The following is a 57,671-nucleotide window of genomic DNA, read 5'->3' as shown; positions in this document are numbered from 1 at the left end:
AGCATGACGGTGAGGACATTGTCGGGATGGCCGGGAACGGCGAGCGCTCCGCCGATGATTTCGCGACCGTTGAGCGTAACCTGAACAGCATCGCTCTCGGCCAGTCCGAGCTTCGCCATAGTGGCCACGCTCATCTGCACGGCATTGTCCCAGGAGAGGTTCGTCACCGGACGGGGGATCTCCTGAAGCCAGCCCACATTGGAGTAGCGACCGTCGTAGACGTGCGGATCGGGGCGGAAGAGCACCTCGATGGTGTCGCCGGCGACGGGCGGCTTAGCGGCCGGGAGCTGCACCTTTGGGGTCACACTCTTCGGCTGGAAGGCGGTGTCGGCGATCCATCCATCGTGCAGCACCTTGCGCCAGTTGAACTCGTAATCGCCTTTGGAGAGCTGATCCTTCCAGTTGTCGCGAACCGCCTCGTAGGGCGAGACATCCGGATTGTCGAGCATGGACTGGAAGATCTCGTGTGCGGAGTGACCGCCGTAGAGAGGATCGATCATCGGCTGAACGATCGAGACGGTACCGTCGTAAGCGCGGGCATCCGACCAGGACTCAAGATAGTGCTGGTTGTTGATGTGCCAGATGGCAATGGCTCCGGTCTCGTCGATATGCGCGCCGAGGTGCACGGTATTAGGCACCTTGCTGAAGGCGGTCTCGAAATCGAGGTCGGCGGGGACGGAGTAAACCGGATTGGCATTCAGCACAATCAGCCAGTCGACCTGACCGGCATTGATATCGGCCATGAGCGAGCGGAGATCGTCATTCTGGATCGAGGGCAGCGGATTGACCGGATCGGTATAAACGACCGCCTTGCCGATCGCGCCGAGCGCCTGATTGATGACGATGGCGGCCAGATGAACATCAGGCGTCTGGTGCTCGCCGGGAATAACGACCGCTTTTGCGCCGCCGGCTTTGAGATCAGCAGCAAGCCCCTGCAGATATTTCGATTCGTGCTCCGACCAAGTGTATCCCGACGGCGCAGTGCCTGCTCCGAGAGCAGCCGCCAAGTCTGCCGCGAAGGGACCGATCTGGCTGGGACGGAGCGCGAGGCGATGCTCGGCCTTGAAGCCGGTGGTCGTCGGCATGGCTTCAATGACATAGAGCCGGTTCATCTGCGTACCGTTGTCGAGCTTGCGCTTCTGCGCATAATCGGCAGCGAGCCGGTGGAAGCCGGGATGAGCGGCTCCGGAGAGGAAATCGGCGTCGAGCGAAAGGATGACGTCCGCCTGATCCAGGTGGTACTGCGCGTCGACATAATCGCCGAAGGCCTGCTTTGCAGCGGTGTAATGCGAATCGCGGTTGACCGGATCGTGCTGGATCAGCTTCGCCTGCGGATATGCCTTCTGCGCCGCCTTCCACTGCGCGGCCATGGTGGGCGAAGTGATCGTGGACGAAAGGAAATACAGACCTTTGCCGCCGCTGGCCTTTTTATCAGCAAGAGCCGAGCGGTAGGCCGCAAGGAAGGCTGCCCAGGTGCGGGTCTCACCGCGATAGAGGATGCGCTGCGAGCGGTCGGGGTCATACATGTCGAGCAGCGAGCTCTGCGTAATGACATCCGAGCCACCGCGATTGTACGGATGCTCCGGGTTACCGTCGACCTTGATGGGGCGGTAGGCATCGCTCTTGACGAGCACCGGAACCGCTCCGGTGGGAAATGGGAAGGCCGAAGCGAAGTAGACCGGCTTGCCCAGCACCAGGTCTTCCGGAGCCTTGACGTAGGGGTAGATCGGCTCATCCGGCTGCTTGGTGCAGCCCGCGAGGCCGGCGAGCGCCATGGAAGCGCCCATCAGCTTCATGAAGCCGCGGCGGGAGACCGGATCGATCCACTCTGAGCTCTTCTCGGGAAATTCCCGGCTGAGCATTTCATTGAATTCCGGGGTACCGGCCAGCTCATCAAGTGAACGCCAGTACTTTTTGCCCTTCTTCGGCGCGAGCTTTGCGCGTACCGCCTCGAGCGTCAGCGGCTTTGCCGCCTCCAGACTCACAAGCTCTTTGCCGTAACCCGTAACAGGTTCGCTGGTGTGACCGTTCGCCATGTCGTGATTCTGTCTCTGGTTATCCACGTGTCCGTTTTCGGCAGCATGAGAGTTCGGTGCGCTCAGCCTGGGCTCGCTCATCGATGACATACCTCGCAACTGGTCAGCTCACGCGGAGTGCGGATGTTGTAGTGCTTCACCAGGAAGAGGCCCAAAGCTTCCTGGCTGGTGAACTTCGTGTAAGAGAGACTGGCCGGCAACTGAGCGGGACTCGCGTCGGTCGAGGTGGCCGCAGCAGCCTGCGCGTGCAGACCGGCAAACGCCGGATTCAGCGATGCCTCTTCGGCCGCGGCCTGCTGACCGGGCGGAGCGCTGGTGCAGGTCACGTCCTGAGATGTCGGCGTTCCGGTTTTTCCATCGACCGCCGCGCACCAGACCGGCTTCAGATCGGTCGGTCCGGTCCAGGCCATGTTGTAGATCTCACTGGTGGGGCGGAGGTTTTTAGCCGGATTGCGGTGACAGTTCAGGCACCACTCCATCTGCAGGGTGTTCTGCTGATAGAGGATCGGCATTTCATCGACACGGCCGTGACAGCTGGCGCAGCCGATGCCCTTGTTTACGTGAATTTCATGATTGAAGAAGACGAAGTCGGGCAGATCGTGTACGCGGGTCCAGACGATGGACTGATTGGTGGCCCAGCTGTGACGGACCGGCTCGAGCATCTGGGCGTCGGTCCAGATCTGCGCATGGCAGTTCATGCAGGTCCGGGTGGGCGGGATGCCGGCATAGCTCGATTTTTCCACCGAGGTGTGACAGTACTGGCACTGAATGCCGAGACCTTCGACGTGATGCTTGTGGCTGAACTCAACCGGCTGTTCGGCCCTCTGTCCCTGCCGCGTAACCCAGGGCGACCTTTGAAGTTCATCAAGGGAGAAGCCCAAGGCAATCACAATCAACCCTGTCAGGACCAGGCTCATGCGGGCAAGCGCGTTTGAGCTGCGGTCAAAAATCTGCGCCATGAATGCGTTCCTGCTTCCTCAGATTCCGTGAATATGGAGGGTTATCACGCTGCGTTGGCAGCACATTTACCCGGGATTTAAGCGTTCCCGGACAGGGTCAAATTTCTTGAAGAGACACTATAGCAGCAGAAATGGCGGACTGAACAAGTCCGCTATTACCTAGTCGGCAACTTTTAAAGGGAATGTGCGCATTATACAACCTCAGTTGCGCACCTGAAACCCCTGCAAAGACAGGCTTTCTAAAATATTTCAATTTTTTTCAGGCATTTTGTCGAGCGCCATTACCAGGAGGCGCAGTTCGGTCATTTCCTCGATGGCATAGCGCAATCCTTCGCGTCCGAGACCGGAGTCCCGGACGCCTCCGTAGGGCATCGGATCGAGCCTCCAGGTGGGGGCGACTCCGACGATCAGACCGCCGACTTCGAGCGTTTGATAGGCCTCGAAAATCCGCCCCGCGTCGCGGGTGAAAAGACCGGCCTGCAGACCATAACGGGAGCGGTTGACCTCGGCCAGAGCGGCGTCGAAGTCGTCGTAGCGCTCGATGGCCATTACGGGGGCAAAAACCTCCTCATCGAGCACCTTCATGGGGCTGCGGGTTCCGGTGAGGAGGGTGGGCGGAATAAGACTGCCGGCGCAGGTGCCTCCGGTCAGAACCGTGGCTCCGGCATCTTCGGCTTCCCTGAGCCAGCTCTGGATGCGATCCGCATCGGAAGGCCGGATGACGGGACCGATATCGGTCTTTTCCTCCGCAGGATCGCCCACGACCAGCGCTTCCGCATGTTTTACGGCGGCCTCGACAAAACGGTGGAAGATGGCACGCTCGACATAGACGCGCTGCACGGAGATGCAGCTTTGGCCGGCATAGCTCATGGCACCGGTGACGCAGGCCTGCGCCGCTCCGGCGATGTCTCCCCAGTCGCTGTGAACGATGGCGGCGGCGTTGCCGCCCAGCTCCAGCAGAACCCGCTTTTTGCCGGCCTTCTGCTTCAGCTCCCAGCCGACGCGAGCGCTGCCGGTAAAGCTAAGCACCTTAAGGCGATCCTCATCCTGCACCAGGAAGCCGGTGTCCTCGACGGAGAGAGGCAGAACGCTGAGGGCATCGGCCGGCCAGCCGGCAGCGTAGATGAGCTCGGCGAGAGCGAGCGAGCTGAAGGGGGTCTGCGGCGCAGGCTTGAGCAACACGGGGCAGCCGGCGGCGATTGCAGGGGCGAGTTTGTGCGCCACCAGATTGAGCGGAAAATTAAAGGGCGTAATGGCCAGCACGGGACCGGACGGAAAGCGGCGGACCATGCCCCAGCGGCCTTCATTACCAGGCATGAGGTCGAGAGGCAGCACTTCTCCGCCCTGGCGGACGGCCTCTTCCGCGGCGATGGTGAAGGTAAAGATTGCGCGGTCGACCTCTCCCCGGGCCGCCTTTACCGGCTTGCCTGCCTCGGCCACGATGATGGCGGTGAGCTGCTCCCGCTTTTCCCTGATTGCATGGGCGACGTGCTCGAGAATCTCTTTGCGGCGCCACGCAGGCAGAGCGCGAACGGCGGCAGAAGCGCCGTGCAGGCGGGTGACGGCGTCGAGCGCATGGGTGCGGTCCGCCTGACGGACGGTTCCGATGACGCTCTGATCGAAGGGCGACCGGATTTCGATGACTTCCCCTTCGTGCCGCTCCATACCGGCAAGAAAAAATCCACGTTCGCCGAGCTGCATACGCCTGCCCTCCTGTAATCTGTTCGCTGCGCGCCTTACCTTACGCTTTCGCTTTGCTCGCGCTTTGTAGATTTTATGACCGACGGACGACGTGCTGTACGTTACGATGCCGCGCTGGCCTGCCGCCAGCTTGCCGAAGCCGATCCCAAACTTGGAGATCTGATTAAACGGGCGGGCCCGTTTACGCTTCGTCTCAAGAGCCAGCATTCGCCGTTCGAGGCCCTGCTGGAATCGATCATTTACCAGCAACTGCACGGGAAGGCAGCGGCGGCGATTCTGAAGCGGCTGCTGACCGCGTTCGGAGAGCTGCACCCGAGCCCGCAACTGCTGATCGATGCACCGGATGAGATGCTGCGCGGCTGCGGTCTTTCCGCCAGCAAGGCGCTGGCGCTGCGGGACCTGGCGGCGAAGACGATCGATGGAACGGTGCCCACGCTGACACAGATCCGGCGTATTCCGGATGCAGAGATTACGGAGCGGCTGACGAAGGTGCGCGGCATTGGACCGTGGACCGTGGAGATGCTGCTGATCTTTCGCCTGGGACGGCCGGATGTTTTCCCGGTGAGCGATTACGGCGTGCGGAAGGGATTTGCGCTTACCTTCAAACGGCTGCCGAAGAGCAAACCCTTCGACGCGTCGATGCTGGCGAAGCCGGCAGAGATGCTGAAGCGCGGCGAGAAGTGGCATCCGTGGCGCTCGGTGGCAAGCTGGTATCTGTGGCGGGCCTGCGATTTAGCCGGTAAAGCTTCGCCGCCGCCGGAATAGCCGCACGAGTTTGTGTATCGCGCCAGCCTGATTTCTAATCCAGGCTGAGTCTCCCCATGTCCGCAGAAAAATATATCTGTATTCACGGCCATTTTTACCAGCCACCTCGTGAAAACCCGTGGCTGGAGACGGTGGAAACACAGGACTCCGCCGCACCGTATCACGACTGGAACGACCGCATCACCGCCGAGTGCTACGCGCCCAACGGGGCGGCGCGCATTGTGAACCGGCAGAACGAAATTATCCGCATTCTGAATAACTATGCCCGCATCAGCTACAACTTCGGGCCGACGCTGCTCTCGTGGCTCGAGGTGAACTCGCAGCGCGCTTATCGCCGGATTCTCGATGCCGACCGGCTCAGCCAGAAGCGCTTCTCCGGACACGGATCGGCGATGGCGCAGGCCTACAATCACATGATTCTGCCGCTGGCAGACACGCGCGACAGGATCACGCAGATCCGGTGGGGGATTGCCGATTTCCGGCAGCGCTTTGGCCGTATGCCGGAGGGCATGTGGCTGCCGGAGACGGCGGTCGATACGGAATCGCTCGAGCTGCTGGCCGAGTACGGGATTCGGTTCGTGCTGCTGGCTCCCTCGCAGTGCGCGCGGGTTCGCCCGATGGGCAATGCAGAGAGCGCGGAGATTGCGCGCGGGGCATTCGCGGCGGCGGGCATGCTGAAGGACAGAGACAGGAACGCTGTGGAGGCGCAGTGGACCGAGACACCGAATGCTTCGGTGGATACGACGCACCCCTACCTGGTGCGCCTGAAGAATGGACGCAGCATCGCCGCATTTTTCTATGATGGGCCGCGTTCGCGCGCGATTGCCTTTGAAGGACTGCTGAACAGCGGCGAAAACTTTCTTGCCCGACTGATGGGAGGCTTTTCGCATGCGGACGGGGCGCAGATGGTGCATGTGGCCACAGATGGCGAAAGCTATGGACACCACCATCGCTATGGAGAGATGGCGCTGGCCTGGGTGCTGCATTCCATCGAAGACAGCAGCGAAGTAAAACTGACCAATTACGGTGAATTTCTCGAGAAATTTCCGCCGAAGCTCGAGGCGCAGATTATCGAGAACACTTCGTGGAGCTGCTTCCATGGCGTGGAGCGCTGGCGGTCTGACTGCGGCTGCAACGGCGGTCACCCGGGATGGAACCAGAAGTGGCGCAGGCCGCTGCGCGAAGGACTGGACGGGCTGCGCGATGCGCTGGCTCCGATGGTGAGAGAGGCTGCGAGCGGGCTGTTTCGCGATCCCGACGAGGCGCGTAATGATTACATTCGCGTGGTGCTGGACCGCTCGCGCTCATCCGTCGATGCGTTCTTTGCAGAGAATGCAGCGCATCCGCTGAGCAGCGAAGAACGCACTGCGGCGCTGAAGCTGATGGAGCTGGAACGCCACTCGATGCTGATGTACACGAGCTGCGGATGGTTCTTCGACGATATCTCGGGCATCGAGACCGTCCAGGTGATTGCATATGCGGGCCGCGTGCTGCAACTGGCTTCCGAGCTGTTTGGCGAGAGGACGGCGAAGCCCGAAGCGGAGTTTCTGAAGCAGCTGGGCACGGCGAAGAGCAATGTTCCGGAACAGAAGGACGGAGCGGCGATTTACAACCGCGTCGTCAGGCGCATGCAGGTTGGCCTCGAGCAGGTGGCAGCGCACTATGCGATCAGCTCGATCTTCAGCAACTATCCGGAAGAGGCGGAGGTGTTCTGCTACCGGGTGCGCAGGCTGGAGTATGAGATCACGCCTTCAGGCCGCGTACGGCTGGTGACGGGAAAGGCGCTTCTCTCCTCGACGATCACCGAAGAGATGGAAACGGTCGTCTTCGCGGTGCTGCACCTTGGCGACCAGAACATCACAGCGGTGGTCCGCCGGTATGACGAGTCGCAGGCTGCGTCGCATGAGGAGTTTCTGAGCACGTCGAAGCTGGCGGCGATGCGCGCGGATATTCCGGAGATCGTGCATACCTTCGATCGCTTTTTTGACGGGCACACCTATTCGATTCAGTCGCTGTTCAAGGATGAGCAGCAGCGCATCCTCGATCTGCTGCTGCAGGCGACGTTGTCGGAGGTGGAGTCGAGCCTGTCGTCGATCTACGAGAATCAGGCATCGCTGCTGCACTTCCTGAGTCAAAGCGGGTTGCCGCGGCCTCCGGCTCTGAGCATGGCGGCGACGTTTGCGATCAATGCGGGACTGCGCCGCGCTTTAAGCAGCCAGCCGATGGACACCATTCAGGCGCATGCGTGGCTGGAGCTGGCGAAGGCCGATCAGGTGGAGCTGGACCGGCAGCTGCTGGGCTATATTGCGAGCGACAAGATGAAGCGCCTCATGGTCGATCTGCATGGCGACGCAGGCAGCATGACAAAACTGGACGATGCTCTGGCTGCGGCGCGGATGATGGCGGTGCTGCCCTTCGAGCTGAATTTATGGCAGGCGCAGAATATCTGGTACGACACGCTGAAGATGCCGCGGCCGATGGGTGAGTCCGACGAGTGGCTGACCAGATTTCTTGAACTGGGCAAACAGCTCCGAATCTGCGTGGATCATCTGGTGGTGGAAGAGGAGACGCTGAACGGCGACAGCGCATAGCCCGCTCAGCTGCGCCAGTGCAGCGTAACGGGGCCGTCGATGGGATGACGCATGGGCTCGCCGGTCCGCTGCGCCTCAAGCCGCGCCTGCTTGAGGGCAAAATACCACTTTGCCGGACGATCGGCGTCGTCGATCAGCATGAGCGTCGGATCATACTTCAGACCCTGGGCCTGCTGAATCATCGTCTCCTGATCCTGACGGACGAACATATTGCCGAAGAATTTCGCGATGGCCGTCACAAAAGGCACGCGATGAAAAACATTCCATGCACCGCAGACATCGATGCGGCAGGCATTTGTAACCGTAGGCGTTACAGTCGTGAGACTGGCGAACCACTTGTCTCCGCAGCGAATGGTTTCATAGCGGCGATTGGGAAGAACGAAGTCGATGGCGGTGGTGATGGGCTCGCCATAGACACCCAGCAGCTTATACGGGGCGCTGTTTCCGGAAGGGGCGTGCGTGGCCATGCGGAAACCCTGCGGAATGGGCTCGAAGCGCTTCTCTTTTTCGTGGATGCTGGCTTTTTTTCTCCACCACCAGGACTGATGCACGAAGGGACCGTGCGCGGGGTCCATCAGGCCGATGATGCCGTGATCGACGTTGCAGGGCAGATCGGCGGTGAGGTGCGCGCTGCGATAACGGGTGCCGAATTTCGGCACCTCAGGTACAGGAGGCAGAGCACTTTCACCGGCACGGAGTTTACCGCTGCCGGGCTCGGGCACATAGACCCAGGCGTAGCCGTCGCGCTCTTCACAGGGAAATGCGGTGGCGTAGATGCGGGTGGGATCGAGGATGTCAAGCGGCGTGAGCGAGGGAATCTCGCGGCACTGGCCGCTGACGGGCTCAAAGGCCCATCCATGATATTTGCAGGTGACGGATTGGCCGTCGAACCAGCCGCAGGAAAGAGGAATACCGCGATGCGGGCAGCTGTCGCGCATGGCAAAGATGCGGCCGTCGCCACGGCGGCCGAGAACCATGGGAATCCCCATCAGCATGACGGTCGACAACTGCCGGCCCCGGAGGGTTTCGCTGCGGAGCGCCGGGTACCAGTCGTTGTACAGAAGTGTGGCCGAGGGGCCGGATGCCATTAAAGATGCCGGGGTAGTTGCCATCAGGAACAGAGTAGCTAAGAAGCGTGCGGCTGGTGAAGCGGTCAGACGATAAAGCGGTCCGCTATCCGCTTTATCAGCCGCATCTCTATAATCGCCAGCAGGCCCTGGCCGAGATGACGTTCCGTACCGCAAAGCGCTTTCTCTTTCCGCTGCTGGGGCTGTGGGTGCTGCTCTATGGGTCTTTTTCCCTGTTGAAGCCCCCGCTGCTGGACGATGCGGATTCGGTGTATGCGGAGGCGGCGCGGGAGATGCTGCTTCGCCATGACTGGATTACTCCACATCTGAACGGTATCCGCTGGCTGGAGAGCCCGCCGCTGCTCTGCTGGAGCGTGGCAGCAAGCTTCCGGCTGTTCGGCGTATCGGACTGGGCGGCGCGGCTGCCGCTGGCTCTATATGCTCTTGCGCTTTTCGCGGTTGTCTTCAGCCTGGGACGACGGTTTTTCGATTCGTCGGGCAACGCTCCGGCGGCCGGATTTTATGCCGCACTGGCGCTGATGACGTCTTACGGCATCTTTCTGTTTGCACATATTCTGCTGCCGGACCTGATTCTGAGCCTGTGGCTGACGCTGGGTATCGCCTGCTTCTGGCGCTCGCTGCGCGAGGAGAATCCGTCGCTGCTGACGGCTCTCGGGTTTTCCGCATGCTGCGGGCTTGGTGTGCTGACCCGAGGGCTGATCGGGATCATTTTTCCGGCGGCGATCGTGCTGCTCTTCCTCTTCTTCACGCGCAACCTGCGGCATCTGCGGCGCTGGCACCCGGTTGCGGGCAGCCTGGTGTTTCCGGCGATCGTTCTTCCCTGGAACATTGCGGCCGGGATGGCGAATCCTGCACAGGGAAGGCCACAGGGAGCGGCTCCGACACCGGGTAATGTGCATGGCTTCTGGTGGGTTCACGTCATCAACGAGCAGTTTCTGCGCTATCTGAACCGGCGTGTTCCCCACAACTACGATTCGGTGCCGCTGCTGATCTTCTGGGCGCTGCTTTTTGTCTGGATCGTTCCCTGGTGCGCGTTCTCGATCCGGGCGCTGGTGCGGGCCTCGTGGCGCGAGGGGTTTGCACGCCGGATGCTCGACCGCAGCGGGCAGGCGAGGCTGCTGTGCGTGCTGTGGGTGCTGGTGGTGGTTGTGTTTTTCAGCTTTGCTCCGCGGCAGGAGTACTATCTGCTGCCCGCTCTGCCGGCGATGGCGCTGCTGGCAGGAGACTGGCTGGCGGAGGACGAAGCGCAGGCTAGTCCACAGGGGCGAGGCACGGCCTGGATTCTTTTTGGCATTTGCGTGCTGGCAGCCGCGACTGCGCTGTATTTCGCGCTGACTTCGGCGGCGCCGGTTCCGGGCATCGATATTGCTACGATGCTCGATGGAAACGTGCACCGCTACGCGGTTTTCTTCGGGCATATTCTCGATCTGACTCATCGCTCGATGGGCGAATTTCACTGGCCGCTGGGGATGACGGCGGCGGCGCTGCTGGTGGGCGCGAGCGCGAACCTCTGGTACCGGCTGCGTAAAAATGCCCGGCTGGCCAACTGCTTTCTCGCGGGGATGATCGTGACGCTGCTGGCGGCGGCACATCTGGCGCTGAACACCTTCTCGCCGGTGCTGTCGTCGGAGATTCTGGCAGAGGCGATCAAGCCGGAGGTCGGCCAGAGCGACATTGTCGTGATCAACGGCGTGTATGAGAGCGGATCGGCGCTGGCCTTTTATCTGGAGCATCCGGTGCGAGTATTGAATGGCCGCGACGGCGTGCTGTGGTACGGCTCGTTTTTCTCGGACTCTCCGGATGTCTTCGACGATCAGGCTGCGGTCGCGAAGCTGTGGGACGGGCCAGGCAGGGTTTTTCTGCTGACGGCGCCGGATAAGCTGCCCGGCCTGCCGGGCACGGTTTATGTGATCGGACGCAATGGCGGCAAAGAGATCGTGAGCAATGAACCGAACTCAGGGGGAGCGAACTTTTGAGTGGCGCCGGCTCTCCGCACGATTCGAGGCGGTTTTTCAGGAGATCGACACGTTATTTCGCATCGAAAGTGCCGGTTATGGCATCCTGAACTCAAGTTATGACGTATCCTGCGTGGACGAAATTCGGAAATAAAGAAGGACGCTGCGGGCTGGCCCTTTTGCTGGCCGCTGTTTTTGCAGTCTTCACGGCTCATGCGCAGGTGCAGTTTCATCCCCATCAGATCTTCGGGGACCCCGATCTCGCCCACAATCAGGTGCGCGACGCCATCGCCCAGGCAGAGCGCGAGCATAAGCGCGTGATTCTCGATTTCGGCGGGAACTGGTGCGGCGACTGCCAGGTGCTGGATTATTACTTTCATCTGGAGCCAAATGCCGCGCTGCTGCGGGATAACTTCGTGATGGTGGATGTGAACATCGGCCACTTTGATGAGAATGTGGACTTAGCCGACCGCTATCAGGTTCCGCTGAAGCGCGGGGTGCCGGCGCTGGCTGTTCTTGATTCTCACGGCAGGCTGCTGTACAGCCAGAAGAGCGGTGAGTTCGAGGCGATGCGCCGCATGCAATCTTCTTCTGTCACCGATTTTCTGACCCGATGGAAGCCGACACGGTGATTCCGCCGTTAAGCCCGCTGACAATCGCGCATCTCTAAGTTACTCTCAACACGTATGCTGCGGCTTTTCGATCACCTGCGGCGGGCAGCGCTGGCATCCTTTGGCCACAGTGCCTTCTCGACGGCCAAGGCAGCGGCATATTCAGCCGTTTTCAGCCTCTTTCCCGCACTGCTGGTGGTTACGACACTGCTTGCCATTACTCCGGAGGGGGGCAGCTTCAGCGGTGAGATTCGCGCGGCCTTCGCGCAGGTTCTTCCTCCTGACACGATGTATCTGGTTCAGGCCTATTTTCAGATCAACCACACGCGTTCGGTTCATCTGATCTGGTCGGCGTCGTTCGTGACGGTGGCAGCCTCGATGGGCTTCATGCTCTCACTGATGGAGGGCTTTCGCCGCGCCTATGGGCTGCAGCGCAACGTGTGGAGCTTCTGGCGGGAGCGCGTGGTAGCCTTCCTGCTGCTTCCCGGGACGCTGATCCCGATGGTATTCGCGACGCTGCTGGTGGCCTTCGGGCACACGATTGAACGGTGGATGGTCGAAAACGCGGATCATGTGCTGCGCATGTATGTTCTGCTGGTGTGGCGGATCATCCGCTGGACGATCGCCACCTGCACCAGCGTTGCAGTGCTGACGGTGCTTTATCACTTCGGCGTACCGCACCGACGAAACTGGCGCACGGTGTTGCCTGGCGCGGCGCTGGGAACGGTGACCTGGTTCCTGGTCACGCTGGCTTATGGCTGGTATGTGACGCGCTTTTCCGATTACTCGCTGGTCTACGGATCGTTCGGAGCGGGAGTCGCCACGCTGATCTGGCTTTACATGGTTTCGATCAGCATTCTGATCGGCTCCGAGTTTAACGCGCAGCTGTTTCCTCTTCCCGGCACTCTGACGCGCAAGCCGGAGCACGAATCGGCCCCGGTAAACCCGCAAACGGTGTAGCGGCTTCGCACGTGCGGGTTCGAAGCAGGTTAGAATTGGGGTGGTCATACCGCGAAGACCGGATACCAAGAGACCGCTGTTGGGGGATGGATGAATTTCACGCTTGCCGGCCCAGGGCTGGCTTCGGCAGATACGCTGCGCAGAGCCAAGATCGTCGGGACACTTGGTCCCGCTACTTCCAGTGAAACGATGTTCCGGGAACTGGTTCGCGCCGGGCTGGATGTGGCGCGGCTGAACTTCTCGCACGGCACGCACCCGGAGAAACAGAAGCTGATCGAGATGGTGCGGAAGGTCTCTCGCGAAGAGGGCAAAAGCATTTGTATTCTTGGCGATCTGCAGGGTCCGAAGATCCGGACAGGCCGCCTGAAGAACCGCATTCCGGTGCAGCTCAAGGGGGGTCAGCGGCTCACCATCACTTCCCGCGATATCCTCGGCACCGCCTCCGTTATTGCCACCACATTTCCCACGCTCGCTGAGAACCTGGAGCCGGGCGCGCGCATTCTGCTCTCGGATGGACTGATCGAGCTGCGGGTGCTCGAAGTGAAGGGCGACGATGTGGAATGCGATGTGATCAACGGCGGCACGCTGGGTGAGCACAAGGGCATCAACCTGCCTGGAATTCCGGTTCGCGTGCCTTCGCTGACCGAAAAAGACGAGCAGGATCTTGAATTTGCGATTAAAAGTGGTGTCGATGCCATCGCCGTGTCGTTCGTTCGCACGGCTGAGGATATTCGCCTGGTGCGCTATCGCATTTCAGCGCTCGGAGCGGAGACCTGGATTATTGCGAAGCTGGAAAAGCCGCAGGCGATTGAAAATCTGGAAGCGATTCTGGAAAACGCCGATGGCGTGATGGTCGCGCGCGGCGATCTGGGCGTGGAGATGCCTCCGGAGAAGGTTCCGGCGGTGCAGAAGCACATCATCCGCCGCGCTTCGGAGTATCGGAAGCCGGTGATTACCGCGACGCAGATGCTGGAATCGATGATCGAGAATCCGCGGCCTACGCGCGCGGAAGCCAGCGACGTGGCCAACGCCATTTACGACGGAACGGATGCCGTGATGCTTTCGGCGGAGACGGCCGCGGGCAAGTATCCGGTAGAGGCAGTGAAGATGATGGCGCGGATCGTCTGCGAGACCGAAGCCCAGCTTCGTGCCACGGCTACCGATCCGCACGATGCGCGGCCCAGCCGCACGCGGCTTTCGATTGCAGAGACGATCTGCGAATCGATGGCGCATGCAGCCGAGGATCTGGACATCAGCGCGATCGCCGTGTTCACCGAGTCGGGCACGACAGCGCGCCAGCTTTCGAAGTATCGTCCGAAGCCGGCCATTTATGCGCTGTCGAGCGTGGACGTGGTGATCAACCGCATGGCAATGCTGTGGGGCGTGCATCCGATTCGCTGCTCGAAGGCACATACCACGGAACAGATGATCGACCTGGCGGAAGACCTGCTGGAGACGGCGGGCTACGTAAAGCCACGCGACATTCTCGGCATCGTCGCCGGAACGCGCACCCGTACGGGCTCGACCAACTTCCTGCGCCTGCATGTGCTGGGCGATCGCATTGTCGAATCGGCGCGGCGTAAACCGGCGGAAGTTCCGGCAGAGCCTTCGCTGCAGACGCGGCATCGCAAAACCACCAAGGAAAAGGCAGGCAAGGGACGTACGGCCGGAACCCGGGCCTCCCGCGCCCGCTGAAACTGACATCGGGGGGCTCGCCAGGCGGGCTCCCCGACGCAGGTTTTTCCTTCTTACTTCTCCTCCTCTCTTCCCGCTCGCGCATATTTCGACCCGGGTTTCCCACATCGACACTGTCGTAATCTGTCCTGATGGGTAAAATCCGCGTTCTTTCCGATCAGGTTGCCAATCAGATCGCCGCCGGCGAGGTGGTGGACCGTCCCGCATCGGTGGTGAAGGAGCTGCTGGAGAATGCTCTGGACGCGGGGGCGAGCCGCATCCGCATCGAGATCGAAGGCGGAGGGCGGAGACTGATCCGGATTACGGATGACGGCTCGGGCATGTCGCAGGATGATGCGATGCTGGCCTTCGAGCGGCATGCGACATCGAAGATCCGATCGAGCGATGATCTGCTTTCGATTGCCACTCTGGGCTTTCGCGGGGAGGCTCTGCCGTCGATTGCATCGATCTCGCGGCTGGAGCTGCTGACGCGAAGCGGCGATGAGGCTGCCGGAACGCGTGTCGAGATTGCCGGAGGCAGGGTCGTCAGCGTGGAGGAAGCCGGTGCTCCGGCCGGAACCACGATTGCGGTACGCGATCTGTTCTTCAACACGCCGGCGCGACGGAAGTTTCTGAAGGCGGAGTCCACGGAGCTTTCACATGTGACGGCGCTGGTGACGCATTATGCGCTGGCGCACCCGGAGCGGCATTTCGAGCTGCACTCAGCGACGCACGCTCTGCTGATTGCGCCGCCGGTGAGAGAGGTTTCAGAGCGGATTTATCAGATCTTCGGGCGGGATACGCTCGATCAGCTCGTTCCGATGGCGGCTGAACGGCGCTTCGACCGGGCGGGCGTTCCGGAGCCGCCACCGTGGCGGCGCGATGAGGATTATGTCGCGCCCGATCCGGGCTTTCTGCGCGTCAGCGGATTTGTCTCAAAGCCGGCGCTGCAGAAGCTGAACCGCAATTCGATCTATGTCTTCGTCAATCAGAGGCTGATTCGCGACCGGCTGATTCTGCATGCGGTGAGCGAGGCCTATCGCAACATTATTCCGCCGACGTCGTTCCCGGTGATCCTGATGTTTCTGGAGATGCCGGCGCACGAGGTGGATGTGAATGTGCATCCGGCAAAGACGGAGGTGCGCTTTCGGCAGCAGTCGCTGATTCACGATTTTGTGCGCGACGGCATTCGCAACACGCTGATGAAGGCGAGGCCGGCGGCGGAGTTTCTGAATGCGCTTACGGCGCATCCGCTGGCGACACCTTCGCTCAGTGTGTCCCCCATGCCGGGAGTTGTTTCCGATGTGCCGGGCTCGGAACCTCCGGCAGAGGCTGCGGACGCAGAGGTTTTTATCCTGAACGCTCCCGTACCACCTCCGCAGGCGGTGAGGCTGCCCTTTGCGCCGGGCGCGATTCCTGCCGATGCCATGCGCCCGGTTTCGGCAGGTGCGGCCGATGGGACCGCGGCGCAGACAGCGGACGGCACGTATTCGCGCGAGGAGCAGGTGCTGCCGGAGGGCGGAGACGAAACGGGCAGCCTGCATGGGCTGGCATCGCTGAAACCGCTCGGACAGCTTCGGGAGTCGTTCATTCTTGCGGTCAACGATGAAGGCTTCTGGATTGTGGATCAGCATGTGGCGCATGAGCGGGTGCTGTTCGAGAAGATTTTGCGGGAGCGCGATGTGGAGCGCACAGAACGGCAGCGGCTGCTGATGCCGATGCTGATCGATCTGCAGCCGCACCAGATGGTGGTGTTTGCCGATATGGCGGGCGAGCTGGAACGGAACGGCTTTGAAGTGGAGCCGTTCGGGCCGCATACGATCGCGGTGAAAGCGGCTCCGGCGGGACTGGAGGGCGGCGAGCTGGAGCGGATGCTGATGGAGGTTCTGGAGCAGCAGGGCGCGTCGTTTCAGTCGGAGAATCTGGAGACGGCGCGAACCCGGATTGCGGCTTCGATTGCCTGCCATGCGGCGATCAAGATCAATACGCCGCTCGATCCGGCGCGCATGGAGTGGCTGCTGGCCGAACTGGCGCGGACCGAACACCCCACCAGTTGTCCGCACGGACGCCCCATTGCTTTACGATATTCATGGAAAGATATTCAACGGGCATTCCACAGAATTTAGGTTTTAGTTTCCAGTTGCCAGTCCCCCGTTGCCGGTTGTTAGTTTTCATTGCGGCTACCCGAGTTATTCGGCGAGGCTGGCAATTGAGGACTGACAACGGACAACTGGCCCGGCGGGCCTTAAAGAAGGTTTCTTGACAGAAGATCAGCTCAATACGGCGCGCGCTGCGCAGTGGCACCAGAACGCCAGTCCGCTTCTTACCCTCGACGATGCAAAGACATGGCTGGACCTGCAGGGGCTTTGCCTTTTTCTTCCGCGCCGCGTGCAGCTGCCCTCCCCGGCTCCTTCTTTTGTTGAGGCGTGCCTGGGGCAGACAGCGGCCACGCCGCCGCGGCCAGCGATTGAGACGGCAACGGAGCTGATGGTCCGGTTGACGGCGGAGGGCCATCTTGTGCCGCTGAACCTGCTGGGAATGCTTTCGGAACAGCCGGATTTTCTGGTGACTCAGGAGGCTTTGACGTGGGTGGCCGCCATTCGTGGCGAGCGCGACTGGAAGTCGGCTCCGGCGGGACGCACGGCTCCGCTGCTGGTGGAGATATGGAAGCAGCTGGAGCAGAACGGGGCGATGGAGGCCGGTGAGATTCGCACGGCGCTGGGCCGCGAAGTGACGGAAGCGGCTGTGCTGCGAGCGCTGGTGGAGCTGTGGGGCGGGCTGCGGGTGATTCCGCGCTATGAAGCAGGCCGTGCGACGGCGTGGAACCTGCTGAAGGCGGAGTATCCGAAGCAGCTTGCGGCCGGAGCCAATACATCGCAGATTACGGCGCTCTCGGCTCTGATCTCGCTTTATCTGCAGGCGGCCATTGCCGCGACCGGAGAGGAGACTGAGATCTTCCTGTCACCGCTGACGGCGCGCTCGCGGATTCGCGAGGTGGTTCACGGACTGACGGCGACGCGGCAGATCGGCGCGGTGAGCCTGGGCACGCAGACGCTGCTGCATATTGCGGGAGCGCTGCCGGAGTTTGCCGAACCGGAAGCCCAGGAATCGGAAGCGCCTGCCGCTTCCGATTCCGGAACGGCACCGGAGGCCCCCCGGTTGCAGCGCACCTCCTTCGATCGGCGTCCGCCGAGGCCGGTTCGTAAAGAGAAACAGGATGAAGGCTCGGGGTTCCGACCGAAGCGCTTTGCCGCAGGCAGCCGGGAGAGCCGCCCGGGAGGGCCAAAGCGCGAGGGCCGGGCAGGCGGATTCGAACGGCCGGCCTTTGGGAAACGGCCTTATCCCCCTCGCTCACGGGAAGAGGGACAGGAGCGGGAACGTACGCCCTTCCGCAAGCCATTTGACAGACCGCGTCCTTCCGGCGAGGGCGGCGAGGAGCAGGAGCGCAGACCCCTCGGGGAAAAGAAGTTCTTCGGCAACCGGGGCGGTAAACCGGGAGGCCGACCGGCTGGAAAATTCGGGCCGAAGCTTGGGGCAAAGGCTGGCGGCAGACCAGGATCAGGGCCTGGGGCAAAGTTCGGATCGAAGTTTGGCTCCGCATCGGGTGGGAGACCAGACGGCGGCAGACCGCGTCCTCCGCGCGAAGGTGGCGAGGAGCAGGAACGCAGACCTTTTGGCGAGAGGAAACCCTTCGGCGCTCCAACAGGGAAACGCACAGAACGGCCAGGCGGAAGACCGGCGGGTAGATCCGCACCGAAGTTTGGGGCAAAACCGGGCGGGAGACCCGGAGCAAGGCCGGGAGCAAAATTCGGAGCGAAGCCCGGCTTCGCAGCCGGCGGCAAGCGAGACCGTGGATTTGGTGGCGGGACAGGCGAAGACAGGCCGCGCAGCGAGGGCTTCGGTGGAGGGTTCAAACGCCCGGCCGCAGGAAAGCGCTTCGATGGGCCGCGTCCTCCTCGCGCACCTCGCCCGGATCAGGAGGGTGCAGGCAGGCCGTTCGAGCAGAGAAAGTCCTTCGGCCCGCGTCCGGGACGCTCAGGCCCTCCGACGGGAAAGTTTGCAGGCCGGCCCGGTGCGAGGCCGTTTCCTCCGCGCCGCGACGACGGAGACGCAAAATCGCACGAAGGCGGCAGCCGTCCTCCCTCGCGGCGCTCATTTGGGGGCGGAGAAGAGCGCCCGAAGGGCGAAGGCGGTGAGCGGAAATCCTTCGGCGGAGCTCGCGGAGGATTCGGCGGCAAACGCAAACCGTTTGGAGACAGCACGGGAAAGCCGCGCTTTTCCAAATCCGGCACTGGCGGCGCTTCCTCCAGAACCGGCTCCCGGCCTGGCGGCAAACCAGGCAAGCCGGGCGGCTTCGGCAAAAAGAAGTTCTCTCCGGGAGGCAGCAAGCCGTTTCCGAAGTCGGGTCCACGTAAATCCGGACCGCGCAAGCCGCGCCGTGAGGAGCCGGGCGAATGACGGATGGCCGGGGCATCATTATCGCTATTGACGGCCCGGCGGGGGCAGGCAAGAGCACTGTCGCACGGCACCTGGCCCGGCATTTCGGTCTGCTGAATCTGGAGACAGGCGCGATGTACCGCGCCTTCGCGCTCAGAGCCATTGAAGGCGATTTCGATTTTGACGATCCGGTATCGCTTGAAAGGCTGGCCGGGCAAACGAAGATCACCCTCGTGCCGACACTGACGGGAAATCGGGTGCTGCTGGACGGGATCGACGTGACTCAGCGCATCCGCGACAGCGATGTGACGCAGGGCGCGTCACGGGTGAGCGTGCATCCCACGATTCGCGCCTGGATGGTCGATCTGCAGCGGGCGCTGGGGCAAAAGGGCGGCATCGTCATGGAAGGCCGCGATATCGGGACGGTGGTCTTTCCGGATGCGGATCTGAAGTTCTTTCTCGATGCCTCGCCGGAGGCGCGCAGCCAGCGCCGCTATGAGCAGACTCCGGCGGCAGCGGAGAATCGCGGGACCATCAGCCAGGAGCTGCGGGAGCGGGATGAGAGGGATCGCAACCGCGCCCAGTCGCCGCTGCGGCCGGCGCCGGACGCGGTCACGATCGATTCGACCGATTTATCACTCGAAGAGGTTCTGCGCCGGATTGAGTCGATTGTGAAGGCGCGGCTGTCTACTGCTCGGCCGGCTGCGGAGGCATCGTCCCCTTCGGCTCCCTGAGATGCCGGGGAGGTCCAGGAGGCTGCGGCGGCTCGGGAGGTGTGGGCGAAGACATATCCAGCGTGCCCTTTCTGATCTCCAGGCTGCCGTGATCGGTAGTGATCTCTACAGTGGGGCCACCCTGGCCCACCTGCCCCTCAACGGTGCGATGTCCTTCGGAGGTTTCGATCTTCAGCGGGAAGTCCGTCTGCAGATCCTGATCGGAGCTGGTGCTGCCGGTGATGTGGAAGCTGGCGTTGTCCGGAACGGTGAGAGTAACGGCCCCGGTGCGGTTCTGCACCTGAATGTTGCCCATAGGCGCGGCAGCGGTGATGTTGATATCGCCGTTGCTGTCTTCGAGGTGAAGATCGCCGCTCAGACGTGTCATGTCGATGTCCTTGGAGCGGGCCACGACCCGCACGGGGCCGGAGGCCTGGCTGATGCTGAGGTCGCTGCGGTCGAGGGTCATGACGCCGGCGAGATGGGGGATTTCAAGGTCGGTCTGGCTGGAGCGGAAGTGCACGGAGGAGCCGATCTGCTCGAGGTGCACATCGCCGAAGAAATCGCCGTTGATGGCGGTCTGGCCCTTGATGCGGGAGAGTGTGATGTCTTCTCCGTGGCCATCGACAAAGGCCTGACCACCGATATCGTGGGCGGAGAAGTCGCCGTGGCTCATATGCCCGCGCACATCGCCGCCGATGGCGTCGAATTTAATGTCTCCGCGATTGTCCGTGACATCCACACTGCCCTGAAGGCCTTCCATGGTTACATCGCCGTCACTGGCGGTGACCGTGGTGCTGGACTGCGCAGGCACCTCAAGGGTCAGGTCCACGCGGGCGCCGTCCTGGGAGGGAATGGTTACGACCGCGCCCTGCGAGGAGGTTTCAATCTTTGGCTGCACTTCACCAAACATCTTCTGCGCGTCCTTGTCGGAGGAGCTGTGCACCATCTGATGCGCGCGCAGGTGAAGTTTGTTGTCGGCAGATGCCGTGATGGTTACGTCGCCACGCGGATTCTGAATGGTAAGCGCGGATTGCTGCGCGGTGAGCACCTGCTCCATCTGAACGTCGTTGTCGTGCTCTTCTCCCATCCAGGAGAAGGCATCGCTGCCATTGTCAAACTGCCATGCCCAGGGACGGATCAGATGACCGTTGTGTGATGCCCATCCCAGGAAGATCAGCAGGATCACCAGCCAGACGATGCCACCGAAGGAACGGCGGCCTGCGTAAGGGTTGTTGCGGTCGAGAAAATGCTCGACCAGCGCGAGCAGGCCGATCCCGATAAGAAGCAGAGGCCACCAGCGCGCATACCAGCCCCAGAAAACCGCGGCGTGCACATGGCCGGTTTCGAGCAGCAGCGCGATGATGCCGATGGCGAGCAGAATGCACGGTCCGATCAGCGAAGGGCGGCGGTATCCGCGCCAGTAGCGCCAGTACTGCTTCTGCGCCTTCCACTGGGCACGGCGGGCACGCTCATCATTCCGCGCCTGCTGTTTGGCGTCGCGGGGCGAAAAGGGAGGAGGCGAGGCGGCCATGGCTATTTGCTCTCCTCATCCTGCGAGCGCACGATGGCAGTCGACGTGGATGTCCAGGAAGATGGCTGACCGGATGGGCCAGGAGCGGGCGCTGCGGCACTGTAGCCGCCAGGAGGGTACGGGCCGGAAGACGGAGGCCACGGCTGCTGGTACGGATATTGCGGCGGTGGCATCTGCGCGAGAGCAGCACGCTCGGCCAGACTGAGGACGCCCAGCACGATCAGATAGAGCGGCCAGCTGTGAGAGTAGGAAATGACGTGATATTCGTCGAGCAGCGCAGTAATGCCAACAACCACCAGCATGGCCGGCCACTTGATGCGATGCAGGAAGTAGTACTGGTTCACTGCACACCTCCTGAAGGATGATCGTTACTCGGCGGCGGAGGAGGCACTGGCGCCGGAGCCGGCGTATGGCGCATTCTGCGGATGAGCAGCCAGATGCCGATACCGATGATCAGCAGCGGCCAGCCGTGATCGATCCATTCAAAGCTGAAGATGCCGAGGGTATTGAAGAGAAAGAGCATGCCCAGGCCGATCAGGACAATGGCTCCGATGGGCTCGCGCCGTGCCGCTTCGAGCTCCATCTCCGGAGGCCCATAGGCAGCACCTGAAGGACCTGGGCCGGGAGCACCGGGATACGGCGGAGTCCAGGGCTGCTGCTGAGGATTTGTAAATGGGGCCCCGGAGACAGGAATCCAGGACGAAGGCGGTGCTCCAGGAGCCGGACCGGGCGTTCCGCTGACAAACCCCGCGGAAGGCGGCGCGGAGGGCGTCTGCCAGGGCTGCGCGGGAGCAGGAGGCGCCTGATAACCAGGAGCCGAAGGCGCCATGTGCACCCCCATCCGGAAGCTGAGCTCGTTCAGACCGAAGGGGTCGGGCAGAGGCCGTCCGTCACGGCGGGCCTTTGCGGTCTGATTGGCGTCGAAGACCTGATACAGAACCCATGCGGCGACAAAGATTCCGAAGATGCCGTGAGAGCCGCTGATGGCGACCAGCACCACGAAGACCAGCACGTGGACGATGGCCTTGACATACTGGCCGTTGTACATCGCGCCGACTCCGGGAATAAACCCGAGAAGCGTCGCGAGAGCCGGATTGGCACCGGCCGGAGGCATGATGCCTCCGGGGTATCCGGCTGAGGCTCCGGCAGGACCGACACCGAGCCGGGCGGCGAGGCACTGCTCGCACAAGACCACATCGGCGACAGACCGCACACACGCGGAGCACAAGGGCTTGCCGCAGTTCTGGCAGTAGGCGGCGACGGGGATATCAGGATGGTTTGCGCAGTTCATGCCAGGCTCCTTTCAGGGGCCCCGGCAGAGGAATGCTTTCTGCCAGAGCGAGCACCCGCCCGGTCGTATCGAATTACCACCAAAGGCCCGGTTTTCCTTCTGGTTTTTACACTTATTACTTCGCTGCGCTCGCCCATAGTGAGAGAGTGAACGGCTGCCGTCCGGTCATTTGTCCGGATACAGCGCGAGGACTGGGTGGCGGAGTGAAGGCAGGCCAGCTGCAGACCTCCGCGATCGGGCAAAACCGGGGCCGCCTGCCGGGTTTCCGGCATTTTGCCATTGTTGCGGTTCTGCGAGTGGCCGGGCTTGCCGGTATTTTCGTTATCGCTCTTCGGCTGCGGGCTGGCTGCCGGCTGCTCCTGCGCATCATGCCGCAGCTCCCGCACCTTCGATTCCACCTGATAGACGAAGCGGAGATTGTCGTAGTAACGCACGACCGCTTCCTTCGCGCCGTAGAACTGGCGGCTCACCGTACCCTGGATCACGGAAGGCTTCAGATCGGCGAGGCGGATATTCGACAGCTTGACTCCGGAGAGATTCAGAGTCAGCGCGATCGAAAAGAAGGCCATGGCTACGGTCATCAGCAGACGCGTTTCATAAAAGCTTCTGCGCAGAGGAATGGCCACGGCGTGGGAAGCAGCGGGCTGCGGGGCAGCTACAAGCAGCGGGACGCCATCCGCTCCGGTTGTTTTATCCAGAATTTTCGTTACGAGATCTGCGGGAACTTCAGGCGTCGCATGCAGCCAGGAGAGCCATTCGCGGCCCTGCTGTGTGCGCGAGAGCAGCTCGGCGCAGGCCCTGCAGTCCGCGCTGTGAGCCTCAAAAGCGGCCGAATCCTGCGCAGGCAGCAGCCCATCCAGAGCATCGACGAGAAGCGCTTCCCACTCTTCGCAGCGAAGGGTGCGCGGCGTCTTCGATCCGCCCCGGAATTCGGGTTGTTTCTGCTCTTTCACGACTAAACCACCTGCCCTTTATTACGTTCCAGCAGCCGCGCGAGTTCCGCCCGGCCGCGGCTGATGCGCGACTTCACAGTTCCCTCCGGAATATGGAGGACCTGTGCGATCTCTTTGTAGTCCATGTCCTGCAAATCGCGCAGAATAACAGCTTCGCGCAGCTCCGGCGAGATTTTTGTCAGTGCTTCCTGCACCATTTTCTCAATTTCCCGGCGAACGGCGCGATCATGCTGCGTCGGACCGGAGTCGGAGAGCCGGTGCGCCAGAGGCTGCTCGTCAGCCTCCTCCCAGCCTGCATCCATTGAATCGGTCACACGCTGCTGACGGGTGCGGCGGAAGTGATCGACCAGCAGATTGCGGGTCATGGTGGTGATCCATGTCTGGAAGGTGCCCCGGGTCAGATCAAAGCTGGCCAGGTTTCCATAGACTTTGATGAAGACATCCTGGGTGAGGTCTTCGGCGTCCTGAGCGGAGCCGGTAAAGCGATAACAGAGTCCGTAGACGCGGCGATGGTAGGCCTTGACAAGCTCGGTCCAGGCGAAGGAATCACCATCAAGGCAACGCTGCACCAGAATCTGCCATTCAGCGATCTGCCTCTCGCCTTCCAAATGCTTCTCCAGAGCCCGCTCGGGCGCCGGCCCGCGCCCCTGCCACTGTGACGTCTGACCCGGCGCGGCTTTCGGCTTCTGCTCCGGCTCACGGCCAGCAGGCCGCTCCGGGCGAAACCGCATCGCCGTCAGATCCCACGTCATTGTGCCCGCCAGGCTCATGTGCATTCATACGCACATTGCCGCCGAACGGTTCCATACCGGGGTGTCCCGGCTGGCATGGAGAAGATTACAGGAAAGGCAGCGGAAAAGCGGTAAGCGAAGGACCGGTCAGTTAAAATCCGGTCGGCGAAGAGGCGGTCAGCGGGGAATCCTCTGACGGAAGGCTTATATCCTTATCTCCAGACATCACACGCTGACCCGCTTTATCAAATGACCGGACTTTAGCCGACCGTATCCTGGCTGATCGGATCTCACCTTCCCCTCAGTTTCCTGGCTCCTGCAGAAAGTCGGGCGAAACCGGATTTTCATAGAGTGAATAATCGCGGGTGACGACGGTGAGGCCGCTGGGCGTGACGAAATAGTTCCTGCGGTCGTCATTCTGGTCATAACCAATGACCGTGCCTTCGGGCAGATGTACGTCGCGATCGATGATGGCCTTGCGAATGCGGCAGTGACGCCCGATATTGACGTGCGAAAAGACGATGCTCGAATCGACTTCAGAATACGAGTTGACGCGGACATCCTGAGAGAGCACGCTGTTCCGCACGACGGCGCCGGAGACGATGCAGCCGGCGGAGACGATGGAATTGACCGCCATGCCGGTTCGTCCGGGCTCGCCGAAGACAAACTTGGCCGGAGGATACTGACGGACACGGGTCCGGATGGGCCAGCTTTTGTCGTAGAGGTTGAATACCGGAGAGACCGAAGCCACATCCATGTTGGCGTCGTAATAGGCTTCGAGTGTTCCCACGTCGCGCCAGTAAAGGGCCTCTTTGCGGTTTTCGTCGACGAAGTTGTACGCGTAGATTTTGTATTTGCCGAGAATGCCGGGAAGAATGTTGTGGCCGAAGTCGTGCTTCGAGGAAGGGTCCTCGGCATCGCGGATGAGCGCGGGCAGCAGCACGTCGGTATTGAAGAGATAGATGCCCATCGAGGCATCGACCATGCTGGGATTGAAGGGCGAACGCAGATCCGTGGTCTTCGGCTTTTCGAGAAATCCGATGACCTCTCCGTTGCGGGCCACTTCGACGACGCCGAAGCGCGAGACCTCGGACGGATCGATGGGCAGCGTGGCGAGAGTGACGTCCGCGCCGGACTCTTCGTGCTGCTGGAGCATCTTTCCGTAATTCATCTTGTAGATGTGATCGCCGGAAAGGATGAGCACATGCTTCGGCTGCTCGGAGCCGATGGAGTAGATGTTCTGATAGACCGCATCCGCCGTGCCCATGTACCAGTTGGCGCTGACGCGCTGCATGGGCGGCAGGATCTCGATAAACTCACCCAGCTCCTGAGCGACGGCACTGGTCCAGCCTTCGCGGATATGGCGGTTCAGCGACAGCGCCTTGTACTGCGTAAGGATGTACACGCGGCGCAGATCGGAATTGATGCAGTTGGATAACGTGATGTCGATGATGCGGTAATTGCCGCCGAACGGCACAGCAGGCTTGGCGCGATCACGGGTAAGAGGAAAAAGCCGCTCGCCTGCGCCGCCTGCCAACAGTACACCAAGAGTGTCTTTCATCGGGTGATCCGGCCTCTCGCTTCCATTTGCCGGCGGCGTGAATCTTTGTTTCCGGAGCGCCCGCCGGGAACGCCCGATACTACCACAGCTTCCAGATTATGCGTTTATGACAGGCCCACAGGACTTGTTCAGGCTTTTCCCTCATCGCTGGCGACAGAAATGCGCAGCGACTTCAGAAAACTCACATCGTGCTCGCTAAATGTGCCGTCTTCATCCTGTTGTGCATTCGATGGCATTCCAGCGCCGCCCGGTTGCTGCTCCACTTCATTGAGACCGATCGTGGCTTCCAGCATCAGCAGCACTTCAAACCCCTGTTTTTTTATGTCGGCAACGACACCAGCTATCTGTTCCGACTCCGATACCGTCTCGTGGATCGCTTCTCCAAGTTGCTGGACGAGCCTGCGTAGTTTTTGATTCAAATGTGACCTCGATTCCCCTGCGCCCGACCGCGGCGCAGAAGCCCGCTGAACCCTACCTTAACTTTGGATGTTGCCGGTCTGCAAACCGAACCTTCGTATCCGGAGAAACTTTCTTTCCATCCGGCCCGGACATGCCGTACCGGGAATGCCGTAAACTTTTTTCATGGAGCCGAAGCGTGTCGGCCGGGTGCTGGGTGCGGGAACGCGCATTGCGGCCAATATGCTGCGCGAGCGAGCGCTGCAGCCTTCTTCCGGCATAAAAAATGGCCACCCCGATCCCCGGGCATATACACAGCAGGAGTTCGAGCCCCGAATGTCCGGACAGGTCCGGGTCAACGGACAGGAAAAGATACGCTCGACCAGGCAGGCAGCGGCGCGGGGCGCACGGCAGTTCGGCCGCGCATTGTGGAATCCGTTCGCACATGCCACCGGCGTGCTGTGGCTTGAAGTTACCGGCCTTTTTTTCGGCCTGTTCACGATTTATTTCATCGGCAACGGCTGGAAGTTCCATCATGACGCCGTGGCCGGGCCCGATCACCGCAAGTTTCTGCTTTATGCGGTCTGCGCGGTGATCTTCTTCTATTTCACCGTCAGCTCTTTTGCACGGGCGAGAAGAAAAAGCCGGACGGGCCACCGTCGGGCAAAATAAATCCTTCCTTCTTTCCCTGGAGCTACCCGCAATACTTTCCGGAAATTTACTTGCAACAGGCTGCCTGCCGGGCACACTATTCTGCAGAAATCGACTAACTCGGTGCGGACCGGACTCCACGCTCCGGTGCTCTTCCCCCACTCAGGCCCGTTCCGAACGAGGTGAATATGGCCGCTCCAGCGTTCGATAAGAATTTTGTGCTCAACACCATGTATCCGGCAGCGAATGCTGCTTACCTGGTCATGAGCGTCCCTGCTCCTCCGCTCGCCCTTCCGGAGGGCTACGTCATGGTGGACACGATTAAAGCCGATGCCAGTAAAGGCGCTCAGGCGATGGCGCAGGCACAGGCGGACCAGCAGCGGATTGCGAATGCCGCGGTATCGGAGAGCAGCATCTTCGGGCTGATTGCCTGGAACGATCCGCTGAAGTCCGTCATCGTCGCGATCCGGGGAACGAAGACGATCTGGGAGTGGCTGGGAGATTTCGATGCCGCGCCGCTGCCGTATCTGCCCGAGCCCGGCGCAGGTCTCGCTCATATGGGATTTCAGATCGTCTACGAGCAGATCCGCGACAGCATTCTGCAACTGCTTGCCGCGGCTCCCTGCACGGGCGCGCAGCAGATCTTCGTCACCGGGCACAGCCTGGGAGGCGCGCTCGCCGTGCTGGCCGCCTTCGATATCGTGCGGCACTCCGGACTGAAGCCGACGCCACAGATGATCACCTTTGCCGGTCCGCGGACCACTGACCCGGTCTTTGCGAGGACCTTCAACCAGTGGGTTCCGGGCAGCTTCCGCATCGTGAACTTCATGGACGCGGTTCCTCAGGTGCCGCTGCCGCCGCCCTATGAGCACGTGGGCACGGAGATCCTGGTGCATGGCGGCTTTAAGCCGCTCGATATTACCTATGCGCATCATCTGACGACGTATCTGGCAGGTCTGCAGAAGTATCAGCCGCCGGTGACGGCACAGGCTCCTGCTCCCGCTCCGGTGGATATCACGGCGACCGTGACGCGCGTGCCCACTGCTACCCCTGCGCCTTAAGCTCAGGGCAGCGAGTACGGGCGGAGTACGGCGGCTTATTGCGGGGGCGCTGCAGGAGTGGATGGTGGAAGCTGCGCGCCCCGGGAGTTCAGATAGAGGCGCAGTCTTTCGGCGGCCACCGGTCCGTGGTTCGCGACATCTTCAACAGCGGAAAGAAGGCGCTCTCCAACCTGCTGCAGAAAGTTCTGCCTGTCAGGACCGGGCACCTTTTCGCCGGCCATCTTTGATTCGAGGTATCTGCTGTACGACACGAGCGCCTGCTGATGCTCGCTCAGACCGGTTGGCTTCGGATCTTCAGGCACCTGCACCACGCTGAGCGCCTGCGTGGTTTGATCGCGCGGAGCGGATCGCCAGACCAGCTCATCGGCAAAGCTCTTTGCGGCGGCAGTGCGGGCACCGAGCGGTCCCAGACCCCACTTTTGCGTGAGGTACTGCAGAAGGCTGGTGTGGTCGTACACACCATGAAGAACGCCGTGATCCAGAAGCGGGGACACCAGCACGGCGGGCACGCGCAATCCATAAAGATCAAAGGCGAAATGCTCCGGCGTCTGATGACTGTCCGGTGGAACGGCGGTTTTTCTGAAGGCGGGATCGCGCGGGTCGATGTGGTCGTAAAAGCCGCCGTGCTCGTCGTAAAGGATGACCAGCAGCGAGCTGCTCCACAGCTTTTCGTTTTTGCGAATTGCGTTGTAGACACTTGCTATCAGGGCATCTCCGCGACGTATGTCGCTGACGGGGTGCTGATCATTTTCGCCGGGCCAGAAAAACTTCGGCTCGATGAATGTGTACTGAGGAAAGTTCGCTTCGTCTTCACAATCCAGATAGAACGAAGGCATGTAACGGTAGTTCAGAGCGTAGAGCTCCTGACGGATCATCAGCGTTGTCTGCGAAAAATCGTGAAAGTAAATGCGCCAGCTCTTATTTGCCTCCGAAAGACGCTCGAAGACGGTTGGCTGGTTATACAGATGAACGGCGGGATCGAAGTGAGCGAGGCTCGGCATGTCGATGTGCCCCAGGGAGGTTCCGCTGTTCAGGAAAAAGCGGTTCGGCCAGGTGGGACCAGGAACCGAGGAGAACCAGCGGTCGCAGGTGACGAACTCTCGGGCGAGCGCTCCAAGCGAAGGCAGGAGGGAGCTGTCGTAATAAGCCATGACTTCGCCGGCGTTGCCCTTCGGATTGTTGCGAAGGAATGCATTGACGAAGCCGGAACAGGGCTGCCCGGTTCCCTGAATCTGCGTAATAACGTCGTCATAGTCATGAGGCGGATCGAAATCCATGCGCGGCTGCGTGGAGAGGTTCTGCAAAACCGGCTGTCCGGTAATCGAATCCGGATTGGAATGCAGTGCCTGCGGGTTTACCCCGTCTACGTCAGGGGTAAGGCCGACCATGCGGTCGAAAGACTGGTTCTCCAGCATCAGGACGATCACGTGTTCAATGGGATCAGGCATGAATTTTCCTTTCCGCGCACCGGGGGAGATCATCATGCACTGAATCTGACACGATGACAAGGTTGTTTCCCGGTGCACCGGAACGCCGGCGTCCCGCTACAATAAGCAGTTCTCATGCCTGCCGACGACAACATCCCGAAGCATGTGTATACGGCGGAAGATCTGGACGCGGCCGGCTTCGATGCGGAGCGGGATCTCGGCTATCCGGGAGAGTATCCGTTCACGCGCGGCATTCAGCCCACGATGTACCGGGGCCGGCTGTGGACGATGCGGCAGTACGCAGGGATGGGAGACGCGGAGGAGAGCAACCGCCGCTATAAGTTTCTGCTGGCAAGCGGAACGGCGGGATTGTCGGTCGCCTTCGATCTGCCGACACAGATTGGCTACGACTCCGACGATGCGATGGCGCTGGGCGAGGTGGGCAGGGTGGGTGTCGCGATCGATTCGATCGAGGACATGGAGCGCCTGTTCGACGGCATCGCCCTCGACCACATCTCGACCTCGATGACGATAAACGCGACGGCGAGTATTCTGCTCGCGCTCTATATCGCTGTGGCGAAGCGGGCGGGAGCCGATGTGAGCAGGCTCTCCGGGACGGTGCAGAACGACATCCTGAAAGAGTACATTGCGCGCGGAACGTATATCTTTCCCATTCGGCACGCGATGCGCATCGTCACCGATATGTTCGCGTGGGCGAGCGAGCAGGTGCCGGAGTGGAACACGATCTCCATCTCCGGTTACCACATGCGCGAGGCGGGATCGACGGCGGCGCAGGAAGTAGCCTTTACCCTGGCCAACGGCATGACCTATGTGCAGGCGGCGCTCGATGCGGGGCTCGATCTGGACCGCTTTGCACCGCGGCTGTCGTTCTTTTTCAACGCCCACAATCACTTTCTGGAAGAGGTTGCCAAGTTCCGCTGCGCACGGCGCGTGTGGGCGCGCCGGATGCGCGAGGGTTTCGGCGCGAAAAATCCGCGCTCGTGGATGCTTCGCTTTCACGCGCAGACAGCGGGCTCGACGCTGACTGCGCAGCAGCCGGAGAACAATATTGTGCGCACGGCGGTGCAGGCGATGGCGGCGGTGCTGGGCGGCACGCAGTCGCTGCATACGAACGGGTACGACGAGGCACTGGCGCTGCCGACAGAGGAGGCGGCGCGAATCGCTCTGCGCACGCAGCAGATGATTGCATGCGAAAGCGGCGTGGCGCAGACCGTTGACCCGCTGGCGGGGTCGTACTGCATTGAGGCGATGACGATGCAGATGGAACGGCAGGTGCAGGATTATTTCGACCGCATCGAGGCGATGGGCGGCATGCTGCGCGCCATTGAACGCGGATGGGTGCAGCAGGAGATTCAGAACGCGGCCTATGCATATCAGCAGGCCATCGACTCGGGCGAGGCCGTGGTGGTGGGCGTGAACCGCTTCAGCCGGGAAGAAGAGCCGCCGGTTCCGATCCAGAGAATTGACGAGACGCTGGAGCGGCGGCAGGTGGAGCGCGTGCGGGCTCTGCGCCAGCGGCGCGACGCCGGGCGCTGGCAATCCGCACTGGACCGGGTCAGGGAGCATGCTCGCAACGGCGGTAATCTGATGCCGTCGATCCTTGAGGCGGCAGAGAGCTGTGCGACCGTCGGCGAGATCACTTCGACATTGCGGAGTGTCTTCGGCGAGTACCAGGAATCGATAACGCTGTGAGAATCGGTAATGCTGTAAGCGACTGACGGGTTTTCCGAATATGTGGACGGTATGATCCGGCCATTTTTCCGATGAAAATCGAGCGCTGTCTTTCCCCGGCTGAGACGCGGTCTCGCGACAGATTCTGACACGGCATAGACAATCGCCACGGTACACTGGCAGCGTGAGCCCACAGGGAAGTGAGACTCGCCGGGAGATGCCGGTTTTCGAGGAGGAGGCCGTCGTTCAGGACGGCTCCATGCTGCTTGTACTGCCGGTTCCCTTTCGACAGATTGACGGCAACCTCTACTTCGAGGAGCAGGCCTGCAACGGGCTCAACCGGTGGTCGGACAGCTTTGCCCATGTGGTGGTCGCGGCACCGGTGATTCCCGAGCATCTTGCGGCGGGAAATACCTCGGTCCTGTGGAAGCCGGTTTCCGAGATTGCCTCACGGAACTCGCTGACCTTTGTTCCGCTGCCGTGGGCATATGGCCTTCGCGCCTTTACCGGCCAGTATCGCGCAACGCGTGAGCTGCTGCGCGAGCGGATCAGCAAAAGCGGGTATCTGCAGTTTGCGATCGGCGGACTGGTGGGCGACTGGGCGGCGGTGGCGTGCCTGGAGGCGATCCGGCAGAAGCGGCGTTTTGCCATCCACACCGACCGGGTGGAGCACGAAGTTCTGCTCGAGGTCACAAAGAACGCATCCTTCCCGCGGCGGATGAAGGCACGGCTGATTGCCGCGCTGATGAAGCCCTATCACCGGTACCTGATTCGCCGCTGCTCGCTGGGCCTGTGGCATGGATCGGATTGCTATCACGTCTATTCGCCGTGGTGCCGGGAGAATCATCTGATTCACGATGTGCATACGCGGCCGGAAGACGGAATCGACCAGACAACGCTGGAAGCAAAGCTGGCCACTGTGGAGACGGCAGAGAAGATCCGTCTTTGTTATGCGGGCCGTCTGGACCCAATGAAAGCGCCGCTGGACTGGCTGAAGGCAGTGGCTGTCGCACGCGACGCCGGCGCACCGGTGGAGGCTGTCTGGTTTGGCGAGGGATCGCTGCGGGAAGAGGCCGAGGCCGAGGTCGAACGGCTGAAGCTGGGCGATATTGTCAGCCTGCCGGGTTTTCTAAGGGATCGCGCGCAACTGCTGGCCCGGCTTCGCGCCGCGCACATGATGGCCTTTACGCACGTCACGCCGGAGTCGCCGCGCTGTCTGCTTGAATCGCTGATCTCAGGCACGCCGATTGTGGGCTATGAGAATAAATTCGCCACGGACCTGACGCTCGGCCACGGAGGGGGCAGCTTTGTGGCGATCCATGACTGGGAGGGGCTCGGCCGGCGTATTGCGGAGCTCGCATCGGACCGCAAAACGCTGCGCGAACTGATTCGCGAGGCGGCAACGAACGGACGGCGCTTTAACGACGCCGCCGTCTTTGCCGAACGCAGTGAGCTGATTCGCAGATTCTGCTGAAAGATGAAAACCGGCGGCTACGCTGTTGCCATATAGACGCCAAACCAGCCCGCCTCATCGGTCCATGACCGGCTGACATGGAAGCCGCCCTGTTCGAGCAGCGCAGTCACACTCGCATCGGTGAATTTGTAACTGTTTTCGGTGTGAATGCTCTCACCGCGGGCAAAGCGTATCTCGAGATCAAGAGCGGGGATCGCGACGGTCTGCGCCAGCAGGCTTTCGAGATGCATCTCCATGCGCGAGTACTGCTCGTTCCATCGCGCGCGGTGCCGGAAGAGCTTCGTACGGAAGCTCGCTCCCAGCTCGCAGTTGATCCGGGTGAGAACATTCATGTTGAAGGCCGCGGTGACTCCTGCGGCATCGTCGTAGGCCCGGCAGAGCGTGCCACGATCCTTGACCATATCGACACCCAGCAGCAGACGGTCGCCGGGAGCGATCTGGCGGCGCACGCCGCGCAGCAGGCGGACCGCCTCCTGCGGCTCAAAATTGCCGATGCTCGATCCGATATAGAGGATCAGCAGCTGCCCTGAAGAGGCATCAAGCGAGCCAAGGCCCTGGGTGTAATCGGCGACGCGGGGACACACACTCACGCCGGGGATCTCCGCTTCAATGCGCCGCGTGGCTTCGCCGAGGGCCGATTCGGAGACATCAATGGGGTGATAGACCAGACTTCCCTGCCGGCGCACCGCAGCCTCGAGCAGCAGACCGGTCTTGGTGGCGGTACCGGCACCGAGCTCGACCAGCGTGAGATCCTGCATGCCGCAGGCAGCAATCATTTCATCGGCATAACGGGCGAAGATGCCCCGTTCGGTCCGGGTGGGGTAGTACTCGGGCAGCTCGGTGATGGCCTCGAAGAGCCGCGAACCCTCCTCGTCATAGAACAGCCAGGGGGAAAGGGATTTGGGGAATGACGTCAGACCGCGCCAGACCTCGGAACCGATGGGAGTGGATGCGGCTTCGGGAAGCCTGGGCAAAGAAGATGTCATGTGCATGGCGCGGCTGATTGCCTCCGTGAGAAAAGGGTTCCGTAATGAGATGTCAGCGATGCGCCAGCCGAACACCGGAGAATTGCCAGCGTGTTACGGGTGAGAAGAAATTACGGTAGGTAGCGCGAATATGAGATGCCGGCGTGACCACCGAACCGCCGCGCAGCACCATCTGATTGCACATGAATTTGCCGTTGTACTCTCCGAGCGCGCCGGAGAGCGGCTGAAAGCCGGGATAGCCAAGATAGGCACTCCCGGTCCACTCCCATACGTCTCCAAAGAGCTGGTCCAGTGACTGCTGCGCGTGCTTTGCGCTGCCCGCACCGTTGACCGGCAGAGGATGAAGCTCACCGCTTTCGAGCAGATTGCCTGCGATGGGCGCGTTTTCCTTCAGGGTTCCGGCAGCGGCGACCTCCCACTCGGCCTCGGTGGGCAGGCGCATACCGGCCCAGTGGGCAAAGGCGTCTGCCTCAAAGAAGCTGACATGGCAGACCGGTGTCTGCAGCAGATGACGCAGGGGAATCATGCCGCGAAGGGTGAAGATGGTCCAGTCATCGACCGAGGCTCCGGCGCCGGGGTCACATTGCCAGTAGAGCGGCGCCCGCCAGCGTTCGCTCTGCACGGTATTCCAGCCTTCGGATAGCCAGAGGTCCGGCCGGCTATAGCCTCCATCCTGCATGAAGGCAAAATACTCGGCACAGGTTGCCGGGCGCGAGGCCAGGCGGAAGGGATCGACCCAGACGCGGTGGCGCGGCCTCTCGTTATCGAAGCAGAAAGGCTCGCTTCCCTCACCGGTCTCCGGACAACCGATCTCTCGCTGACCGCCGTCTGCGTCGATCCAGACAAGGCCGCCGGCTGCATTGTTCGTCACGGCGAGAGGCTCGGGCTGATATGCGGGACGAAGAGGATTGCTCCAGAAGGCATGCTTGATATCCATCGCCAGCAGCTCCTGATGCTGCTGCTCATGGTGCAGGCCGAGGGTCGTACGGCGCTGCGCCTCGGGGATCTCCAGGGAGGACAGTTCTTCCATGGCCTCATCGATGGAGTGGCGGTACTCGAGGATGGCGTCGAGGCCGGGACGGGAGAAGGATGCACGCAGCTTCTTCTCCGGCTGATCGGAGACTCCGTTGTAGTAGCTGTTGAAGAGCCAGTGAAAGTCGGGATGGAAGGACCGGTAGCCGGGCAGGAATTCGCGGAGGAGAAAGGTCTCAAAAAACCAGGTGGTGTGGGCGAGGTGCCATTTGGCAGGGCTGGCCTCGGGGCAGGACTGCACCATCATGTCTTCGGGGGTGAGCGGCGAGCAGAGATCTTCCGTCTGCTGCCGCACGCGACAATATTCTTTGCGGCCGGCCGCCGCATCTTCCATATCCTCTGTCCTGACTGCCACCTTCATTCCACAACCCTCCGCGCCCTGTTTCTTTTTTCTCTGGGAACGACAGACAGCAGTTTACGTTGCCCGCCAGGCTAACATATCGGTGAATGGCCCGGCATTAAGGATGCAGCAAAACGCCGCCTGGGCTCAGGAATCCTGCATCCCGGGCCCGATGTTCCGGTTGCGTCCCCTGACGGGATTTTCCCGTCTATTCGGGCACTGGATCGGTATGGCCCGCCTGTCCTCACGAGCCTCAGGGCGGCAGAATTGAATCGATATGAAACGCAGTATGCGGCGCATTCTTCTTGTCGGCTGCCTGGTAACTCTGATTTTTCCGGCATTTTCTCCTGCTCTGCTCGCCCAGGATGAGCCTCAGCAGGAACGCGGGATGATGGGCGATTTTGCCGCTCACAGTATACGGGGCACCGTATCGGCCGTTACCGGGAATGAAATTTCGGTAAAAACGGAGGAAGGCGACGTTTTCAAGGTCGAGACGGGGCCGAATACTCGTTTCCGGAAGGACCGGGAGCAGATCAAAGTGTCCGATGTTCACGCCGGAGATATGGTGATGGCGATCGGGGACCGCGACGATAAGGCAAAAACGGTGGGCGCAGTCCTTGTGGCGGTGATCGACCGGACACAGTACGACAAAATGCGGGCGGATTTCGGAAAAACGTGGACGGCCGGCAAAGTGATCTCCATGAAAGACCTGACCATTACGATCGAACGCCCTGACAAGGTAACGCAGACAATTACGGTGGACGAGAACACTTCGTTTCGCCGGCGGCGCGAAGATATTACGCTGGCCGATATCAAGCTTGGCGATAATCTGACGGCGCGTGGCGCGCTGCAGAGCGGCAACTTCGTTGCCTCGACACTGACCGTCATAGAGCCGGGCCAGCGCGGAGGCGGACGGGGCGGGTTCGGCGGCATGGGAACGGGGCAGGGACCGGGAGCGGATTCCGGCAGCGGTCAGGCACCTGCGGCTCCGCCGCAGAGTCAGTGAGATCCGCTGTGCGCCTTTATCCTCTTTTCGCATTTCTTCTGGCGGTGGCGCCGGTGATCTCCGCCCAGGCGACGGGAGCGCCGCAGGCTTCGACACCAGCGCCGGTGCAGACCGCTCCATCCCCGGGAGCACAGGCTCTGCCCTCTCCCGCTGAGAGCGGAGGCACGATTCACGGCAGCATCAAAGCAGGCGAGGGAGCAGGGGCTGTGCCGCTGCCGGGTGTAAGCGTGACGGCGACCAACACCCTGACCGGGAAAAAATACAGCACGACGACGGACATTACCGGGCACTACTCCCTGACCATTCCGCAGCGCGGACGCTATGTAGTGAGAACCGATTTCGCCGCGTTCGCAGACAACACGAAAGAAGCTCTGCTGAATGCCGCATCGCACGATCAGACGGCCGATTTTTCGCTGATGCTTGCTTCCCGGGCGGCTCGACAGGAACAAACGACGGAGAGTGCGTCGACGGCCCGGCAGTATCTGGGCGGGGCTCAGAATCTGAGCCTGCTGAATGCTGCGCGGGATCTGATCCAGGCAGGAGGAGCGGGAGGAGACAGCGGCGTGCAGCTGCCGTCGTCTGCCGAAAACAGCGACTTCTCGAGCGAATCGGTTGCGGTGAACGGACAGAACGGAACGACGAATCCGTTTGCCGGAGTCGATTTTGGACGCATGCGGGATGAGGCGGAGCTGAATCAGTCGCTGAACGGTGGAGAGGGTGGAGCCGGGGGCGGACAGCGCGGCGGTGGTGGTGGATTTGGAGGCGGAGGGCTTGGAGGGGGGCGCGGCGGGGGCGGACGCGGCGGGCTCCGTGGAAACTTCCGGAACTTCAAGCCGAACCAGCCGCATGGAGCGTTCTTCTGGTCGGGCGGCAACGGGGCGCTGAACGCAGAGGACTTCGCGATTCGCGGGCAGGAGTTTACACAGCCGGGATATGCGACGAACCAGTTCGGGCTGACGTTCATGGGTGCGCCGTATATTCCGAAGCTGCTGACAAAGGACACCAGGGACATTCTGTTTTTGACGCTGTCGGGACAGCGGTCATCGTCTCCGGTGGACGATTACGGGACGGTGCCGACGGCGGAAGAGCGTAGCGGAAACTTCTCGGACCTGAAGACGCAGGCGGGCGAGGGCATCACGATTTATGCACCGTCGAATCTGCCGGCGGCGTGCCTGACAAGCGGCGTAACGCCGGGGCAGCCATTTCCGAACAACACGATTCCGGCAAACTGCATTGCGACGCAGGCGTCGACACTGCTGGGCTATGTTCCAAATCCGAATCTGCCGGGAAGCACGCAGAACTATCAGCGGCTGAGCTCGCAGCAGGACAACACGACGAAGGTGGGAGTGCGCTTCATTCACAACTTCGGCAGCAGCGCGAATGGCGGCCCGATGATGGGGATGATCCGGCAGGCGCTGGGACAGGGCAACGGCGCGCTGCACCAGACGCTCAACGTGAATTACAACTACAGCCATTCAGCTTCGGATAATCTGAATATCTTTCCGGATCTGGGCGGCAAGGAGCAGAGCCACCAGTACTCGCTGCAGCTGGGATATGTGATCGGCAAAGGGCGGCTGACGAATAACTTCACCCTGGGATGGAACCGCACCAATTCTCAGACAACGAACTACTTCACGAATGGAACAGACATCGCCAACGAGGCAGGGCTGAGCGGCCTGCCGTCGAATCCGCTGCTGTACGGCCTGCCGAACCTGACGCTGAACCAGTTCACGGGCTTTAACGAGCAGCAGCCGAATTTCAGCACGGGGCAGACCATCTCCTTCACCGAAACGACCTCATGGATTCACGGCAAACACAATGTCCGGTTCGGCGGCGACTTCCGGCGCGTGCATGACGATCTGCTGGGGAATACGAATTCGACCGGAACGTATGTGTTCTCCGGGCTGTTCACGGAGGCTCCGGGAACGAGCGCAAATGCTGCTACCGGCGTGGCGACGAGCGGCTCTTCGCTGGCGGACCTGCTGCTCGGACTGCCGCAGGAGACGACGCTGCAGGCTCCTTACAGCAAGTCGTATCTGCGGGAGAACGTATACGACTTCTACGCGCAGGACGACTGGAGAGCGCTGCCGAGCCTGACGCTGCTGTACGGGCTGCGATACGAATACTTCTCGCCGTATTCGGAGAACAACAATCATCTGGCAACGATTGATGTAAGCAACGACTTCTATGCGGTGGACCCGTCGCCGGTGCTGCCGAACGGGACCGGGACCTACCAGGGAAAGTATCCGCAGGACCTGATCTATCCGGAGCGGAATAATTTTTCTCCTCGTGTGGGCTTTGCGTGGCGGGCGGCGCGGGACACGGTGGTGCGCGGCGGATACGGCATTAACTATGCGGTGGGACAGTATGTAAAGTTCGTGCAGGATTTCGCCTTTCAGCCTCCGTTTGCCGATGTGCAGACGAACGAGGTCACGAACGGCGCGAATATCACGCTGGCGAATGGCTTCCCTTCTCCGGGAACGCTGGGCAACTATGCGGTGAACAGGAACTACCGGCTGCCGTATGTGCAGGTGTGGAACCTGAATGTGCAGCGGACGATTCCGTGGAACATTGTGCTGAACTTCGGCTACTCGGGGTCGAAGGGAACGCGGCTGGATGTGGTGGATGCTCCGGGGCGCACGGCGACGACGTCGGTGAGCGGCGTGTACTACGACTACGAGGATTCGGTGGCGTTCTCGAATTTCAACTCGCTGGCGGTGAGCGCGCGGAGGCGGCTGAGCAACGGGATTTCGCTGGGCGCGACGTATACGTATTCGCACTCGATCGACGACGCGAGCTCGGTTGGCGGCAACGGCGGCAGCGGGCTGGTGGTGGCGCAGAACTGGCAGAACATTCTGGCCGAGGAGTCGAACTCGAGCTTCGATATTCGTAACAGCCTGAAGGGCAATTTTCTGTACGAGCTGCCGTTCGGACCGGACACGCACATGATCACGACGGGATGGCTGGCGAAGACGCTGGAAAATCTGTCGCTGTCGGGGACGTTCCAGCTTGCGTCGGGCAACCCGCTGACGCCGTCGTATGCGGCGGCGACGGAAGATGTGGCGAGAGGCAGCACGGGTTCGCTGCGGCCGGATCGCGTATCCGGACAACGGATTGCCGGAGAGGGATCGCTGCAGAACTGGTTTAACCGCGATGCGTTTACGACACCGGCGGCAACGTATGGAACGGCGTCACGCTTCTCGATCGACAGCCCGGGGAAAGTGTCGGTCGATATGTCGGCGTCGAAGACGATGCGCTTCGCCGATACGAAGACATTCGAGATTCGGGCGACGGCAGATAACGTGTTCAACACGGTGCAGTATTCGGGCGTGGACACGACGGTGGGGTCGGCCAGCTACGGCCAGGTGACGAGCGCGGGGTCGATGCGCACGTTCAGCTTCAATGCGAGGTTCAGATACTAGAGGCTGCTAAGAGGCGGTCATCTGGTGAAGCGGGCAGCTAAAAAACGGTCAGCTAAAGAGCGGCCAGCGAAAGGCCGATGCACCGAGGGCTTCCCGGCCTCCCACCCTTCGCCGGGCGGGGATTAGGGACACGACGGACAGCGCGATGAGGAGTGTATGAAAGGCACGCGAAGGATGAGGCACCCGGGGCTGATGTGGACGCTGGCGGCGATGATCGCGGCCGCGCCGGGGTTTGCGCAACAGCAGGGCGCGGGGCAGGATCAGAGCCAGGAGCAGCCGGCGTCGTCGACATTCACGCTGCGGGTGAACAGCGACCTGGTGCTGACCAACGTGGTGGTGCGCGATAAGAAGACGGGCGAGATTGTTCGCGGGCTGACGGAAAAGGATTTTCAGATTCAGGAGAACGGGAAGCCGCAGCGGATTGCGAGCTTCGATTTCGAGAGCGTGGATCAGGCGGCTCCACTGGATGAGGCGACAATCAATGCGAAGGCTCCGAATGGAGTGTTTGGAGCGAAGAACGGTACGGCGACGCAGGCGGAGCTGCGCAATCACAGGCTGATCGTGCTGTTCTGGGATATTACGTCGATGCAGCCGGAGGATATTGAGCGGGCGCAGGAGGCGGCGCGGAACTACATCAACAAACAGATGCAGCCGGCGGATCTGGTGGCGGTGGTGTCGCTGGATACGTCGCTGTCGCTCGATCAGGACTTTACGGCGAACAAGCCGCTACTGCTGAAAGCGGTGAACAGCTACTCGGGCAACGAGGGCTCGGGATTTGCAGCGGGCGCGACGAGCACGACGAACCAGGTGGAGGACGCTAGCTCCTTTACGGCGGACGAACAGGAGTACAACGACATCAACACGGACCGCGAGCTGTTTGCGATTGAAGATATTTCACGGTCGCTGGCGAATATCAACGAGAAGAAGTCGCTGCTGTATTTCTCGGGAGGGATTCAGCGGGACGGCATTGAGAATCAGGCATCGCTGCATGCGGCGATCAATGCGGCGGTGCGGTCGAATCTGTCGATTTACAGCGTGGACACGCGCGGGCTGCAGGCGATTTCTCCACTGGGGGATGCGTCGACGGGCAGCGTGAGAGGAACGGGCGCATACAGCGGCGCGGCGACACAGAACAACTTCGACTCGAATTTCAACACGCAGGAAGTGATGGCAACGCTGTCGTCGGATACGGGCGGCAAGGCATTCTTCGACTCGAACGATTTTTCACCGGCGTTTGAGAGGATTCAGCGCGACACGTCGGCGTATTACGTGATCGGTTTCCACTCGACTGATCCGCGGCGGGATGGGCGGTACAGGCGGCTGAGCATCAAGGTGAATCGCAGCGATGTGAAGCTCGAGTACAGGTCGGGCTACTATGCGCCGGCGGACTTTAAGCATTCGACGAAGGACGACCGCGAGCGCGAGCTGGATGAGGAGCTGGCGAGCGATCTGCCGGCAACCGATGTTGCGGTGTACATGCAGGCGCTCTATTTCCGTGTGGATGCGGGGCGGTTCTTTGTACCGGTGTCGCTGGTGGTACCGGGATCGCAGATTCCGTTTGTGAAGGGCGGGGATCGCGACAAGGCGACGCTGGATGTGATTGGCGTGGTGAAGGACACCGCGGGGCACGATATCGGCGACGTGCGCGATACGGTGAAGCTGGCGATCGATCAGGCACAGCAGGTGCGGCAGAAGAATATCCAGTACACGACGGGGTTCACGCTGCCCTCGGGCAAATATCACCTTAAATTCGTCGTGCGCGAAAACGAGACGGGACGGATGGGCTCGTTCGAGACAGACATCAATGTTCCGGACATGAAGAAGCTGCCGCTGAAGATGAGCTCGGTGGTGCTCGCCAGCCAGCGGGTGCAGGCAGGGAAAAAGCAGGACAGTCCGCTGGTCCGGGATGGCATGCAGCTGGTGCCGAATCTGCCGCATGTTTTCCGGCAGGATCAGCACATGTATCTGCTTTATGAGATTTACGACCCATCACATCCCGCTGCGGAAAAGAGCGATGCCGGGAAAGGTCCGGAGGGGAACGCGAAGGGAAACAGGGAAAAGCCAGGAGCAGAGGCGGCCACCGGAGCACCGGTTCACGTGCTGACCAGCATCGAGTTTCTGGACGGCTCGGCCAAAGCCTTTGAGACGCCGCTGGTGCAGGCCACACAAATCAATGTGCCGGCACGCGATGCGGTGGCGTTCCAGTTCGATCTGCCGCTGAACGATCTGAAGCCTGGACTATACATCTGCCAGATCAATGTGATCGATGATGCCGGCGGATCGTTCGCGTTTCCGCGCACGGCAGTGCTGATTCGTCCGGCGTTGCCGGCGGCGGCACCCGGGCAGCCGGGGCAGACACCAGCGGTTACGCCGGGAACGGCCTCAGCGGGCGCGCCGGGCCGATAGCCGGATGCGTCAGAGTGCTTTGGCTTCTTCGAGCGAGGCGGCGATGGTGATGAGGGTGTCGACGCGGGTGAGGCGGAAGAGCTCGATCACACGGTAGTTCGGCGCCACGACGATCAGACGGCGTCCATGCTTCTGGCAGGAGACGTAAAAGTTGATCAGCACGCCCATTCCGGCCGAATCCATATACGGCACCTGCGAGAGGTCGATGATGGTGGTCGGCGCCGGGTGATTTCTCAGGTCTTCCTGAAGATCGAAGATGTTGGACAGGATGAGAGGGCCGGCAAGCGTAAGGATTCGTGTTGCCTCTGTGCTGCCTTCTGCAGTTTCAATCGTCAGCGGCTCATTGCTCATACACGCGTAAGTGTACGGAAACACAGGCGCACATTGATTACAGGCAGGTAAATCCGGCGGATCGAACCAGCATGGCCGAATTTTTCAGCTCATCCATGCGGCGGATATGGGAGGACCGAATATCCCGTAAACTGGATGCAAATCCGATTCGAGCGAGTTCTCACCTTGCCCAGACAGTTGTTTACTGCCCGCCTCGACCAGAAGCTGCTGCTTTCAGAGTCTGCACAGTGCTACCACCTGGAATTCACCCTTCCCGAGCTTGAGCGTTTCGATTTCTCGCCCGGGCAGTTCGTCTCCACGGTCGCTGTTGACACCCAGGAAAAGCAGCAGACCCGGGCCTATTCGATCGCGTCGGCTCCGGAAGGAAACCGCTTCGCGCTCTGCGTGAACCGGGTGGAGGGCGGCTTTTTCTCGAACCTGCTGTGCGATCTTTCTCCGGGAGAGACGGTACAGGTTCATGGACCACATGGCCTTTTTGTGCCGAAGGAGCCGTTGACCGATTCGATCTTTATTGCGACAGGGACGGGGATCGCTCCGATGCGGGGGTTCGTCGAGTGGCTTTTTCCGGAGAACGGCGAGGATCGCAGCGAGGGACGAAAGTTCTGGCTGGTGTATGGGACACGCCATGAAACGGAGATCTACTATCAGAAATATTTTGAGAAGATCGCCGCGGAGCATCCGAATTTTCAGTATCTGAGCTCACTCAGCCGCCCGCACGAGGGCTGGGAGGGGCTGCGCGGATACGTGCAGGACCACGTCGCGCAGATTGTGGAACGACGGACGGCGCTGAGGAATGGCACGGCTCATGGCGTCAGCGGCTTCGACATTTACGCTTACATCTGCGGGCTGAACGATATGGTCTCGGCCACGCGCGACCGTCTGAAGGGAATGGGCTGGGATCGGAAGCAGATTGTATTCGAGCGCTATGACTGAGGACCAGCCGTTCAGGCAACTGCGCCCTTCGGGCGCAATTCTTATGTCTGAAAATCCGAACATGGGGCACCCGGCTCCGATTTGAAAGAGTGAATCGACTAGAGGTTGAATAGCTCGCGGAGGCGTTTTGTCTGGGCGCGGCTTACGGGAATCTCGGTCTGCTTTTTGTCGTCCATGCGCAGCTGATAGCTGCTCTTGAACCATGGCACGACTTCTCGGATGTGATTGATATTCACCACGTAGGAGCGGTGGGCGCGCCAGAAGGTGGAGGGATCGAGAAGCTCCAGAAGCTCCTCGAGTGTCCGGCACTTCGATTGTCCTTCCAGTGTCGGAGTTACCACCGTAATGGTGCCTTCATCAATTGAGGCGTAGCAAATGTCCTTCTGATCAACGAGCAGAAGGCGGCCGTGCGCCTGGAGAATGATCTTGCCGCTGCTGGGCCTGGAGGTCTGCTGCTGATCGATCAGCCGGAGCAGAGCGTCGATCCGAAGGTCGGCATGCGAGGGACCGGCAGGAGTTGTATCCCCCTCTGCCGCAGACACTTCCTGCAGGCGGAGCCGGGCCCGGTCGATTGCCTGGAGCACCCGGGCACGATCGAAGGGCTTCAGCAGATAGTCAATGGCATTTACGTCGAAGGCTCGCACCGCGTACTGATCGAAGGCGGTGGCAAAGATGATCTGCGGCAGATGCTGGTGCTTGCTTTCGTCGGCTTCGAGCAGCTTCTTCAACACGGCAAAGCCGTCCAGGCCGGGCATCTGCACGTCGAGAAAGACCACGTCGGGCTGCCAGGTGCGAATTAACTCGACGGCTTCAACACCGTTGGCTCCCTCGGCGAGTACTTCGACATTGCCGGTGGTATCAAGGAGATATTTCAGCTCTCCCCGGGCCAGCTCTTCGTCATCGATGATGAGTGCCGTCATTGCCATTGCACGACTCTGAGTATAGGAAGCGGGGAAGGGGTGGTCAACGGAGGGTGCTCGGGATGACCGCATCAACCTGACTTTCATCGGGCTGCAAAAACGTTTTATTTCCTGGAACCCGATAAAAAGCCAGATGCCTCTGGTAAGCCCTTTTCTGAGGGACCAGGACTAATGTCTGCCGAAGAAGGACGGCTCACAGATAAAATGACAGAGTCTGGACACCCCCATGTTCGGCGACGATTGGTTTTAAAGGCACACTGTTGCCACAAGGCATCAGGAATCTGCTTATAATCCCGGCGTCCCCCGCAGTTCATCCCTTTCCGGCAGGTGAGCGTGTCCTCCAGTCACGGCAGCCAGGTGCAAAACCGAGGGGTTCGGGCCCTGAGCCTGGTGCTGTTGTTTACCCTGATCTACCTGACTGCCGACTTCGCCCTGAACAAGTTTGCCTTCAGCGACGGGTGGACCGTACTGTGGCCGCTCAACGGTGTGACGATTGCGCTGCTGCTGATGTGGCCGCGCCTGGACTGGCCGGCCATACTGGTTGGGGTGACCCTGGGTACCGGGATCGGGGAGTGCCTTGACCATAATCCGGTCACGCTCGAACTCTGGCTGCGGACGTTTTCGCTGATCGAAGTACTGATCTGCGCCTGGCTGCTGCCCCCCTTTACGTCGCTGGATGACTGGCTGCGCCGGACGTATCTCTTTCCACGATTCTTTGCCGCGCTGCTGCTGGGGCCGGGCATCTCCGGCGTGATGGCGGCGATACTCTTTCACCATGTCCATCACGAACCGTGGCTGATGGCCTTTAACGACTGGGCGACCGCGGACGCGCTAGGCATTGCGGCGATCATGCCGCTTGCCCTGTGCGCACGCTCCACCGAGATGCGCACCCTCTTCAAAGGCCACGCGCTTCCACGGACCATCGGCATTCTTGTCACGGCATTCACGGGTATCGTTCTTATCTTTACGATAAGCCGCTATCCTCTGCTCTTTCTGCTGTACCCCATCCTGCTGTACGTCGATTCCATGCTGGCCTTTGCCGGTTCGGCGATCGCGATGCCGGTGGTGTGCCTGCTGGCGGTGTACTTCACGATTCATGGACACGGCCCCTTCGCCTTCTGGCCACAGGGCCTGCTGGTCTCCCGCAATGTGGCGCTGCAGATTTATCTTGGCTTCCACATGGTGGCTCTCTTCCCGGCCTCGGTTTTGTTTATGGAGCGCCGAAGGATGTCAGAGGACCTGCGCGATGCCAACGCGCAGCTGACGATGCTGGCCTCTGTCGACGGCCTGACGGGCATTGCCAACCGGCGCTCGCTCGATGAGAGATTTTCGATGGAGTGGAAGCGAGCGATCCGGGTGCGGACATCGCTGGCGCTGCTGATGATCGACCTGGATCACTTCAAGCAGTACAACGACATGTATGGACACCATGCGGGCGATCAGTGTCTGCGCACCATTGCCGGTGTGCTCTCGCGGCACCTGCGCCGACCTCAGGATTTCGTGGCGCGGTTCGGAGGCGAGGAGTTCGCCATTCTGCTGCCGCATACGGACCTGGATGGTGCACGGCACCTGGCGGAAACGATTCGCATCGCGGTGCTGGAAGCCGCGGTCGACCATGACGGCAGCTCGTGGGGGTGCGTGACGGTCTCAGTAGGCTGCGCGGCGATTCTGCCTGCTCATGGCGACGACCGCTTCCGGCTGCTGCAGACGGCCGATGCCGCGCTTTACCTGGCTAAAAAGGCCGGGCGGAACTGCATTGAGATCAGCGAGCCGGTCGATGAACCGGCTCAGTGAATCGCCATGCAGAAATCTGAATCTACTGTCTCGCTGAATTTCCGACTGCCGCTTACTTCGCCAGCCTTGCCTTCACAAGATCGCTGACCTGACGGCCGTCTGCGCGGAGACCGGACTTCTGGATCGCGGCCTGCACGGCTTTCATTGCCGTGCCGATATCCTTTGGTCCCAGGCTGTCGCCGGAGACGGCCAGCTCCGCGATGGTCTCTTCGACTATCTTTTTCAGATCGTCTTCGCTCGCAGCCTTTGGCATATAAGCCTCGATGACGGCGATCTCGGCGGCCTCCTTTGCGGCCAGCTCGGGACGGTTGCCCTTTGTGAACTGCTCGATCGATTCACGCCGCTGCTTGATCATTCCGGTAAGCACCTGGAGCGCCTCGGCATCGGTCAGGGGTTCGCGCTTTTCGATCTCTTTATTTTTCAGCGCGCTCTTGACCATGCGCAGCGTCGTGGTCCTGTCCGCATCGCGGGCCTTCATGGCCGCAATCATCTCGTGATCGATCTTCTTTACCAGCTCCATTTTTGCGCACCCTTCGCCGGCGGGGCATTCAGGCCCGTTCGCCGCGCAGTTTCCTGATTTCCGGCCAGTCACAGCCCAAACTCACCATTATAGAAAGAAACCGCAATCTCTTCCCGCCGGTAAAATAATGGCAGAGGATTTCCAAAAATGATTCGCAAAACGCGCCTGTTCACCCCCGGTCCGACGCCGCTGCTTCCTGCCGCTCAGTTCGCCATGGCCGCCGCGGACATCCATCACCGTACCCCGGAGTTCCGCGCCCTGTATCAGCGCGTGCTCGAACAGCTCAAAGGTTTTGTCGGCACAAAGAATGACGTGCTGCTGCTGGCCTCCTCCGGCACCGGAGCAATGGAGGCTTCGGTTTCGAATCTGACTTCACCGGGCGACCGCGTGCTGGTGCTCTCCGCCGGTAAATTCGGCGAGCGCTGGACGGCGATCACGAAGGCTTTCGGCTGCCAGGCGGATGTGCTGACGGCACCAAACGGCCAGACATTCTCGCTTGACGAAGTCCGCGCGGCGCTGAAGCCCGATACGCGGGCCGTTTTCGTGCAGGCGACCGAGTCCTCGACCGGCGTTCGCCACGATGTGGAAGGTCTTGCAAAGCTGCTGAAGAGCGAAGGCAGCGAGACACTGCTGATCGTAGACGCGATCACCGGCCTTGGCACCACGCATCTCGACGTGGATGGCTGGGGAGTGGATGTGATCATCGGCGGATCGCAGAAGGCAGTGATGATTCCGCCGGGCCTGGCGTATCTGAGCCTGAGCGACCGCGCCTGGAAGGTGACGGAGACCGCGAAGAACCCGCGCTACTACTTCGACCTGCGCAAGGAGCGCAAGAATGCGCAGAAGGGCGAGTCGTCGTACACGCCGGCAGTTTCGCTCATCGCCGCGCTTGGCGCTGCACTGGATTACATTGCCGCGCAGGGCGGAGGCGATGTTGCCGCCGGCCGCAAAATTCTCGTCGACAACGCCGAGATGTGCGCCGCGATGACCCGCGCTGCGGTACAGGCGCTGGGCATGACACTGTTCGCACCCGATGCGCCGGCTGCTGCTGCTACCGCTGTCCTGCCTCCGGCAGGCGTCGATTCCGGCGTGATCGTGAAAGAGCTCAAGAGCCGCTTCTCGGCTATTGTGACGAACGGCCAGGGCGAGATGAAGGGTGAGATCTTCCGCATCGCGCACATCGGCTTCTTCGATTACATGGACACCATTGCCATCATCGGCGCCCTGGAGCAGGTTGCTGCCTCGTCGCTGAATATTCCCGGCTTTGCCTTCGGCCAGGCCGTGGCCGCCGCGCAGAAGGTCTTCGCCGGCCAGGGCGTGGAAGAGCCAGTCGCCGTCCACGCTTAAGCCAGAGGGTGAGCTGTATCCGGATCTTCGGACATGGCTCGCCCGTCACAACCGCTGTCATCCGGCTTTGCCATCGAGCCGGATAACAAAGCCGAAGGACCTGCAGTGCAGGGAACAGAAGCATTCTTTGGCCGCGAAGCGGCGTTCGCCGCGCGGCCAGCACATCGCAGACCTCGTCGCTCCGCGAAAGGAACACCGACCGCATGAAAATCGTTCTTGCCGAAAAAGTCTCTCCTGCTACTCTTGCCGTGCTGAAAACTGAGCCCGACTGGGAGATCCTGACCCACGATCAGGTGAAGAATCTTCCTGAGGCGCTTGCCGATGCCGATGGACTTGTCGTTCGCTCGGCCGTTCAGGCGGACGATGCGCTGATGGCTTCCGCGCCGAAGCTTCGCGTGATTGGCCGCGCCGGAGTGGGCGTGGATAACATCGATGCAGGCGCGGCCACGCGCCGGGGCATCGTGGTGATGAATACGCCTGGGGCGAACGCCATTGCCGTTGCCGAGCTGACGCTCGGACTGATGATCGCGCTCGGACGCCAGATCCCCAAAGCCAACTCGACGATGCATGCCGGCAAATGGGAGAAGAAGTCGCTTCAGGGCGGCGAGCTGCGCGGTAAGAAGTTCGGCATTCTTGGTCTGGGGCGTATCGGCCTCGAAGTGGCGCGCCGCGCCCGCGGCTTCGGCATGGAACTGATCGGCCATGATCCATTTGTTTCGGCGGCGATTGCGCGCGAGAACGCGATTAAGCTTGTCTCCGTCGAAGAGCTCTTCCGCGAAGCCGATTATCTTACGCTTCACGTCGGCCTCACGCCGCAGACGACGGGCATCATTAATGCCGCGACACTTGCGACGATGAAGAAGGGCGTGCGGATCGTGAACTGCGCCCGCGGTGAATTGATTGTCGAAGCCGATCTGGCGGAGGCGCTCAAAAGCGGTCACGTTGCGGGAGCAGCCCTTGATGTCTTCTCAGAAGAGCCGCCTAAAAACTCACCCTTTTTCGGGCTGGAGAACGTGATTCTCACGCCGCATATCGCCGGTTCGACGGCTGAGGCACAGGAAGCAGTCGGCATTCAGATCGCGATGCAGGTACGCGAATATCTGAAGCTGGGCGTGGTACAGAATGCCGTCAATCTGCCTTCGCTCACGCACGAGGAGTATCAGGAGCTTTCGCCGTATATGACGCTGGCCGAACGGCTCGGCACCTTTCTGGCGCAGTTTCTGCCGGGCAATGTCGACAGCATTCAGCTCGGCTACTATGGCAGGCTTGCCGAGGCCAAGACCGATCTGATCCGCAACAGCGCCATTGCCGGCGTGCTGGGCGATCCGGAGCATGTTAACCGGATCAACGCGGCGTCGGTGACCGAGGAGCGCGGCATCCGTCTCCACGAGGAGAAGAAGGAGTCGGCACAGGGCGGCGCAGGCAACGTGGTGCGGCTGACGCTGCACACGCGCGCGGGAGAGGTTACGGCTCTCGGCACCGTGCTTCACGGCAAATCGCCGCGGCTGCTGAGCCTCGACGGTATCGACATCGAAGCGCCGCTGCAGGGAACGCTGCTCACCATCCGCAACCAGGATGTGCCGGGCGTGATCGGCCGCGTGGGCACGATTCTGGGCGAGCACCGCGTGAATATCGCCAACTTTGCGCTTGGACGCTCCGACCGCAATCATGCCGAGACCTCCGGCTCCGCGCTGGCGGTGGTGCAGATTGACGGAGCGGTGACCGACGCGGCACTGAAGTCGCTGCGCGGGATCGAAGCGGTAAGCGACGTGCGCCTCGTCACCCTGGGCGATACACAGAAATAACCGGCCTGCCTCCCATGTCCGGATTCATCGGATACCGGACATGGGAGCTGCTACAGCCATTCCAGCCGAAGCAGCGCAGGCGCCAGCCGAAGCAGCGCAGGCGCCAGCCGAAGCAGCGCAGGCGCCAGCCGAAGCGGCCCAGGTCCCTGTCTCTCTCAAAACATGCTGTAATGGTTTTAAGGAGAAACACCGGACGTGCCGCTTTACGAATATCGTTGCAAGTCGTGTGGACATCAGTTTGAGAAGATCCAGAGCTTCAGCGCTCCGGAAGAAAAGGTCTGCCCGGTCTGCGGCGAAGAGGTGGAACGGCTGATCTCCGCGCCCGCCATTCAGTTCAAAGGCTCCGGCTGGTATGTGAACGATTACGCTGCAAAGCCTGCTTCCGGCTCCTCGAAATCGGCTGAGAGCAAAGGCAGCGACGGAGCCTCCGCTTCGAAGCCGGATGCAGGATCTTCTCCCGCTTCGGATGCCAAACCCGCCGCTTCCTCCGGCAGCAGCTCCGCCACGACAGCCTCCAAAAGCGAGTAGCCAGACGCGGCTGCAGGCGGTCTTCAGCCCCTGTGCGCGATCGGGAACCGCTCTTCGTGAAAGGCGAAATCCGGGTCGGTGATGCGCGTCGAGTCGAGGCGTATTGCGATGAAGGCCAGGACGAGGACAATCCCCGCGACCAGCGCTGCCGTCAGAGGCAGCGTGCGATAGCTATATCCCGCTGCCAGCACTATGCCGCCCAGACTTGCACCGAGGGCGTTTCCGAGATTGAAGGCTCCCTGATTCAGCGTTGAGGCGAGATTCGGAGCACGCCGCGCCTTCTCGACGATACGGGCCTGCAGCGGAGCCGCGGCTCCGAAGTGAAACATCCCCCAGATCAGAACACAGGCTCCCATTGCCGCGGTATGAGCCATGGTCAGCGGCATCACGAGCAGGATCAGCACGACCAGAACGAAGCCCCAGAAGATGGTCGCCATCTGCCGCCAGTCACCGAGGCGGCCGCCGATGAGGATTCCAACGGTAATGCCGATGCCGAAAAGCACAAGGACCCAGGTGATGCCGCGCTCCGGCAGATGGGTCACCACGGAAAGAGTCGGCGCGATATAGGTAAACACGGTGAAGAGCGAGACGGAGCTCAGAGTCGACAGTGCCAGAACGAGAAGCACCTTCGGGTTCAGCAAGGTACGAAACTCATGGCCAAGGTGAACCGGCTCGGACTGTTGCCGCGGCACCCAGAAAAGCAGCCCGATCATGGCGATGAGGCCGATGGGGATGAGAGCGAGAAATGTCGAGCGCCAGCCGAAGACGTGACCGAGCGCGGTACCAGCGGGGACTCCGAGTACATTCGCCAGGGTCAGGCCGCTGAACATCATGGTGATCGCCTGCACCCGCTTCTCTTTCGGCACGAGGTTGGCGGCGACAATGCTTCCCGTTCCGAAGAATGCTCCGTGGCAGAGCGCCGTAAGAATGCGCGCTGCCAGCATCAGAGCAAAGCCGGATGAGAGAGCGCAGCAGAGATTGCCCAGCAGGAAGATGCTCATCAGAATGACAAGCGAGCGGCGGCGCTCCTGCCGGGAAAGCACCAGCGCTACCAGCGGCGATCCGAAGGTTACGCTGAGCGCATAGGCCGAAACGATGATGCCGGCTTTGGGGATGCTGATGTGGAACGACCGGGCCAGATCCGGCAGCAGGCCCATGATGACGTACTCCGAGGTCCCGATGCCGAAGGCGGCTATTGTGAGTGCGAGGATGGACTTGCGCATCAGCCTGAAAGTACCTGCCCGGAACCCGGATTCAGAGCCGGGATGCGGAACCTGGGTCGTGCCTCGATCTTCTCATCTTTGATGAGAACCTACGCGGCTGCGGGCGGCGACGATGGTCTGCCGGCTTCAGACATTTCCCTGGCGCATCTGCTCGGCCAGATGTTCGGAAGCCCGCATGGCCAGCGACAGAATGGTCATGGTCGGATTTTGCCATCCTCCGCTGACGAAGCAGCTGCCATCCACCACCACCAGGTTTTTGATGTCGTGGCTCTGGTTCCATTTGTTGAGCACACTGGTCTTCGGGTCGTCGCCCATGCGGCAGGTGCCCAGCTCGTGGATGCTGTAGCCTGGCGGGTTGGGATCGTAGTTCTTCGAGAGCACTTCAAAGCCCGCGGCTTCGGCCAGCTCGATACTGGTGTCGACCGCATCGCGAGCCATATTGAATTCGTTGTCGGTGTACTTTGTGTCGATGTGCAGCACGGGAATATTCCATGCATCCACCACGTTTTTGTCGATGCTCACCTGGTGCTCATAGTGCGCCAGCACTTCACCCATGATCCCTGTCGAGAATCCGCTGCCGCTGTAGCTGTCGAGCTTCTTCTGCAGCTCCGCTCCATAGGCGGCGAAGTTACGCGGGTCCATGGGATGCGCGCTGCTGAAGACATTCAGCGCATACCCGCGAATGAAGTTTTTTGCTTTGGTATCGAGATTTCTGAACCGCGGAATCAATGCGGCGCCACCCATCAGCTCGGGTGTTGCCCTGCCGTCGCGCGCCTCCGGCACCGAGCAGACGATTCCCGGCCCGTAAACCTGATCGATGAGATAGTGCCCCATGACGCCGCTCGAATTGCCGATCTTTGAGTTCAGAAGCAGCCGCGTGCTCTCGAGCGTTCCCGCCGCAAGTACCACCACGCGCGCTTTCACCGACATTTCGCGGCGCGAAAGGCGGTCAACAAAGTGAGCCTCGCTCACCAGGCCGGTCTTCGGGTCCACGCGCAGCTCGCGCACCACCACATTTGGAATCGCCCGCAGTTTTCCCGTCGCAAAGGCATCGGGCAGCAACAAATTGACTGAGCTTGCGAGCCCGTCGACGCCCTCGGAGCTGCGCGGCTTGCAGACCGGCACGCCCATCTTCTTTCCGGCGTCGACGAAGCGCTGCATGCAGCCTGTCCATGAGGAATTGTCGGGCACGAAATTGCCGTCAGGATACTGCGGCAGACCGTCCGCATGTCCCCGGACGCGAAAGATCGCTTCGACACGCGAATAATACGGAGCAAGATCGGACAGGCTGATGGGCCAGTCGTCGCCGAAGCCGTCGTGCGATTTTCCTTTGAGCTCGTAATCGCTGAGCCGGAAGGACTGCCGCGACCAGAAGAGCGAGCGTCCTCCGAAGAGCCGCACCCGCACCCAGTTGTAGGGCTGCTGCGGATCACAGGTGTAAGGCACCTCCTGCTCATCCACCCAGGTGTTGGCGTTGAACTCGTTCGACTGGAAAACGTGCTCGAGCCTGCCGGGCTGCTTAAAACCGCGAAAGGGGAGCGCGTAGGCCGGCTTCGGCTCCGTGTCGCGGCGCGCATCGGCTACCGGACCGGCATTCAGCATCAGGCACGAGATGCCTTTTTCCGTGAGGCACTTTGCCGCCATGCCGCCCGAATGCCCGGAACCGATAATCAAAACATCTACAGTTTCATCAGTCATTATTTCGCATCATCTCTTTCGGTTGCTGCCCGATGGTTGTGTGCTCCGGCACAGGACAATATGCCAGCCAGGAATCATGCTTCAGGCATGCTGCTTCTTCGGCGCCGGATGGCGCACCGGCGCTGACGCCTCCCGCCCCGGCTCTTCCCGGTGGATGTCGGGATCGACCGGGAACCAGTAGAGCCCCACATCCGGTTCTTCCCTGCCCATCGCAGTCTCGGCTTTGCTCCATGCCTCCGAGTTGATTGTGGCTGTCCGGATATCGCTGTGGACCAGGTTGACGAAGTGTGCGAACGGCTCCGCCGGTGGATGATCCGTCATCCATGTTCTCAGCCACGGGCGCAGCAGCTCATCTGCCTGCGATGCCTGTATGCCGGCGAACGGCATGCCGAAGCGCTGCCGAGCCTCGGCGTCCAGCCGGTCGAGGCCGGACTGGTACATCTGCTGGCGATCGACCGGCGAGACCCCGATGAGAAAGTCGAGGAACTCCGGCGCTCCCGCGTCGATTGCTCCAGGATAACCCTTCAGAGGAGGCAGCATGATCTCGCTGAGCTGCCGCAGCGTTGCGAGCTGCCGGTCGGTGAAGAAGTGCGCGCTGGTCTGTGCCACGGCATCCGGAACCAACGGTGTAATCGGCAGCGGCTTTACTTCGCGCAGGCCGCGCATCCACGGCACCGGACCGGGAGCGGTTGCTACCGGTGGAGGTGCAGAGGGCGCGACCGGCGGCGCTGCCTGGGGCGGAGGCGGGGTGACCGTCTGCTGGCCCAACATGGTTTTGGCGCTTACCGAAGCCGCCATCACTGCTTTGACAAAATCACGCCGTCGCATCTTTGTAATCGCTTTCTATTCCGAAGAGCCGGATTTTCGTGAGGCGAAAGGCCGCATCGCACTCGACAGGTGAGGGTAAAAGTCCTGGCTCCGGATTTGCAAGCTGCCGCTTCCGCATCGCCGTTCTGCTGGTGCATTCTCAGGTGTTTCCATGCCTATTTCCGTGTTTTCCTCAGTTTTCGGGAACCGGACAGACCGAGGCCGGTGTCTAAGCCAGTAGAGTGAGCGAGACACTCGAGCCGCCGGCGGCAGATCGGTCTCCCGCTCTTGCAGGCGGGGTTTCCTGTTAATGTAAGGAGGTTAATCCGTGCAGGCAGGGACAGCCGTGGGAAATCTGGCAGGTGTCATTGGAATTCATCCCGAGGAGTCTGCGATCATTGCGCAGCTCAAGGCGGGATCAGAAGAAGCGTTTGCGTGGCTGATCGCCCGGTACCATCAGTCGATTTACAGCCTGATCTGCCGAACCATTCCCAACCCGGTTGACGCCGCCGACATTACACAGGAAGTCTTCGTCAAGGTGTTTCGAGGCATCTCCGGCTTCCACGGAGAGGCCAGCCTGCGCACCTGGATCTACCGGATTGCCCTGCACGAGGCCTCGAATCAGAAGCGCTTCTGGTCGCGGCACCGCCGTCAGGAAGTCACGATCGAAGCCGAAACCGGAGAATCGACGAGCGACGGATGCGCTCTTTGCATCCGCGACACCCTCGTCGATGAGCACGAATCGCCCTTCGACCTTGCGGCACATGCTGAGATTGCAGCCCGGGTGGAAGCCGAACTGCGCCTGGTCCCGGAACCTTTTCGTACCGTTGTCGTATTACGGGATATTGAAGGATTTGCTTATGAGGAAGTTGCCGAAATCCTGAAAGTAAACCTGGGAACGGTGAAATCGCGGCTGATGCGGGGACGCGCTCATCTGAAAAACCGTCTGGAGCCGTTTGTGGCAGCGGCCCGGCAGCGCCCGTCTTCCACGGTCCGTTCTCTGAACCGAACCTGCTCGACTGAGGTCTGCTCGACTGGGGAGGCCGTGTGAGTCAGTGCAAATCAGTTCGTGCGCAGTTTTCTTCCTATCTTGACGGAGCCCTGACGGGTGTCGCCATGCAGGCGATCGCCCGGCATCTTGAGGAGTGCTCCGAATGCGATGCAGAATTTGATGGCTGGCGGCGGATGCAGCGCGCGCTGGTGAATCTGGGCCCGGCACCTGCACCACCCGATCTGGCGCTGCGCCTGCGCGTGGCCCTTTCACAGGAACATGCAAAGACCGCGCAGAACAGACTGGCGATCTGGAAGGTACGCTGGCAGAATACGATCGCTCCATTTCTACTGCAGGCCTCTGCCGGCTTTGCCAGCACCATCATTCTCGTCGGCACGGTAGCGCTGCTGGTGGGCACGCTTGCCGTTCCGGAACCGGCGTCTGCGCGCGACGATTCGTCGACAACGACCAGCCCGCGCTTTCTTTACTCCACGCTCTCCGGCGATGCCAGCTCGATCGACTGGAAGGGCGGCTCGGTTGTGGTGGAAGCTTACGTGGACGGACAGGGACGGGTTTACGACTACCGGATCGTCTCCGGCGCACACGACGAGGCGACACGGGGACAACTGGAAGACCTGCTCCTCTTCAGCGTTTTTCAGCCGGCCCGCAGCTTCGGCCAGCCAGTGCGGGGGATTGCGGTACTGTCCTTTTCCGGGGTTTCGGTTCAGGGATAGAAGCGAGTGCAGAAGGCCGGGTTTGACCCCGGCTTTGCCACATGCATAGACTTGTGAATGTCCCCACTTTCATCGTGTCTATGCCGTCTGTATTTCGTCTGAATCGCTGGCTGCCTCTTGTCTGTATGGCAGCCCTGTTGCCGGGTTCGTATATGGCCGCTCAGGATTCTCCTGCAGCAGGCCGAAAGCAGATTCCGTTCAACCAGAGCAGCTCCGTGCCCGAGCAGCCGAGACCGCCCCGGCCTCCGGCGCTGATCGATCCCGCCGGACCGGCGGTCAGTCTGCAGACCAGCGAGGCGATGTTCGATATCGCCGTGGCGCTCAACACCTGCGGATACGACAAGGGACTGGCCGACTCCGATCCTGTGCGCCAGCAGGTGCGGAGTACTGTCAATCAGGCGGCGCAGCAGTCGCCGCTGGTACAGGATGACCGCGACAAGCTGTGCGCGTTCATCGACCAGCACCGGCTGGCCAGCGACAGCCTCGATCTCGCGCAGTATGTCTCGCTCGGTCTCTATCTGACCCCGCCGCCCGAGCTGACGCCGAGCGTGGACAACCAGGACATGCCGCCGGATTCCACGCAGGTGGAAGAGGTTTTGCCGCTGGTGCGTAAATTCGCCCGGGATATCGATCTGCATGCGATCTGGGTTCAGTTCCGCCCCGAGTACGACGCGGAAGTAAACAGCCTGCACGATCCGCTGACGCAGATGATCGTGGACACCAACGTTTACCTCAAGATGCCGGCCAGTACCAGCCGCGGAAGTCGCTTTGTCGTGGTGCTGGAGCCGATGTTCTCACCGGCGGAGACGAATGCCCGCGTTTACGGACCCGATTATCTGGTGGTTGCCTCGCCCTCTCAGGGAAAGATTCGCATGCAGGATGTACGGCACACCTACCTGCACTACGAAATTGAGCCGCTGCTGTATGCACGCGCGTCTTCGATGGACCGCATGCTTCCGATTCTGAAGACGGTCACCGATGCTCCGATTGATTTTGTATATCGCAGCGATATTGTCTCGCTGGTGATCGAGTGCATGATCCGCGCCATTGAAGCGCGCACGATGGATACCGGCGTAGCGGTGGTCAGGGTCCCGGCGGGCCTTGCGCGCAGCGAGGCCGATCAGTATGACCAGCAGCGCGCCGTGGCGCTCGAAAAGATTGCTGCAATCCGCCAGGCGAGAGTGAATCATGACATGGTTCAGGGCTATGTCCTGACGCAGTATTTCTACAACCAGATGATTCAGTTCGAGCACACCCCGGTGAGCCTGAAGGAGACCATCGGCGAGATGGTCTACGGCATGGATGTGGACCGGGAGGTCCATCGTGCACGGGATATTACCTTTGCCCAGCAGGGAGAGAGCGACCTGGTACGGCGCACTCCGCAGCAGCCGCGGGGGCTCGATCTGGCCGAGATGAAGCTGATGAAGGGGGACGCGGCGGGTGCGGGAGAGCTTGCGCAGAAATCTCTCGATGACAAAACCGCCGATCCGGCGCGGGCCGAGTTCATTCTGGCGCGGGTAGATCTGCTGAGCAACAAGATGAATGACGCTGTGAGCGCCTTCCAGGAGACTATCCGGCTTTCCAAAGAGCCGCGCATGCTCGCCTGGGCCCACATTTACCTTGGCCGCATTCTCGATGTGCAGCAGGATCGCGAAGCAGCGGTGGCCGAGTACAAGGCCGCGCTCACTGTCCGCGACGGACAGCCGGACACGAAAGAGGCCGCCGAAAAGGGCCTGAAGCAGCCTTTCGAATTACCCCATCAGGCGCAATCGGATGACGATGACGACTCGAATGCGCCCTCCCAGCCGACATCCTCCTCCCGGCCGCCTGCCGCACAGGCGAGTCCAGCAGCGGCGCCATCCCCGCAGCGCCGCTGAAGAATCGCCGGAAGCGCACTGTCTTCCTGTCCGCGAATCAAATAAATTTGAAGGAGGATACGAGCGCCTGATGGAAACATCCGCACCGGACGACCTCGAAGCCCTGCTGGGACACGTATTTCATCAGCGGGCGCTGTTGATTCGCGCGCTGACGCACAGCTCGCTGGCCCACGAGCGCGGCACACCGGCGCCGGGCGAAGATAACGAACAGCTTGAGTTTCTGGGGGATGCGGTCGTCGGGCTGCTGGTGGCCGAGTCACTCTTTCGCAGCTATCCCGACCTGCGCGAGGGAGAGCTTACGCGGCTGCGAGCGGCCCTGGTCAGCCGCCGGCATCTGGGACAGGTGGCGGCGCGGCTCGATCTGGGTAAATTTCTGCTGCTGGGGCGGGGCGAGGAGCGCAGCGGCGGCCGAAAGAAGAATGCCCTGCTGGCCAATACGATGGAGGCGGTGATCGGAGCGCTTTATCTCGATGCCGGCATCGAAACGGCTCGCTCTTTCGTCGAACAGAATGTGATTGCGCCCTCGGTCTCGGGTCTGTACGAGCAACTTGCTCAGGGGATCAGCATCGGAGACCATAAGTCGGCGCTGCAGGAGCTGCTGCAGGCGAAAAAGCAGGGACAGCCGGAATACGTGGTGAAGGGCGAATCCGGCCCCGATCATCGCAAGGAATTTCTCGTGGAAGTTCGTAT

Annotated in this window: 45 protein-coding genes (2 of these 45 cut by a window edge); 25 read left to right on the top strand and 20 right to left on the bottom strand. The window is 61.2% G+C overall.

Going from position 1 to position 57,671, the window contains the following annotated elements:
- The 3 genes from D0Y96_RS14040 to D0Y96_RS14030 form a co-directional block, all read right to left on the bottom strand.
- On the bottom strand, positions 1-2,117 hold the 5' portion of the coding sequence (locus D0Y96_RS14040) for a TAT-variant-translocated molybdopterin oxidoreductase (RefSeq protein WP_252263757.1). Its footprint begins 1,096 nt before the window's first position; 2,117 of the gene's 3,213 nt are visible here — the first part of the coding sequence; it begins with the start codon at positions 2,115-2,117; its stop codon lies off the left edge, out of view.
- Positions 2,114-2,995: a cytochrome c3 family protein gene (locus D0Y96_RS14035; protein WP_117300897.1), complete on the bottom strand. Its 882-nt coding sequence runs from the start codon at positions 2,993-2,995 to the stop codon at positions 2,114-2,116. The genes D0Y96_RS14040 and D0Y96_RS14035 overlap by 4 nt, the downstream gene beginning before the upstream one ends.
- Positions 2,996-3,244: 249 nt before the next feature.
- Positions 3,245-4,696, bottom strand: coding sequence for an aldehyde dehydrogenase family protein (locus tag D0Y96_RS14030; RefSeq protein ID WP_117300895.1), 1,452 nt, complete (start codon positions 4,694-4,696; stop codon positions 3,245-3,247).
- 75 nt (positions 4,697-4,771) lie between these two features.
- Here D0Y96_RS14030 and D0Y96_RS14025 point away from each other — a divergent pair, with 75 nt between their 5' ends.
- Both D0Y96_RS14025 and D0Y96_RS14020 read left to right on the top strand, forming a co-directional pair.
- Positions 4,772-5,461 (top strand): DNA-3-methyladenine glycosylase family protein, encoded by a 690-nt coding sequence (locus D0Y96_RS14025; protein ID WP_117300893.1) that lies wholly within the window; start codon positions 4,772-4,774, stop codon positions 5,459-5,461.
- A gap of 56 nt (positions 5,462-5,517) precedes the next feature.
- On the top strand, positions 5,518-8,052 hold the full coding sequence (locus tag D0Y96_RS14020; protein ID WP_117300891.1) for a DUF3536 domain-containing protein: 2,535 nt from the start codon (positions 5,518-5,520) through the stop codon (positions 8,050-8,052).
- A gap of 5 nt (positions 8,053-8,057) precedes the next feature.
- Here D0Y96_RS14020 and D0Y96_RS14015 read toward each other — a convergent pair whose 3' ends face one another.
- Complete coding sequence (locus D0Y96_RS14015) at positions 8,058-9,140, bottom strand: Rieske 2Fe-2S domain-containing protein (RefSeq protein ID WP_252263756.1); 1,083 nt, start codon at positions 9,138-9,140, stop codon at positions 8,058-8,060.
- Positions 9,141-9,196: 56 nt separating this feature from the next.
- On the opposite strand from D0Y96_RS14015, the gene D0Y96_RS14010 reads away from it, so the two are divergent.
- From D0Y96_RS14010 to cmk, 7 genes are all read left to right on the top strand, one after another.
- Positions 9,197-11,116, top strand: a complete 1,920-nt coding sequence (locus tag D0Y96_RS14010; protein ID WP_350449076.1) for an ArnT family glycosyltransferase — start codon at positions 9,197-9,199, stop codon at positions 11,114-11,116.
- 98 nt (positions 11,117-11,214) lie between these two features.
- Positions 11,215-11,727 (top strand): thioredoxin family protein, encoded by a 513-nt coding sequence (locus D0Y96_RS14005; RefSeq protein ID WP_117300887.1) that lies wholly within the window; start codon positions 11,215-11,217, stop codon positions 11,725-11,727.
- Positions 11,728-11,781: 54 nt separating this feature from the next.
- Positions 11,782-12,666: a YihY/virulence factor BrkB family protein gene (locus D0Y96_RS14000; RefSeq protein ID WP_117300885.1), complete on the top strand. Its 885-nt coding sequence runs from the start codon at positions 11,782-11,784 to the stop codon at positions 12,664-12,666.
- Positions 12,667-12,756: 90 nt separating this feature from the next.
- Positions 12,757-14,361, top strand: a complete 1,605-nt coding sequence (gene pyk / locus D0Y96_RS13995) for a pyruvate kinase (protein WP_117300883.1) — start codon at positions 12,757-12,759, stop codon at positions 14,359-14,361.
- Between the two features lie 131 nt (positions 14,362-14,492).
- Positions 14,493-16,466 (top strand): DNA mismatch repair endonuclease MutL, encoded by a 1,974-nt coding sequence (mutL, locus tag D0Y96_RS13990; protein WP_117300881.1) that lies wholly within the window; start codon positions 14,493-14,495, stop codon positions 16,464-16,466.
- 133 nt (positions 16,467-16,599) lie between these two features.
- Positions 16,600-18,798, top strand: coding sequence for a hypothetical protein (locus tag D0Y96_RS13985; protein ID WP_117300878.1), 2,199 nt, complete (start codon positions 16,600-16,602; stop codon positions 18,796-18,798).
- Complete coding sequence (gene cmk, locus D0Y96_RS13980) at positions 18,795-19,511, top strand: (d)CMP kinase (protein ID WP_117300876.1); 717 nt, start codon at positions 18,795-18,797, stop codon at positions 19,509-19,511. The genes D0Y96_RS13985 and cmk overlap by 4 nt, the downstream gene beginning before the upstream one ends.
- On the opposite strand, the gene D0Y96_RS13975 is transcribed toward cmk, so the two are convergent.
- The 7 genes from D0Y96_RS13975 to D0Y96_RS13945 all read right to left on the bottom strand — a co-directional run bounded on the left by D0Y96_RS13975 (position 19,465) and on the right by D0Y96_RS13945 (position 25,979).
- Complete coding sequence (locus D0Y96_RS13975) at positions 19,465-21,024, bottom strand: DUF4097 family beta strand repeat-containing protein (protein WP_117300874.1); 1,560 nt, start codon at positions 21,022-21,024, stop codon at positions 19,465-19,467. The two genes, cmk and D0Y96_RS13975, sit on opposite strands and share 47 nt — an antisense overlap.
- Before the next feature lie 2 nt (positions 21,025-21,026).
- On the bottom strand, positions 21,027-21,368 hold the full coding sequence (locus D0Y96_RS13970; protein WP_117300872.1) for a LiaI-LiaF-like domain-containing protein: 342 nt from the start codon (positions 21,366-21,368) through the stop codon (positions 21,027-21,029).
- The gene (locus D0Y96_RS13965) at positions 21,365-22,315 is read right to left on the bottom strand and encodes a B-box zinc finger protein (protein ID WP_117300869.1); all 951 of its coding nucleotides are present in this window, start codon (positions 22,313-22,315) and stop codon (positions 21,365-21,367) included. Before D0Y96_RS13965 ends, D0Y96_RS13970 begins: the two co-directional genes overlap by 4 nt.
- On the bottom strand, positions 22,312-23,268 hold the full coding sequence (locus D0Y96_RS13960) for an anti-sigma factor family protein (protein WP_117300867.1): 957 nt from the start codon (positions 23,266-23,268) through the stop codon (positions 22,312-22,314). The genes D0Y96_RS13965 and D0Y96_RS13960 overlap by 4 nt, the downstream gene beginning before the upstream one ends.
- Positions 23,269-23,270: 2 nt before the next feature.
- The gene (locus D0Y96_RS13955) at positions 23,271-24,038 is read right to left on the bottom strand and encodes an RNA polymerase sigma factor (RefSeq protein WP_252263755.1); all 768 of its coding nucleotides are present in this window, start codon (positions 24,036-24,038) and stop codon (positions 23,271-23,273) included.
- 262 nt (positions 24,039-24,300) lie between these two features.
- The gene (gene glgC / locus D0Y96_RS13950) at positions 24,301-25,560 is read right to left on the bottom strand and encodes a glucose-1-phosphate adenylyltransferase (RefSeq protein WP_117300865.1); all 1,260 of its coding nucleotides are present in this window, start codon (positions 25,558-25,560) and stop codon (positions 24,301-24,303) included.
- A gap of 128 nt (positions 25,561-25,688) precedes the next feature.
- The gene (locus D0Y96_RS13945) at positions 25,689-25,979 is read right to left on the bottom strand and encodes a hypothetical protein (protein WP_117300863.1); all 291 of its coding nucleotides are present in this window, start codon (positions 25,977-25,979) and stop codon (positions 25,689-25,691) included.
- 163 nt (positions 25,980-26,142) lie between these two features.
- Here D0Y96_RS13945 and D0Y96_RS13940 point away from each other — a divergent pair, with 163 nt between their 5' ends.
- A complete protein-coding gene (locus tag D0Y96_RS13940) occupies positions 26,143-26,628 on the top strand; it encodes a hypothetical protein (RefSeq protein ID WP_117300860.1) in 486 nt (161 codons plus the stop codon).
- Positions 26,629-26,795: 167 nt separating this feature from the next.
- Complete coding sequence (locus D0Y96_RS13935) at positions 26,796-27,668, top strand: lipase family protein (protein WP_117300858.1); 873 nt, start codon at positions 26,796-26,798, stop codon at positions 27,666-27,668.
- 35 nt (positions 27,669-27,703) lie between these two features.
- On the opposite strand, the gene D0Y96_RS13930 is transcribed toward D0Y96_RS13935, so the two are convergent.
- Complete coding sequence (locus D0Y96_RS13930) at positions 27,704-29,116, bottom strand: alkaline phosphatase family protein (protein ID WP_158562391.1); 1,413 nt, start codon at positions 29,114-29,116, stop codon at positions 27,704-27,706.
- Between the two features lie 114 nt (positions 29,117-29,230).
- Between D0Y96_RS13930 and D0Y96_RS13925 the strand changes: the two genes are divergently transcribed.
- A complete protein-coding gene (locus D0Y96_RS13925; protein WP_117300854.1) occupies positions 29,231-30,808 on the top strand; it encodes an acyl-CoA mutase large subunit family protein in 1,578 nt (525 codons plus the stop codon).
- 196 nt (positions 30,809-31,004) lie between these two features.
- Entirely contained in the window at positions 31,005-32,261 is a 1,257-nt protein-coding gene (locus tag D0Y96_RS13920) for a glycosyltransferase (RefSeq protein WP_117300852.1), read from the top strand.
- 17 nt (positions 32,262-32,278) lie between these two features.
- Here D0Y96_RS13920 and egtD read toward each other — a convergent pair whose 3' ends face one another.
- Positions 32,279-33,253 carry an L-histidine N(alpha)-methyltransferase gene (gene egtD, locus D0Y96_RS13915; RefSeq protein WP_252263754.1) on the bottom strand — a complete coding sequence of 325 codons (975 nt, stop codon included), beginning with the start codon at positions 33,251-33,253 and terminating at the stop codon, positions 32,279-32,281.
- Positions 33,254-33,299: 46 nt separating this feature from the next.
- Complete coding sequence (gene egtB / locus D0Y96_RS13910) at positions 33,300-34,640, bottom strand: ergothioneine biosynthesis protein EgtB (protein ID WP_252263753.1); 1,341 nt, start codon at positions 34,638-34,640, stop codon at positions 33,300-33,302.
- A gap of 256 nt (positions 34,641-34,896) precedes the next feature.
- Between egtB and D0Y96_RS13905 the strand changes: the two genes are divergently transcribed.
- The 3 genes from D0Y96_RS13905 to D0Y96_RS13895 all read left to right on the top strand — a co-directional run bounded on the left by D0Y96_RS13905 (position 34,897) and on the right by D0Y96_RS13895 (position 41,453).
- A complete protein-coding gene (locus D0Y96_RS13905; RefSeq protein ID WP_147325070.1) occupies positions 34,897-35,625 on the top strand; it encodes a DUF5666 domain-containing protein in 729 nt (242 codons plus the stop codon).
- A gap of 8 nt (positions 35,626-35,633) precedes the next feature.
- Entirely contained in the window at positions 35,634-39,047 is a 3,414-nt protein-coding gene (locus D0Y96_RS13900; RefSeq protein ID WP_350449072.1) for a TonB-dependent receptor domain-containing protein, read from the top strand.
- Between the two features lie 156 nt (positions 39,048-39,203).
- Positions 39,204-41,453: a VWA domain-containing protein gene (locus tag D0Y96_RS13895; protein ID WP_252263752.1), complete on the top strand. Its 2,250-nt coding sequence runs from the start codon at positions 39,204-39,206 to the stop codon at positions 41,451-41,453.
- Positions 41,454-41,462: 9 nt separating this feature from the next.
- On the opposite strand, the gene D0Y96_RS13890 is transcribed toward D0Y96_RS13895, so the two are convergent.
- Positions 41,463-41,804 carry an STAS domain-containing protein gene (locus D0Y96_RS13890; protein ID WP_117300843.1) on the bottom strand — a complete coding sequence of 114 codons (342 nt, stop codon included), beginning with the start codon at positions 41,802-41,804 and terminating at the stop codon, positions 41,463-41,465.
- 165 nt (positions 41,805-41,969) lie between these two features.
- On the opposite strand from D0Y96_RS13890, the gene D0Y96_RS13885 reads away from it, so the two are divergent.
- Entirely contained in the window at positions 41,970-42,737 is a 768-nt protein-coding gene (locus D0Y96_RS13885; RefSeq protein WP_117301103.1) for a ferredoxin--NADP reductase, read from the top strand.
- Between the two features lie 98 nt (positions 42,738-42,835).
- On the opposite strand, the gene D0Y96_RS13880 is transcribed toward D0Y96_RS13885, so the two are convergent.
- Positions 42,836-43,663: a LytR/AlgR family response regulator transcription factor gene (locus tag D0Y96_RS13880; protein ID WP_117300841.1), complete on the bottom strand. Its 828-nt coding sequence runs from the start codon at positions 43,661-43,663 to the stop codon at positions 42,836-42,838.
- A gap of 327 nt (positions 43,664-43,990) precedes the next feature.
- Between D0Y96_RS13880 and D0Y96_RS13875 the strand changes: the two genes are divergently transcribed.
- A complete protein-coding gene (locus D0Y96_RS13875) occupies positions 43,991-45,451 on the top strand; it encodes a GGDEF domain-containing protein (RefSeq protein ID WP_147325069.1) in 1,461 nt (486 codons plus the stop codon).
- 52 nt (positions 45,452-45,503) lie between these two features.
- Here the strand turns inward: D0Y96_RS13875 and D0Y96_RS13870 are convergent, their stop codons facing one another.
- Positions 45,504-45,971 carry a GatB/YqeY domain-containing protein gene (locus D0Y96_RS13870; RefSeq protein ID WP_117300837.1) on the bottom strand — a complete coding sequence of 156 codons (468 nt, stop codon included), beginning with the start codon at positions 45,969-45,971 and terminating at the stop codon, positions 45,504-45,506.
- A gap of 147 nt (positions 45,972-46,118) precedes the next feature.
- On the opposite strand from D0Y96_RS13870, the gene D0Y96_RS13865 reads away from it, so the two are divergent.
- From D0Y96_RS13865 to D0Y96_RS13855, 3 genes are all read left to right on the top strand, one after another.
- The gene (locus D0Y96_RS13865) at positions 46,119-47,318 is read left to right on the top strand and encodes a pyridoxal-phosphate-dependent aminotransferase family protein (RefSeq protein ID WP_117300835.1); all 1,200 of its coding nucleotides are present in this window, start codon (positions 46,119-46,121) and stop codon (positions 47,316-47,318) included.
- Positions 47,319-47,521: 203 nt separating this feature from the next.
- A complete protein-coding gene (gene serA / locus D0Y96_RS13860; RefSeq protein ID WP_117300832.1) occupies positions 47,522-49,123 on the top strand; it encodes a phosphoglycerate dehydrogenase in 1,602 nt (533 codons plus the stop codon).
- Positions 49,124-49,318: 195 nt separating this feature from the next.
- Positions 49,319-49,651, top strand: a complete 333-nt coding sequence (locus D0Y96_RS13855; protein WP_117300830.1) for an FmdB family zinc ribbon protein — start codon at positions 49,319-49,321, stop codon at positions 49,649-49,651.
- Positions 49,652-49,674: 23 nt separating this feature from the next.
- Here the strand turns inward: D0Y96_RS13855 and D0Y96_RS13850 are convergent, their stop codons facing one another.
- The 3 genes from D0Y96_RS13850 to D0Y96_RS13840 form a co-directional block, all read right to left on the bottom strand.
- Entirely contained in the window at positions 49,675-50,874 is a 1,200-nt protein-coding gene (locus tag D0Y96_RS13850; protein WP_117300828.1) for an MFS transporter, read from the bottom strand.
- Positions 50,875-51,000: 126 nt separating this feature from the next.
- On the bottom strand, positions 51,001-52,572 hold the full coding sequence (locus D0Y96_RS13845; protein ID WP_117300826.1) for a GMC oxidoreductase: 1,572 nt from the start codon (positions 52,570-52,572) through the stop codon (positions 51,001-51,003).
- 81 nt (positions 52,573-52,653) lie between these two features.
- Complete coding sequence (locus D0Y96_RS13840; protein WP_117300823.1) at positions 52,654-53,400, bottom strand: gluconate 2-dehydrogenase subunit 3 family protein; 747 nt, start codon at positions 53,398-53,400, stop codon at positions 52,654-52,656.
- A gap of 325 nt (positions 53,401-53,725) precedes the next feature.
- Here D0Y96_RS13840 and D0Y96_RS13835 point away from each other — a divergent pair, with 325 nt between their 5' ends.
- The 4 genes from D0Y96_RS13835 to rnc form a co-directional block, all read left to right on the top strand.
- Positions 53,726-54,430 carry a sigma-70 family RNA polymerase sigma factor gene (locus tag D0Y96_RS13835; RefSeq protein ID WP_350449069.1) on the top strand — a complete coding sequence of 235 codons (705 nt, stop codon included), beginning with the start codon at positions 53,726-53,728 and terminating at the stop codon, positions 54,428-54,430.
- The gene (locus D0Y96_RS13830; protein WP_158562390.1) at positions 54,427-55,104 is read left to right on the top strand and encodes a zf-HC2 domain-containing protein; all 678 of its coding nucleotides are present in this window, start codon (positions 54,427-54,429) and stop codon (positions 55,102-55,104) included. The genes D0Y96_RS13835 and D0Y96_RS13830 overlap by 4 nt, the downstream gene beginning before the upstream one ends.
- Positions 55,105-55,229: 125 nt before the next feature.
- Positions 55,230-56,981, top strand: coding sequence for a tetratricopeptide repeat protein (locus D0Y96_RS13825; RefSeq protein WP_147325068.1), 1,752 nt, complete (start codon positions 55,230-55,232; stop codon positions 56,979-56,981).
- A gap of 70 nt (positions 56,982-57,051) precedes the next feature.
- A protein-coding gene (gene rnc / locus D0Y96_RS13820; RefSeq protein ID WP_117300815.1) for a ribonuclease III crosses the window boundary here: on the top strand, positions 57,052-57,671 show its 5' portion. It continues 130 nt past the right edge of the window; the window shows 620 of its 750 coding nt (coding positions 1-620); the start codon lies at positions 57,052-57,054; the stop codon falls past the right edge of the window.

Origin of the sequence: Paracidobacterium acidisoli, from assembly GCF_003428625.2 — a bacterium.
In the GTDB taxonomy this organism is placed as follows: Bacteria; Acidobacteriota; Terriglobia; order Terriglobales; family Acidobacteriaceae; genus Paracidobacterium; species Paracidobacterium acidisoli.
Note: the sequence above shows the minus strand (reverse complement) of the source record. Positions and strands in the feature narration are given on the sequence as shown.

Coding starts and splice junctions, on each gene's coding strand:
- D0Y96_RS14035 (WP_117300897.1), bottom strand. CDS start 2,995: ATGGCGCAGATTTTTGACCGCAGCTCAAACGCGCTTGCCCGCATGAGC.
- D0Y96_RS14030 (WP_117300895.1), bottom strand. CDS start 4,696: ATGCAGCTCGGCGAACGTGGATTTTTTCTTGCCGGTATGGAGCGGCAC.
- D0Y96_RS14025 (WP_117300893.1), top strand. CDS start 4,772: ATGACCGACGGACGACGTGCTGTACGTTACGATGCCGCGCTGGCCTGC.
- D0Y96_RS14020 (WP_117300891.1), top strand. CDS start 5,518: ATGTCCGCAGAAAAATATATCTGTATTCACGGCCATTTTTACCAGCCA.
- D0Y96_RS14015 (WP_252263756.1), bottom strand. CDS start 9,140: ATGGCATCCGGCCCCTCGGCCACACTTCTGTACAACGACTGGTACCCG.
- D0Y96_RS14005 (WP_117300887.1), top strand. CDS start 11,215: ATGACGTATCCTGCGTGGACGAAATTCGGAAATAAAGAAGGACGCTGC.
- D0Y96_RS14000 (WP_117300885.1), top strand. CDS start 11,782: ATGCTGCGGCTTTTCGATCACCTGCGGCGGGCAGCGCTGGCATCCTTT.
- pyk (WP_117300883.1), top strand. CDS start 12,757: ATGAATTTCACGCTTGCCGGCCCAGGGCTGGCTTCGGCAGATACGCTG.
- mutL (WP_117300881.1), top strand. CDS start 14,493: ATGGGTAAAATCCGCGTTCTTTCCGATCAGGTTGCCAATCAGATCGCC.
- cmk (WP_117300876.1), top strand. CDS start 18,795: ATGACGGATGGCCGGGGCATCATTATCGCTATTGACGGCCCGGCGGGG.
- D0Y96_RS13975 (WP_117300874.1), bottom strand. CDS start 21,024: ATGGCCGCCTCGCCTCCTCCCTTTTCGCCCCGCGACGCCAAACAGCAG.
- D0Y96_RS13965 (WP_117300869.1), bottom strand. CDS start 22,315: ATGAACTGCGCAAACCATCCTGATATCCCCGTCGCCGCCTACTGCCAG.
- D0Y96_RS13955 (WP_252263755.1), bottom strand. CDS start 24,038: ATGAGCCTGGCGGGCACAATGACGTGGGATCTGACGGCGATGCGGTTT.
- glgC (WP_117300865.1), bottom strand. CDS start 25,560: ATGAAAGACACTCTTGGTGTACTGTTGGCAGGCGGCGCAGGCGAGCGG.
- D0Y96_RS13940 (WP_117300860.1), top strand. CDS start 26,143: ATGGAGCCGAAGCGTGTCGGCCGGGTGCTGGGTGCGGGAACGCGCATT.
- D0Y96_RS13935 (WP_117300858.1), top strand. CDS start 26,796: ATGGCCGCTCCAGCGTTCGATAAGAATTTTGTGCTCAACACCATGTAT.
- D0Y96_RS13930 (WP_158562391.1), bottom strand. CDS start 29,116: ATGCCTGATCCCATTGAACACGTGATCGTCCTGATGCTGGAGAACCAG.
- D0Y96_RS13925 (WP_117300854.1), top strand. CDS start 29,231: ATGCCTGCCGACGACAACATCCCGAAGCATGTGTATACGGCGGAAGAT.
- D0Y96_RS13920 (WP_117300852.1), top strand. CDS start 31,005: ATGCCGGTTTTCGAGGAGGAGGCCGTCGTTCAGGACGGCTCCATGCTG.
- egtD (WP_252263754.1), bottom strand. CDS start 33,253: ATGCACATGACATCTTCTTTGCCCAGGCTTCCCGAAGCCGCATCCACT.
- egtB (WP_252263753.1), bottom strand. CDS start 34,640: ATGAAGGTGGCAGTCAGGACAGAGGATATGGAAGATGCGGCGGCCGGC.
- D0Y96_RS13905 (WP_147325070.1), top strand. CDS start 34,897: ATGAAACGCAGTATGCGGCGCATTCTTCTTGTCGGCTGCCTGGTAACT.
- D0Y96_RS13895 (WP_252263752.1), top strand. CDS start 39,204: ATGAAAGGCACGCGAAGGATGAGGCACCCGGGGCTGATGTGGACGCTG.
- D0Y96_RS13890 (WP_117300843.1), bottom strand. CDS start 41,804: ATGAGCAATGAGCCGCTGACGATTGAAACTGCAGAAGGCAGCACAGAG.
- D0Y96_RS13880 (WP_117300841.1), bottom strand. CDS start 43,663: ATGGCAATGACGGCACTCATCATCGATGACGAAGAGCTGGCCCGGGGA.
- D0Y96_RS13870 (WP_117300837.1), bottom strand. CDS start 45,971: ATGGAGCTGGTAAAGAAGATCGATCACGAGATGATTGCGGCCATGAAG.
- D0Y96_RS13865 (WP_117300835.1), top strand. CDS start 46,119: ATGATTCGCAAAACGCGCCTGTTCACCCCCGGTCCGACGCCGCTGCTT.
- serA (WP_117300832.1), top strand. CDS start 47,522: ATGAAAATCGTTCTTGCCGAAAAAGTCTCTCCTGCTACTCTTGCCGTG.
- D0Y96_RS13850 (WP_117300828.1), bottom strand. CDS start 50,874: ATGCGCAAGTCCATCCTCGCACTCACAATAGCCGCCTTCGGCATCGGG.
- D0Y96_RS13845 (WP_117300826.1), bottom strand. CDS start 52,572: ATGACTGATGAAACTGTAGATGTTTTGATTATCGGTTCCGGGCATTCG.
- D0Y96_RS13840 (WP_117300823.1), bottom strand. CDS start 53,400: ATGCGACGGCGTGATTTTGTCAAAGCAGTGATGGCGGCTTCGGTAAGC.
- D0Y96_RS13825 (WP_147325068.1), top strand. CDS start 55,230: ATGGCAGCCCTGTTGCCGGGTTCGTATATGGCCGCTCAGGATTCTCCT.